The organism is Vibrio anguillarum (assembly GCF_001989995.2).
GTDB classification, from domain to species: domain Bacteria; phylum Pseudomonadota; class Gammaproteobacteria; order Enterobacterales; family Vibrionaceae; genus Vibrio; species Vibrio anguillarum.
Genome location: NZ_JAHGUP010000039.1, coordinates 1 through 57,671, shown reverse-complemented (window position 1 = coordinate 57,671; position 57,671 = coordinate 1). Strand labels below are relative to the sequence as shown.

General features: G+C 43.9%; 51 protein-coding genes, 1 riboswitch and 1 other annotated feature (2 of these 53 only partly in view). Of the genes, 23 read left to right on the top strand and 28 right to left on the bottom strand.

Annotation, left to right across the window (positions count from 1 at the left end; genetic code table 11):
- Positions 1–3 carry the beginning of a heme ABC transporter ATP-binding protein/permease CydC gene (cydC, locus tag PL85_RS10415; RefSeq protein WP_115339690.1) on the bottom strand. 1,719 nt of this gene lie to the left of the window's left edge, so the window shows 3 of its 1,722 coding nt (coding positions 1–3); it begins with the start codon at positions 1–3; the stop codon falls past the left edge of the window.
- A protein-coding gene (cydD, locus tag PL85_RS10410) for a heme ABC transporter permease/ATP-binding protein CydD (protein ID WP_088732223.1) crosses the window boundary here: on the bottom strand, positions 1–1,783 show its 5' portion. The gene continues 5 nt to the left of window position 1, outside the view; the window shows 1,783 of its 1,788 coding nt (coding positions 1–1,783); its start codon is at positions 1,781–1,783; its stop codon lies off the left edge, out of view. The genes cydC and cydD overlap by 8 nt, the downstream gene beginning before the upstream one ends.
- Before the next feature lie 137 nt (positions 1,784–1,920).
- A complete protein-coding gene (trxB, locus tag PL85_RS10405; RefSeq protein ID WP_115339691.1) occupies positions 1,921–2,880 on the bottom strand; it encodes a thioredoxin-disulfide reductase in 960 nt (319 codons plus the stop codon).
- A 133-nt stretch (positions 2,881–3,013) separates the two neighbouring features.
- Positions 3,014–5,044, bottom strand: a complete 2,031-nt coding sequence (locus PL85_RS10400) for a GGDEF domain-containing protein (protein ID WP_094164231.1) — start codon at positions 5,042–5,044, stop codon at positions 3,014–3,016.
- 520 nt (positions 5,045–5,564) lie between these two features.
- On the opposite strand from PL85_RS10400, the gene PL85_RS10395 reads away from it, so the two are divergent.
- Together PL85_RS10395 and PL85_RS10390 are read left to right on the top strand one after the other, a co-directional pair.
- A complete protein-coding gene (locus tag PL85_RS10395; protein ID WP_174223825.1) occupies positions 5,565–6,221 on the top strand; it encodes a 2OG-Fe dioxygenase family protein in 657 nt (218 codons plus the stop codon).
- Positions 6,196–7,434: a cysteine desulfurase-like protein gene (locus PL85_RS10390; protein WP_081265477.1), complete on the top strand. Its 1,239-nt coding sequence runs from the start codon at positions 6,196–6,198 to the stop codon at positions 7,432–7,434. Before PL85_RS10395 ends, PL85_RS10390 begins: the two co-directional genes overlap by 26 nt.
- A gap of 55 nt (positions 7,435–7,489) precedes the next feature.
- On the opposite strand, the gene PL85_RS10385 is transcribed toward PL85_RS10390, so the two are convergent.
- The 3 genes from PL85_RS10385 to PL85_RS10375 form a co-directional block, all read right to left on the bottom strand.
- Positions 7,490–8,239, bottom strand: coding sequence for a SanA/YdcF family protein (locus tag PL85_RS10385; RefSeq protein WP_174223849.1), 750 nt, complete (start codon positions 8,237–8,239; stop codon positions 7,490–7,492).
- Positions 8,212–8,535, bottom strand: coding sequence for a DUF3392 domain-containing protein (locus tag PL85_RS10380; RefSeq protein WP_013857125.1), 324 nt, complete (start codon positions 8,533–8,535; stop codon positions 8,212–8,214). Before PL85_RS10380 ends, PL85_RS10385 begins: the two co-directional genes overlap by 28 nt.
- Before the next feature lie 61 nt (positions 8,536–8,596).
- Positions 8,597–10,285 (bottom strand): NAD-dependent malic enzyme, encoded by a 1,689-nt coding sequence (locus tag PL85_RS10375; protein ID WP_017044631.1) that lies wholly within the window; start codon positions 10,283–10,285, stop codon positions 8,597–8,599.
- A gap of 438 nt (positions 10,286–10,723) precedes the next feature.
- On the opposite strand from PL85_RS10375, the gene PL85_RS10370 reads away from it, so the two are divergent.
- Positions 10,724–11,101, top strand: a complete 378-nt coding sequence (locus tag PL85_RS10370) for a transporter (protein ID WP_174223826.1) — start codon at positions 10,724–10,726, stop codon at positions 11,099–11,101.
- A 50-nt stretch (positions 11,102–11,151) separates the two neighbouring features.
- Here PL85_RS10370 and PL85_RS10365 read toward each other — a convergent pair whose 3' ends face one another.
- The 3 genes from PL85_RS10365 to PL85_RS10355 all read right to left on the bottom strand — a co-directional run bounded on the left by PL85_RS10365 (position 11,152) and on the right by PL85_RS10355 (position 14,689).
- Entirely contained in the window at positions 11,152–12,255 is a 1,104-nt protein-coding gene (locus tag PL85_RS10365) for a phosphoribosylaminoimidazolesuccinocarboxamide synthase (protein WP_115339694.1), read from the bottom strand.
- Positions 12,256–12,556: 301 nt separating this feature from the next.
- Positions 12,557–14,239, bottom strand: a complete 1,683-nt coding sequence (locus tag PL85_RS10360; protein ID WP_013857120.1) for an aspartate:alanine antiporter — start codon at positions 14,237–14,239, stop codon at positions 12,557–12,559.
- A gap of 183 nt (positions 14,240–14,422) precedes the next feature.
- Entirely contained in the window at positions 14,423–14,689 is a 267-nt protein-coding gene (locus PL85_RS10355) for a GrxA family glutaredoxin (protein WP_010320195.1), read from the bottom strand.
- Between the two features lie 294 nt (positions 14,690–14,983).
- Between PL85_RS10355 and PL85_RS10350 the strand changes: the two genes are divergently transcribed.
- On the top strand, positions 14,984–16,225 hold the full coding sequence (locus tag PL85_RS10350; RefSeq protein ID WP_115339695.1) for an iron-containing alcohol dehydrogenase: 1,242 nt from the start codon (positions 14,984–14,986) through the stop codon (positions 16,223–16,225).
- A gap of 56 nt (positions 16,226–16,281) precedes the next feature.
- On the opposite strand, the gene PL85_RS10345 is transcribed toward PL85_RS10350, so the two are convergent.
- From PL85_RS10345 to PL85_RS10325, 5 genes are all read right to left on the bottom strand, one after another.
- Complete coding sequence (locus PL85_RS10345; RefSeq protein WP_010320194.1) at positions 16,282–17,136, bottom strand: MurR/RpiR family transcriptional regulator; 855 nt, start codon at positions 17,134–17,136, stop codon at positions 16,282–16,284.
- A 311-nt stretch (positions 17,137–17,447) separates the two neighbouring features.
- The gene (gene panP / locus PL85_RS10340) at positions 17,448–19,091 is read right to left on the bottom strand and encodes a pyridoxal-dependent aspartate 1-decarboxylase PanP (protein ID WP_115339696.1); all 1,644 of its coding nucleotides are present in this window, start codon (positions 19,089–19,091) and stop codon (positions 17,448–17,450) included.
- A 99-nt stretch (positions 19,092–19,190) separates the two neighbouring features.
- Positions 19,191–19,703: a hypothetical protein gene (locus tag PL85_RS10335; RefSeq protein WP_064624990.1), complete on the bottom strand. Its 513-nt coding sequence runs from the start codon at positions 19,701–19,703 to the stop codon at positions 19,191–19,193.
- A gap of 86 nt (positions 19,704–19,789) precedes the next feature.
- On the bottom strand, positions 19,790–20,695 hold the full coding sequence (locus PL85_RS10330; protein WP_017047741.1) for a LysO family transporter: 906 nt from the start codon (positions 20,693–20,695) through the stop codon (positions 19,790–19,792).
- Positions 20,696–20,718: 23 nt separating this feature from the next.
- Positions 20,719–21,639, bottom strand: coding sequence for an HDOD domain-containing protein (locus PL85_RS10325; protein WP_026028826.1), 921 nt, complete (start codon positions 21,637–21,639; stop codon positions 20,719–20,721).
- Between the two features lie 370 nt (positions 21,640–22,009).
- On the opposite strand from PL85_RS10325, the gene PL85_RS10320 reads away from it, so the two are divergent.
- Positions 22,010–22,603: a TfoX/Sxy family DNA transformation protein gene (locus tag PL85_RS10320; protein ID WP_013857112.1), complete on the top strand. Its 594-nt coding sequence runs from the start codon at positions 22,010–22,012 to the stop codon at positions 22,601–22,603.
- 88 nt (positions 22,604–22,691) lie between these two features.
- Here the strand turns inward: PL85_RS10320 and PL85_RS10315 are convergent, their stop codons facing one another.
- The 3 genes from PL85_RS10315 to PL85_RS10305 form a co-directional block, all read right to left on the bottom strand.
- Positions 22,692–23,240: a hypothetical protein gene (locus tag PL85_RS10315; RefSeq protein ID WP_026028034.1), complete on the bottom strand. Its 549-nt coding sequence runs from the start codon at positions 23,238–23,240 to the stop codon at positions 22,692–22,694.
- 182 nt (positions 23,241–23,422) lie between these two features.
- Positions 23,423–23,920, bottom strand: coding sequence for a response regulator (locus tag PL85_RS10310; RefSeq protein WP_029189736.1), 498 nt, complete (start codon positions 23,918–23,920; stop codon positions 23,423–23,425).
- Between the two features lie 30 nt (positions 23,921–23,950).
- Positions 23,951–25,876 (bottom strand): ATP-binding protein, encoded by a 1,926-nt coding sequence (locus tag PL85_RS10305; RefSeq protein WP_174223827.1) that lies wholly within the window; start codon positions 25,874–25,876, stop codon positions 23,951–23,953.
- Between the two features lie 174 nt (positions 25,877–26,050).
- Between PL85_RS10305 and PL85_RS10300 the strand changes: the two genes are divergently transcribed.
- Together PL85_RS10300 and serC are read left to right on the top strand one after the other, a co-directional pair.
- Positions 26,051–27,310 (top strand): DUF945 family protein, encoded by a 1,260-nt coding sequence (locus PL85_RS10300; protein WP_115339697.1) that lies wholly within the window; start codon positions 26,051–26,053, stop codon positions 27,308–27,310.
- Positions 27,311–27,453: 143 nt separating this feature from the next.
- Positions 27,454–28,551 (top strand): 3-phosphoserine/phosphohydroxythreonine transaminase, encoded by a 1,098-nt coding sequence (serC, locus tag PL85_RS10295; RefSeq protein WP_174223828.1) that lies wholly within the window; start codon positions 27,454–27,456, stop codon positions 28,549–28,551.
- Positions 28,552–28,651: 100 nt separating this feature from the next.
- On the opposite strand, the gene purB is transcribed toward serC, so the two are convergent.
- From purB to mnmA, 3 genes are read right to left on the bottom strand one after another with little or no spacing between them, the layout of a single operon-like run.
- Positions 28,652–30,022 (bottom strand): adenylosuccinate lyase, encoded by a 1,371-nt coding sequence (purB, locus tag PL85_RS10290; RefSeq protein WP_013857106.1) that lies wholly within the window; start codon positions 30,020–30,022, stop codon positions 28,652–28,654.
- 54 nt (positions 30,023–30,076) lie between these two features.
- Complete coding sequence (gene hflD / locus PL85_RS10285) at positions 30,077–30,694, bottom strand: high frequency lysogenization protein HflD (protein ID WP_019281971.1); 618 nt, start codon at positions 30,692–30,694, stop codon at positions 30,077–30,079.
- Between the two features lie 20 nt (positions 30,695–30,714).
- On the bottom strand, positions 30,715–31,836 hold the full coding sequence (gene mnmA, locus PL85_RS10280) for a tRNA 2-thiouridine(34) synthase MnmA (RefSeq protein ID WP_013857104.1): 1,122 nt from the start codon (positions 31,834–31,836) through the stop codon (positions 30,715–30,717).
- Between the two features lie 199 nt (positions 31,837–32,035).
- Between mnmA and PL85_RS10275 the strand changes: the two genes are divergently transcribed.
- Positions 32,036–32,305: a hypothetical protein gene (locus PL85_RS10275; RefSeq protein ID WP_013857103.1), complete on the top strand. Its 270-nt coding sequence runs from the start codon at positions 32,036–32,038 to the stop codon at positions 32,303–32,305.
- A gap of 102 nt (positions 32,306–32,407) precedes the next feature.
- Complete coding sequence (locus PL85_RS10270; protein WP_088721150.1) at positions 32,408–33,712, top strand: inosine/guanosine kinase; 1,305 nt, start codon at positions 32,408–32,410, stop codon at positions 33,710–33,712.
- Between the two features lie 56 nt (positions 33,713–33,768).
- Here the strand turns inward: PL85_RS10270 and PL85_RS10265 are convergent, their stop codons facing one another.
- On the bottom strand, positions 33,769–34,182 hold the full coding sequence (locus PL85_RS10265; RefSeq protein ID WP_017043902.1) for an H-NS histone family protein: 414 nt from the start codon (positions 34,180–34,182) through the stop codon (positions 33,769–33,771).
- Positions 34,183–34,600: 418 nt separating this feature from the next.
- A riboswitch (Lysine riboswitch) is annotated at positions 34,601–34,784 on the top strand.
- Positions 34,785–34,900: 116 nt separating this feature from the next.
- Here PL85_RS10265 and PL85_RS10260 point away from each other — a divergent pair.
- The 9 genes from PL85_RS10260 to hisIE all read left to right on the top strand — a co-directional run bounded on the left by PL85_RS10260 (position 34,901) and on the right by hisIE (position 44,080).
- On the top strand, positions 34,901–36,502 hold the full coding sequence (locus PL85_RS10260) for a Na+/H+ antiporter NhaC family protein (protein ID WP_026028031.1): 1,602 nt from the start codon (positions 34,901–34,903) through the stop codon (positions 36,500–36,502).
- 193 nt (positions 36,503–36,695) lie between these two features.
- Positions 36,696–36,832: a sequence feature (His leader region), on the top strand.
- A gap of 53 nt (positions 36,833–36,885) precedes the next feature.
- Positions 36,886–37,782: an ATP phosphoribosyltransferase gene (gene hisG, locus PL85_RS10255; protein ID WP_026027608.1), complete on the top strand. Its 897-nt coding sequence runs from the start codon at positions 36,886–36,888 to the stop codon at positions 37,780–37,782.
- Positions 37,783–37,787: 5 nt separating this feature from the next.
- Entirely contained in the window at positions 37,788–39,086 is a 1,299-nt protein-coding gene (hisD, locus tag PL85_RS10250) for a histidinol dehydrogenase (protein WP_115339699.1), read from the top strand.
- Complete coding sequence (gene hisC / locus PL85_RS10245; RefSeq protein WP_115339700.1) at positions 39,086–40,126, top strand: histidinol-phosphate transaminase; 1,041 nt, start codon at positions 39,086–39,088, stop codon at positions 40,124–40,126. Before hisD ends, hisC begins: the two co-directional genes overlap by 1 nt.
- 80 nt (positions 40,127–40,206) lie before the next feature.
- Positions 40,207–41,280 (top strand): bifunctional histidinol-phosphatase/imidazoleglycerol-phosphate dehydratase HisB, encoded by a 1,074-nt coding sequence (gene hisB, locus PL85_RS10240; protein ID WP_115339701.1) that lies wholly within the window; start codon positions 40,207–40,209, stop codon positions 41,278–41,280.
- Complete coding sequence (gene hisH / locus PL85_RS10235) at positions 41,280–41,942, top strand: imidazole glycerol phosphate synthase subunit HisH (protein WP_017044648.1); 663 nt, start codon at positions 41,280–41,282, stop codon at positions 41,940–41,942. Before hisB ends, hisH begins: the two co-directional genes overlap by 1 nt.
- Before the next feature lie 13 nt (positions 41,943–41,955).
- Positions 41,956–42,693: a 1-(5-phosphoribosyl)-5-[(5-phosphoribosylamino)methylideneamino]imidazole-4-carboxamide isomerase gene (gene hisA / locus PL85_RS10230; RefSeq protein ID WP_013857092.1), complete on the top strand. Its 738-nt coding sequence runs from the start codon at positions 41,956–41,958 to the stop codon at positions 42,691–42,693.
- Positions 42,675–43,448, top strand: coding sequence for an imidazole glycerol phosphate synthase subunit HisF (gene hisF / locus PL85_RS10225; RefSeq protein WP_115339702.1), 774 nt, complete (start codon positions 42,675–42,677; stop codon positions 43,446–43,448). Before hisA ends, hisF begins: the two co-directional genes overlap by 19 nt.
- On the top strand, positions 43,445–44,080 hold the full coding sequence (gene hisIE / locus PL85_RS10220) for a bifunctional phosphoribosyl-AMP cyclohydrolase/phosphoribosyl-ATP diphosphatase HisIE (RefSeq protein WP_017043909.1): 636 nt from the start codon (positions 43,445–43,447) through the stop codon (positions 44,078–44,080). Before hisF ends, hisIE begins: the two co-directional genes overlap by 4 nt.
- 49 nt (positions 44,081–44,129) lie before the next feature.
- Here hisIE and PL85_RS10215 read toward each other — a convergent pair whose 3' ends face one another.
- Positions 44,130–44,813 (bottom strand): pseudouridine synthase, encoded by a 684-nt coding sequence (locus tag PL85_RS10215; RefSeq protein WP_214608574.1) that lies wholly within the window; start codon positions 44,811–44,813, stop codon positions 44,130–44,132.
- 361 nt (positions 44,814–45,174) lie between these two features.
- Here PL85_RS10215 and PL85_RS10210 point away from each other — a divergent pair, with 361 nt between their 5' ends.
- A complete protein-coding gene (locus PL85_RS10210; RefSeq protein ID WP_064625002.1) occupies positions 45,175–47,400 on the top strand; it encodes an NADP-dependent isocitrate dehydrogenase in 2,226 nt (741 codons plus the stop codon).
- A 79-nt stretch (positions 47,401–47,479) separates the two neighbouring features.
- On the opposite strand, the gene cspD is transcribed toward PL85_RS10210, so the two are convergent.
- Positions 47,480–47,701 (bottom strand): cold shock domain-containing protein CspD, encoded by a 222-nt coding sequence (gene cspD, locus PL85_RS10205; protein WP_013857087.1) that lies wholly within the window; start codon positions 47,699–47,701, stop codon positions 47,480–47,482.
- Positions 47,702–48,174: 473 nt separating this feature from the next.
- On the opposite strand from cspD, the gene clpS reads away from it, so the two are divergent.
- The gene (gene clpS / locus PL85_RS10200) at positions 48,175–48,495 is read left to right on the top strand and encodes an ATP-dependent Clp protease adapter ClpS (protein ID WP_010319243.1); all 321 of its coding nucleotides are present in this window, start codon (positions 48,175–48,177) and stop codon (positions 48,493–48,495) included.
- Positions 48,496–48,537: 42 nt separating this feature from the next.
- Positions 48,538–50,808 (top strand): ATP-dependent Clp protease ATP-binding subunit ClpA, encoded by a 2,271-nt coding sequence (clpA, locus tag PL85_RS10195; RefSeq protein ID WP_115339704.1) that lies wholly within the window; start codon positions 48,538–48,540, stop codon positions 50,806–50,808.
- Between the two features lie 142 nt (positions 50,809–50,950).
- On the opposite strand, the gene infA is transcribed toward clpA, so the two are convergent.
- The 3 genes from infA to aat form a co-directional block, all read right to left on the bottom strand.
- The gene (gene infA / locus PL85_RS10190) at positions 50,951–51,169 is read right to left on the bottom strand and encodes a translation initiation factor IF-1 (RefSeq protein WP_006075347.1); all 219 of its coding nucleotides are present in this window, start codon (positions 51,167–51,169) and stop codon (positions 50,951–50,953) included.
- A gap of 81 nt (positions 51,170–51,250) precedes the next feature.
- Positions 51,251–51,949: an arginyltransferase gene (locus PL85_RS10185; protein WP_013857085.1), complete on the bottom strand. Its 699-nt coding sequence runs from the start codon at positions 51,947–51,949 to the stop codon at positions 51,251–51,253.
- 2 nt (positions 51,950–51,951) lie between these two features.
- Positions 51,952–52,668, bottom strand: a complete 717-nt coding sequence (aat, locus tag PL85_RS10180) for a leucyl/phenylalanyl-tRNA--protein transferase (RefSeq protein ID WP_013857084.1) — start codon at positions 52,666–52,668, stop codon at positions 51,952–51,954.
- Positions 52,669–52,873: 205 nt separating this feature from the next.
- Here aat and aroA point away from each other — a divergent pair, with 205 nt between their 5' ends.
- Entirely contained in the window at positions 52,874–54,154 is a 1,281-nt protein-coding gene (gene aroA / locus PL85_RS10175) for a 3-phosphoshikimate 1-carboxyvinyltransferase (RefSeq protein WP_115339912.1), read from the top strand.
- A gap of 60 nt (positions 54,155–54,214) precedes the next feature.
- On the opposite strand, the gene PL85_RS10170 is transcribed toward aroA, so the two are convergent.
- Complete coding sequence (locus PL85_RS10170; RefSeq protein WP_115339705.1) at positions 54,215–54,466, bottom strand: YciN family protein; 252 nt, start codon at positions 54,464–54,466, stop codon at positions 54,215–54,217.
- 520 nt (positions 54,467–54,986) lie between these two features.
- Here PL85_RS10170 and topA point away from each other — a divergent pair.
- Positions 54,987–57,617 carry a type I DNA topoisomerase gene (topA, locus tag PL85_RS10165; protein WP_115339706.1) on the top strand — a complete coding sequence of 877 codons (2,631 nt, stop codon included), beginning with the start codon at positions 54,987–54,989 and terminating at the stop codon, positions 57,615–57,617.
- The last annotated feature ends 54 nt before the right edge of the window (positions 57,618–57,671 follow it).

Here is a 57,671-nt window from a genome sequence, read left to right as displayed (position 1 = left end):
CATCAAGGTTCCCCTTATTGGCTTCATCAAGCGCTTGATTAGCTTGTAACATATCTGAAAACAGACCCTTTTGCTGGCTGAGTGTGTTGTAATCGCCTGTTTGAACTATCGCCCCATTTTGCATCACCAAAATCTGTTGCACCGATTTTAATGGTGCTAATTGGTGCGTCACGATTAAAGCGGTGTGGTGTTGAATTTGGCGGTTCAAACCTTGCATCACTAACTGTTCGCTGCGGGCATCTAAGCTGGCGGTTGGTTCATCAAGTAGCCAAAAATTGCCGTTTTGTAGCAGCGCGCGAGCAAGTGCAATTCGCTGAGCTTGTCCGACAGATAATCCACCGGATCGATCGGTGATGGCGTAATCCAAACCATGTTTGTCGACAAATTCAGCCGCATAGGCATTGTCTAAAGCCGAATGAAGCGCTTCGTCACTCATGTCATGCTTGCCGAGGCTGATATTCTCAATGATGGTTCCGTGTACCAATAGTGGGTTTTGCCCAACCCAACTGATCTGCTTACGCCAGCTGGTATGCTCAAGATCGCTCAGTTCAATACCATTGATTTTCAAACTGCCTTGGTAAGGCATGAAGCCTAAAATGGCGTTTACTAAGCTGGTTTTACCTGCACCGCTTGGCCCGACAAGCGCAGTGGTTGAATGGTTATCTAACGTAAATGAAATTGGACCGACCAAGCGTTTTCCTTCTGGACTAAACACTTCGAGATCTTGCGCTACAATGCCAATCTGCTGTGCACCGTCGAGCGAGATAGATCCTGATTTCACCTTGCTGATGTCTGTTTCCAAAAACTCGACAATGCTTTCAGCCGCGCCGACAGCTTGTTGTTTGGCGTGATAAAAGGTGCCCAAATCACGTAATGGTTGATAAAACTCAGGCGCAAGGATCAAGATAAATAGGCCGGAAAATAGAGTTACGGCTGTACCGTAGTAGCCGAAATTCAACTCGCCAATAAAGCTAAAACCAAAGTAAACGGCGGTGATGGCGATCGATATCGAGGTGAAAAATTCTAACACTGCTGATGATAGAAAGGCGATTTTCAATACATCCATTGTGCGAGTGCGAAAGACTTCAGAAGCGCCTTTAAGCTGATCGGCTTCGGCTTGTGTGCGGTTGAATAGGCGTATTGTAGTCATCGACTGCAGGCGATCATAAAAGTGACCAGATAACCGCTGCAGAGCTTTGAAATTTTTACGATTAGCATCGGCTGCTTTCATACCGACTAAGGCCATAAACAGCGGCACTAAGGGTGCGGTGATTAAGAAAATCAAACCCGCCGCCCAGTTGACGGGAAAGACCACAATCAAAATCATAAACGGGATCAACACAGATAATGACATCTGCGGTAAATAGCGCGCAAAAAAGTCCTGCATGTTTTCGACTTGTTCAAGCAGTAATGTTGCCCATGCACCGGCAGGTTTACCTTTAATGTAAGCAGGGCCCAACTCGCGAACTTTATCCAGTATTAACTGACGGATATAAATGCGGATCTGCTCTCCGCAGCGAAAACCCGCAATTTCACGCCCCCATGCGCACGCGGCACGTGCGGCAATCGTCACCACCAAACCAAGAAAATAGGGAATGAGCTCTGCTTTATCAACTTGTTCAATAATCAGTTGATGCAGAATGGAGGCGAGGAGTGCGGCCTGAGCCAGCAAAAACACACTTGATAATACGCCAAGGCCAACAGCAATCATTAACCAGCGTTTTGCCAGTTTACTTTGCTGTTTGAGCCAATTATTCAAGCTACGTTGCTTTTTCTTATCCATTTCGAAGGCTTAATGAGAATTATTATGTAAACGGAAGGGCGGTAGTATACAAAATAAAGCCCGATGGATATACCACCGGGCTGTAGGGTTTTGTTATAAAACTGGAAAATAACCTTTTGCTTACTTGCCGTTCATGCCTACTTATCGTTCAAGCTATCTAGGTAACGTTCCGCATCTAAGGCGGCCATACAACCTGTTCCTGCCGAAGTGATCGCTTGGCGATAGTTGTGATCCATCACATCACCAGCAGCAAACACACCTTCAATACTAGTTTGAGTTGCATTACCATCAAGGCCAGATCTGACCACGATATAGCCTTCTTTCATCTCTAGCTTACCAGCAAACATGTCGGTATTCGGTTTGTGACCAATCGCGATAAAGACGCCCATCACGTCCAGATCTTCTGTCGCTTCTGATTGGGTGTGTTTCATACGAACACCCGTCACGCCAGTCTCATCACCTAAGACTTCCTCTAAGGTACGGTCAGTGTGTAGCACTATATTGCCGCTTGCGACTTTATCCATCAGACGGTTAATCAGTATTTTTTCTGCGCGGAACGAATCACGGCGGTGGATGAGGTGAACTTGTGCCGCAATATTAGATAGATAAAGCGCTTCTTCCACCGCGGTATTGCCGCCGCCCACTACTGCAACTTTTTGGTTACGATAGAAAAAACCATCGCAAGTAGCACAAGCGGAAACTCCTCGTCCTTTAAAGGCTTCTTCTGAACCTAAACCTAGGTAACGTGCGGATGCACCTGTTGAAATGATCAGAGCATCGCAACTATATTCTGCACTATCGCCTTTAAGGCGGAATGGTCGCTGTGAAAAATCAACTTCATTAATATGATCAAACACAATCTCGGTTTCGAAGCGCTCGGCATGCTCTTTCATTCGCTCCATTAAAGCAGGGCCCGTGAGGCCTTCGGCGTCTCCTGGCCAGTTTTCTACTTCTGTAGTGGTCGTTAACTGGCCACCTTGCTGCATACCGGTAACGAGAACTGGATTAAGGTTAGCGCGAGCTGCGTAAACGGCTGCCGTATAACCAGCCGGGCCTGAACCAAGAATAAGAAGTTTGCAATGTTTCACGTTGCTCATGGGGACTCCAGTATCGAAAATGCTCGAAAATTTAACACGATTGTAGGGAATATCTCGAGTCAATTAAAGCGATTACATGGGCTAGCTTAGAAATAATCGTTATATAGCCAAACTAAGCAATGATGGGACTTGGCTAATAAGTCAGCCAACGTGTTTTTAAGCAATTTCGGCCGCTGGCTTTAGCTGCATAAAGCAGTTGGTCGACTTCTTCACACAATGCTTGGAGGTCTAAATCCGTATTCGTTGCGGTCAACACGCCAAAACTCGAAGTGACGGATACCGATTCTCGTGATTCGGTTACAAAATCGTGGTCTTCAATTTTTCGGCGTAAGGTTTCGGCAATTTCGCTAGCGACGCTTAAGTCAGTGTCGGGTAGTAAGATGAGAAACTCTTCCCCACCGTAGCGAGCGACAACATCGGAAGAGCGTACCGATGACTTAAAGATAGCGGCAATTTCCACTAATACTTGATCGCCGAAGGCGTGACCATAAGTGTCATTAATGACTTTAAAATAATCAATATCGGTCAAAATAAGGCTAATCGGTTTTGCATCTTCATTATGTTGGATTTGTTCGTCTAATTGCGCTGAGTCGAATGGTTCGGCGTTTTTTTTAGGTGAAGATTGACCTTTGAACCAAGTCTGTTGCCACATCAAAATCCGTTGTGCGAGTTTAATAAGCGCTTCGCTACTATTTTGGTAAGATTTGGATTGATGTTTTGCAAATCGTTCTTCCATGTAGCGTCGATTATACAAGCCAGTCAAGGTGTCCGTTTTGGCAAGCATGCCCATTTTGATGCGAGAGCGGTTGGCCCAGATAAATATGACCAATAATCCGATTAATGCAAGAGCAAGGAAAAAGACGATTTCACCTAATAGATGAAACGTTTTCTGATGGTTTTCAATCTCTAGCTTTTGAAGTACGTTGTTCCAGTTTAGATCCTGATTTTCATATTGTAGACGCTCAAGATCAAACAACATTTGTTGTCTCTGTAAGTTCTCTATCTGTTCAACATTGCGAAGTGTGAGCGATCGTAAATGATAAAAATCATAAGTTTCATAGGCTTGTTTGTAGTTATTTTGCCCAGCATAAGCCTGTGCTGCCACTTTTAACAACTCTATCTGTTGAATAAGTAGATTTGATCTTTGTTTGATATGCGCAATGAGTGGTTCTACAAATTCAATCACTTCACCGTAGCGTTTTTGTTCCAATAGATCTTGTGTTTGTAATAGCTGAAAAGTGGCAAGGTAGCCTGGTTGGCTTTCTCGGTACTGCAGTTCCTCCGCTTTTTTCAAGAAAAAGCGCATTTGATCACGGTTGTTGGTATCTCGATAAAGCCGTGCAAGTTCAATGTTAATACGAAAGCGATGTCGCCCGTCACCCAGTATTTGTGCCAGCTTGAGTGCGGTTTTATAGGTTTCGATCGCCGCCGTGATTTGATTACGTGACTCTTGCAACTTAGAGATGTCGAGTAAGCTAACCAACTGGCTATAAGACATTTTACGCTGCTTGAAGTAACTGTAGGAATTTTCAAGTAACAGCTGTGAACGATCAAAATCTTGTAGCTGAACCAGTATTTGACCTAGACCGTGAGATATTCTCTCCATTAACTCTTTGTTATCTATTGATTTTGCTGTATCAATTGAGGTCATTATTGCGGCGTACGATTTTTTAAACTCGCCTTGCTCTTGGTAATAGAGGCTTTTAGCTAGTAATACTTCTGATTCGATTTGTGCATTGTGATCGTTTCCTGCTTCAACTAACAGTGCGTCAAGTTTCGGCAACACGTCGACTTTTTGGTGCCGTAAAGCTTGAATCTCTCTTAGTTTGAGAGTGAGCGTTTCAACGTTGGTGTGTTCTGTTCGCTTTAATCCTAATTGTGCCGCTTCTAAGCTCCTATCATATTCCTCTAGTAGCCCATATACAGTGGCTTTGGCCAAATAGTAACGTACAACGAGAGCGGAAGGCTGTGACAATATGATGTAGTCTTCTTCTAGTTCACTAATTTGTGCTTTTGCCTTGATCGGTAGTGAATAGGTGATCTGCTCAATGCCCTCCAATGCTTGGAGAAATTTATCTTTAGGATCCATAGCCGCATAGGCATTGATTACACTGAAACCTAATGCGATGAAAGTCCACAGTGTGACTTTAATACTAGAGTTCACGAGTTGAGGATCTCCTTATCAGCTGAGCGATGTTTCAACTAAGTCTTAATAGTCAAATATATCAATTAGTTTGATGATCTAGTATTAACTTTAGTCTAATTTTTGGCATGGCTTACTACTTAAATGGTGCTAATTTCGAGTTAATGAGATGCTATATGGCTCATGGATTAATACATGCTAAATTTAGTCGAATCGAGCTGATAAATTAGTTACTGATATTTCCTTTAAACCCGCCCATGGTCTACATACCATTCCTACATCATCCTAATGTTGGTAATTCATTGTTTTTAAAAGCTTATTAATCTTGAAGTAGTGAGCTTGTCTAAAAATCGCTATGTGTCATGCTCGCTATTGGATGTTAATTCTTATTTTTTTGATTATTTAAGTATTAAATTTTATATTGCTAGTCACATACAGATATAACATTCATTTTTACTTGAATGTGCAATATTAGTGCGTATCCTTAATGTAAATTAATTGTTAATTTAATGTATCCAATCATTTAATTAAGGAGCTGGTGATGTTAGCTGTACACGAAAACACTTTACAGATTACGCAATTAAGTCAAAAAGCGATTCAACAACTTGCTCCCTCCTTTGCGCAATTACCACATACGGAGCATGCTGATGGTCAGTATCGTTTACGGCGCTACTCTGTGGTTCAATTTAGCAAAGGGAAAGTCGAGGCGTTGGACAAGCATGACTTTATGCAAACCGATCAAATCAATCATTTTCAAGGCAACATTAAGCGTTATTTCGATCCTATTTTACCCTCTACGTTACAAAGTGAGGGGATGAGAGAAGTGTGCGAGGTGTTTGTGAGTACGAATGGTCTGCCTAATGGGCAAGAGATTGAAATCCATCAGATCCGAATTGCTGCTGTGTTTGATGAGACGCAAGTCGCGCCAGAAGGTGTCCATCAAGATGGTTTTGATCATATTGCGTTGGTGGGGGTGAATCGCCACAACATCGTCGGCGGTGAAATTATGCTTTATCAAGACTGCAATGAAGCCCCTTTCTTTCGGAAAGTGTTAGAAAATGGTGAGATTGCGATGCTCGCGGACAGTAAGTTATGGCATAACGCTTGTCCTATTCGCTCGATTGAGCATGGGCAAGAAGGTCATATGGATGTTTTTGTGTTAACCGCTAAGGATGGCCGAAATGATCTTCACTCCTGAAAAAGTGCGTACGCAGTTTAGTGCTTTGTCGCAAAAATATCATGGTAAGTCAGTGAGTTTCTTAGATGGTCCAGGTGGCTCGCAAGTACCTAAGTCGGTAATAGACAAAATGAGTGAATATCTGGGCCATTTTAACTCTAATTTGGGCGGACACTATTTTTCAAGCCAAATCACCACTGATTTAATGCAGCAGGCTCGTGAGTCGGTGCAAGCGCTTCTGAACGCTGAGTCATCAGGAAATATTGTATTTGGCGCGAATATGACCTCGTTGACTTTTCAGCTAAGTCGAGCTATTAGCCGAGATTGGCAAGCGGGCGATGAAGTGATTGTTACTGCGCTTGACCATTACTCCAATGTCTCCAGTTGGCAGCAAGCGGCGCAGGATAAGCACGTTACAGTGCACCAGGTAAAGGTGAACCAACAAGATTGTACTTTGGATATTGAGCACTTACTGTCATTGCTCAATCCTAAAACAAAGCTGGTAGCGGTCACTTATGCTTCGAATACCACAGGATCTATTGTCGATGTTAAACGCATTGTGGATACGGCGCATCAAGTCGGCGCGATGGTGTATGTGGATGCCGTTCACTATGCTCCGCACCATTTGATTGATGTACAAGAATTAGGCTGTGATTTTTTAACCTGTTCGGCATATAAGTTTTTTGGTCCACACGTTGGTATCGCTTATATCGCTTCGCAGTGGTTACATGCACTTAAACCCTACAAAGTTGAACCTGCAACCAATATTGGTCCGGGACGTTTTGAAACGGGTACGCAGAGTTTTGAAGGTTTGGCAGGCGTGATTGCTGCAGTGGAATATTTGGCGCAATGGGGAGACGTGAGTGGCTCGTTAAGAGAGCGTTTGATCGATAGTTTCATTCAATACAACCAGCATGAACGCCAATTAAGTGAGTATTTTCTGTATAAACTTAAAGGATTGAGTTCGGCTAAGCTCTATGGCCTGATCAAGGCTAACAGTGAGCTACGTACACCGACCTTTGCCATTCGCTTAGCTAATCACCACCCAGAATTTGTGGCCAAAACATTGGGCGAGCATAATATTTGTGTGTGGAATGGGCATTTCTATGCGCTTGGTTTAGTGCGTCAGTTAGATCTTGAAAACAGCGGTGGAGTTGTCCGTATCGGTTTTATGCACTACAACACGCGCAGTGAAATTGACGCTTTGTTTGATGTCTTATCCACATTAGCGTAACCAAAGTGGCCCGGAAATCTGTCGAAGGAAAGGTTTCTGGGGCGTAGTGCCTCTTTTAGCTTTCATCTTCGGTTGGCTCTAAGGGTAACTCTTCGATCACAATTGGCTCTTTGGGACCTAAAAATTTAGGTTGAGTATTCGTGATATAGAGATCTAAAAATGCTTTCGTACGAGCAAAGACCTCACGCAGCCTCACTTTAAAACCAGAACGAGTTGTTGGCCCTGCAACCGCTAAACACTGAGCATTAATGTTATGGTAGTTGGCAATAAAGAGTGCTCGCTCACAATGAAATTGTTGAGAAATGATCAAAAAATTGTCGGTTTCGAAGATACGTTTTGCGCGAACAATGGAGTCCAAAGTACGAAACCCTGCATAATCTAAGTAAATATGTTCACTCGGGATCCCTGCGCGCAGCAGATCGCGTTTCATCGTCCACGGTTCATTGTACGAACGGTGAGCATTATCACCACTGAGTAAAAATCCTTTTACCTTGCCTTGTTCATACAAAGCGATCGCGGCTTCAATTCGGTGGGTATAATAGTCATTGAGCGTCTTGCCCAAGTACTTACTGGTTCCAAGTACAACAGCGACTTGGAATTGACCGACTTGATTTTGCTCGGTGACGATTTGTTTTTCGGCCTGCCAACTGACCCAGCGATCAATGCCAAGCACAAAAAGGCTTGAAATGAACAACAGTATAGACACGTAGCGAAGCAGCGTGTGAACCCGCTTTTTCCAAACAGGGCGAGAGTGATTTGAAGATGAAAATTTTAACACTAAATTTGACGGTTCCTTTGTGCCCAGATCCCGATAGCTATAAAGCAGAGCATAATAATGCTAAACATCATGCCTGATTCTAACTGCGAAAGTGTCCGAGCAAGGTAAGGGCTCGCTTTGATGATCACCAAACCGTAGCCGAAAGCGTTAATCAATATAAACGTAAATGTGCGAACGACAAAGTGTTGGTTGCGCATTAGCTTGCGCATCGCGGCGTTAATCTCTCCACCGAGCATCACGAGCAAACAAGCGATCAATGCGGTTGATATCTCCGTTAAATACGGTGATAAGTAATGCCCTACGGGCGCTAAAAAGTTCATCATATTGACTCACAGAAAAAGCCCCTAAACATCAGCCGAAGCTTAGGGGCAGCAGAGTAGGAGCTTAGAAAGCAGTGCGTTTGTAGCGACGGTATACTGGCTGCCAAAAATGCTGCTCAATGGCGGTTTCTAACACATCATCTGGGATCTCCAGTGCAACGCCTTGCTCAATTGCTTTTTTCGCTACCGCAAACGCAATTTTCTTGGAAACGGAGTGAATGGCTTCCAGTGGTGGAAGTAACGCACCATGCCCATTAAGCGCCAGAGGCGAACAGTTGGCGAGTGCACGGCTTGATTCCATCAGCATCTCATCAGTAACTCGACGAGCATTGACCGCCAGTACGCCTAAGCCGATACCAGGGAAAATATAGCTATTGTTGCATTGCGCAATTGGGTAGGTTTTACCGTTATGCAACACGGGAGCAAACGGGCTGCCTGTGGCGACGAGTGCTTCACCGTTGGTCCAACGGATAATGTCATTGGGCGTCGCTTCAACACGGCTAGTTGGGTTCGATAGTGGGAAAATAATCGGGCGTGGGCAGTGTTTATGCATCTCTGTGATAATCTCTTCACTGAATAGTCCCGGAGCCCCAGAAACACCAACCAACACCGTTGGCTTGCCATTTTTCATTACTTCCAATAATGAGAAACCATTACCTTCTGTATTCCAATCATGCGTGTCTTTGTTTTTTTGCACGAGGCGCTGTTGGAAATCAAGTAGGTTAGGCATTCCTTCTTGCAGCAGACCCCAGCGGTCAACCATATAGACTTGAGAACGAGCTTGAGCATCTGAAATACCTTCTGATACCATTTGCGCGATGATTGCTTCGGCAATACCACAGCCTGCAGAGCCCGCACCAAGAAAAGCGATACGCTGCTCGGAGAGTTGACTGCCCGCGGCTTTGCATGCGGCCAATAGCGAACCTACAGTCACCGCCGCAGTGCCTTGAATGTCATCGTTAAAACAACAAATACGGTTTTTATAACGCTCTAATAGTGGCATTGCGTTCTTTTGTGCAAAATCTTCAAATTGGATCAATGCATCAGGCCAGCGACGTTGCACCGCTTGGATGAACTCTTCTACAAACGCATCATATTCGGCCCCGGTAATCCGAGGGTGACGCCAGCCCATGTACATCGGGTCAGCCAAGCGCTGTGGGTTATTGGTTCCGACATCGAGCACGACCGGTAAAGTATAAGCAGGGCTAATACCACCACATGCGGTATAAAGTGCCAGTTTGCCGATAGGAATACCCATACCGCCAATTCCTTGGTCACCCAAGCCGAGAATGCGTTCACCATCGGTCACTACGATAACTTTTACGTTATGGTTCGCTGCATTATTGAGTAAGTCATCGATGCGATCTCGATTTGGAAAGGAAATAAACAGACCGCGGCCGCGACGATAAATATTTGAAAAGTTTTCACACGCGGCACCCACCGTTGGTGTGTAGATGATGGGCATCATCTCAGTGATGTGGTTTTGTACTAAACGATAGAATAAGGTTTCGTTGGTATCTTGAATATTACGTAGATAGATATGCTTATCCATATCACTTTCAAAGCTGCAGTATTGTTGGTATGCGCGAACAACTTGTTCTTGTATCGTTTCCGTCGTTTCAGGAAGCAGGCCTTCTAAGTTGAAGGAACTGCGCTCTTCAGCACAAAATGCACTGCCTTTATTGAGCAAAGGCGTGCTGAGTAGAGCGGGGCCCGCATAGGGAATATAAAGAGGGCGTTTATCATTATTCATTGTCGGCCTATTTTAGGGTAGAAGGGAACTCAAAAATGATAACGGTTTACTCATGAGATTGTAAATAGACGAGCGGCGACACATGGCACAGAATACTGAAGAATGCCGATAAAAACGGTAGAATTCTCCGTGTTAATTGCTGAGGGTGCCAATGTACACATTTTTGTCTATTGGTCTCCCTAAGCAGAGATTTCAAAAGTAGTGTTGAGCGATGATCACTTTAAGTGATAAAGCGACTTTTTGTTCACGGTTTGAAATATTAATCAATCAGACACATATGTCAGTAAGTCTGTTTATGCCTTGTTACAAACCTGGTTTTGATATAGCCAATCCATTCGGTTTTAAGGCATAAAAGACTGTTTTTTTATATCCTATTGCTATATGAACAATCATGGATGATATTGAGTACAGTGTGCTGCCAATTTGTCGGGGGACAAAATGAATAAACAAGAAAGGAGACGGGTGGTGTTTGATTACACTACATTTCTTGGTGCGTCATGTAAGAAGAAATGGACATTCCTCGAAGCCATGACGTCATTTGCACCGATTTTTGGTACGGTATGGAAAGACAGCATTAAAGAATTATCAAGCCCAGAGGATCGCTTATGGGAAATGGCGTTGAAGTCGTTATCAACACGCCGTAGTGATGAAGCGAATTTAATTTCACTGGTGAGATTGGCGAAATTAGAGGGGATTGAAGAGCTAAAATTAGTAATGCCGTATGCGTTGGATTCTGAACAGATCCAATTGATTCAAAATAAAAGCCAATCTTTGATAAAAAATACAAAACCAGATGAATTTCTTATCACCCTGTAAGGGTATAAACAGATAACGGGGCATATTTAATGCCCCGTTATTGTTGAGTGCTAGTCAATCAAGCCATATTGAGAACGCAGGATCGTAATGATCTCTTGCTTTGGGTTTTGGCTTAATACGATCGGTTGGCCAACAATTTTCTCTGCAATCGCAAGATAGGTGTTGGAAATATCCATTAATGCAGCCAAAGGCAGCGCATTATCACGTGCAAGCGCTTCTCGCTCAACCATCCGTTCTTTGTTGAGTAAAATATCTGGGTCAGGGAAGTAGTTGAGCAAGAATTGACGAAAACCCTCTTTCGAATTTTCCACAATACGTCCTTGCTGATAGGCAGCGCTGTCCCAGATGCGAGAAGAGTCCGGCGTACCCACTTCATCCATATAAATGAGTTTCTCAACGCCGTTGGCATCGGTGACATAACCAAACTCAAACTTGGTATCGACGAAAATTTGCTCTACTTGGCAGAGTGCATGGCTAATGACGCCGAAGCCTTCTTTTAATAGCTTTTCGTACAAGGCAATATCTTCGACACGACTGAAGTTAAAAGCGGCAAAATTCTCTTCAATATTATGACGTGAGATATTGACATCATCGGCTTCTGGAACGCCGGGAATGCCTTTTAAGATGCCTTTGGTTGATGGTGTAATGAGCAGTTCGGGCAGTTTTTTATCTTTCTGCAAGCTTTCTGGTAATTGAATACCACAAAAATCTCGTTCACCTTTTTCGTAAGCACGCCACATTGAACCAGTAATATACTGGCGACAAATCGCTTCAATTTTGATTGGCTTGGCTTTTTGCACAATCCATACAAAAGGATGGGGAATATCTAAAATATGGCTATCGGCTAACCCGCTCTCTTGAAATAGCTTAAACCAGTGGTTTGAAATCGCGTTTAATGCCGCGCCCTTACCTGGTACACCTTTGATGCCACCTTCGGCATGCCAGATACAATCAAAAGCGGAAATACGGTCACTGATTACCATAATGGCTAAAGGTGCATCAGGAGCAATGTTGTAACCTTTTTCTTTGATCAAACGCTGGCTATCTTCTGGAGTTAGCCAATAAACAGAGCGAACTTTGCCGCTATGAACAGGTTGGTGGGTGCGAATTGGGAGGTCGTCATTGACGGCAAGGATTTGATCAGCAAGGCTCATTTAGACATTCCTATCTTTTTCAAACGTCATACAGAGAAGATATCGCTTAGCTCAACGCTAGTAAGGATATCGATAAACTGTGCGCATCATACCAGAACTATTTTCTGCTGCCAGATAAAAAGCAAACGATTGCCTTTTGTTTGAAAAATTAAGCAGTGGTGAGTTGAATTCAGGAGAAAAGATGCAGTTCTGAGTCGATAAAGCGGAAAACATTGAGATAAAAGCGAAGTAATTAGAGGGGCGATGGCTCGCCAAAAGCCACACATGTGACTTTGGCGAGTAGCACTGAGGATTATTAGGTTTAGCTGAGTAAAATTAAAATAGTTCCTGTCAGTGTCATCAGTATATTGGCGATAGCGTAGGTGCCAGCATAACCCAATGCGGGAATGGTCGATTTTGCGTAGTCGTTAACGATATCCATCGCTGGTGCGCAGGTTCGTGCACCGATAATCGCACCAAATAGAAGCGCGCGGTTCATTTTCAAAATGTACGCACCAACCAAATAGGCAAAGACGACTGGCACCACGCTGACTAAAAATGCAAGGCCGATCACTTGTACGCCCACCTCTGAGAGGTGCTGGAACATTTTTCCGCCAGCACTTAAGCCAATGCCTACCATAAAGAACATCAAACCTAGGTCTTTCACCATATTTAATGCCCCTTGCGGTACATAGCCGAAAGTGGGGTGGTTGGCTCGTAAAAAACCAAGCATAATGCCAGAAAGCAGTAGCCCAACCGCGTTGCCTAAACCGAAGGAGACTTGTCCAAAGGTCATGGTGATCAAACCAAACAAAATGCCGAGAATAAAGAAGCTACAAAAAGCGAGCAAATCGGCCATTTGGCTATGGATAGAGATGAAACCGATTTTATCGGCCAAGCCTTGAACACGGCTTTTTTCACCACTAACTTGCAGCACATCGCCTTTGGCAAGCACAATGTCTAAGTCCATCGGCATTTCAATTTGTGCGCGTATTACTCGGTTCAGAAAACAACCATATTCGGATAAATTGAGATCCGATAGGCGTTTACCGGCAATACTGTCACTTTTTACGACGATTTCCTCTTCAGAAATGCGTAAATCCAGTAGGTTGCGATCAAACACCTCTTTACCATTTCGAAAGCTAGGGTCTAGCCTTGCATGACTGTCAGGGAAGCCGACCAATGCAATTTCGTCCCCTTCTTGCAAGATGGCATCACCGTCAGGATGGGCAAGAATACCATTACGTCGGATACGCTCAATATAGCAACCAGTCTGGCGATAAATACCAAGCTCACGTAAATTACGTCCATCAATCCAGTTGATCAGCTCTTGGCCGACCCGATAGGCACGGATGATAGGTAAATAGACTTTGCGCTGACCACTCCCCCCAAGCCCACGTTCTTGAGCAATCTGCTGAGCAGAATCTGAGAGGTTTTGTTTTTGCAACTTAGGCAGCAATTTAGCAAACATGATCATGCTGATAAGACCAATTAAATAAGCCATCGCATAACCGACCGAAACGTTATCCAAAATAAGGGATAAATCCATATTTCTTGGAATGGTGGCTAGCCCGGAGTTTAACGCATCTTGTGCGCCTACTAATACGGGGGTGGAGGTTAATGCGCCTGCCATCATACCAGCAGCTAAGCCAAAATCGAGGCCTAGATAATAACTGCCAAAATAGGTAATCCAAGTGGCGGTAATAAGCACCACTAAACTTAAGATGAGATAGTGTTTTCCATCACGGAAAAATATGCCAAAAAAGTTAGGGCCAGCTTCAATGCCGACACAATAGATGAACAGCATGAAACCTATGGTTAAGGCTTCAGCATTGAAGGAAAAACCAAGGTGCCCCATGATGAGTGATGTAATTAACACCCCAATAGAGTTGCCCAGTTGTAAGCTACCAAAACGAATTTTGCCAAAACCAAGGCCAATCGCTAAGACAACAAAAATAAGAAGAATAGGGTTCTGATCAAGCAAAAGTACGACGTCGATATTCACGGCTCAACTCGTTATGTGTGCCAAGTGGGGTAGGTAAAGTGTGGGAATTGTATCTTAATATTGCAAAAAGATAAGTGAAATTTGTGACAATTGACATTTCACTGACTTAATTTGAGAAAGGACTATCTAACTGTACAGGGCAAAAACCCGCTGATTATTAGCGGGTTTTTATATTTCTTGGCATTATTCGTCGAATAAGCCTAAATGCTCTTTCGCATAAGCTTCAAAATCAGTGCAGCCACCGATGTGCTCTTGATCGATAAAGATTTGTGGAACAGTCTCAACTGGTTTACCCACGGTCTTTTCTAGATCAGCTTTGCTGATACCTTCAGCGTGAATATCAACATAACGGTAGTTAAAATCATCGCGTTTTAATTTCAATGTTTCAGCGTGTTCTTTTGCGCGAACACAGTAAGGGCAACCCGGGCGGCCAAAAATAACAACGAACATAACTTTCTCCTTAATTCTTGTTGCGTGCAACTATGCCCGATTCAAGGTCGGAAATAAAGTGGCAATCACCAGTTGCTTCAATAGGTAAAAGCTATTGTTTATTTCATAATCAAAGCAAGCTTACCTCTCGATGGTGTTGGGAATAGTTCAACAATGGCTTGGCTGTGACATGCCGCATAAACTTGTGTTTTTTATGTGGTTATTTGCTCCACATTGCACTGCATCAAAAAATTTTTTTAACGATAGGTGCACTCTAAACAGAGCTAATCTAGATGAGAGAAAAGGGAGTTATTCATGTTCCAATTTATGACGGCGACGCGGATCATTTTTGGAGAAGGAGCGTTATTGAATTCACTTTCTGTTCTTAACCAATATGGTTATAGCGTACTGCTGGTTTCGGGAAAAGAACAACAACGAGCTTCCCCTATTGTTCAATACCTGAAAATGCAGAATATGCGCTATCAGCATGTAGCTATTGTTGGTGAACCTAATATTACCATGGTGGAGGAAACGGCCATTTTAGGCCGACGTTTTCAACCGGACATGGTCGTTGCTATTGGTGGCGGTAGTGTGATTGATATGGGCAAGGCACTCGCGGCAATCATTCCTAACCAAGGTAACGTTTATGATTATGTGGAAGTGGTTGGCCGAAATGTGCCGTTAAAGACAAAACCGCTGCCATTTATTGCTATTCCAACCACCGCCAGTACGGGATCCGAAGTCACGCGTAATGCCGTCTTGAAATCGGGACAAGACAAAGTAAAAGTAAGCTTGCGCAGCCCAGATATGCTGGCAGATGTTGCGATTGTTGACCCCACGTTGACCTATGGTACCGACAGTTACACATCTGGCAGAGGCGCAATGGATGCTTTTACGCATTTAATGGAAGCCTATGTGTGTGGTGAACCCAATCCACTCACCGATATGGTGTGTGAAGAGGGGCTGCGCAAACTCAGTCGTTCTATATTGCCAGCGTGCCGAAAAGATGATCATAAAGCGCGAGCGGATCTCTCTTTTGCAGCAATGCTTGGAGGAATGGCGATTACCAATGCAAAACTTGGCGCGGCACATGGCTTGGCATCGGCATTGGGAGGGAAACTTGATGCTCCACACAGCGTGATCACGGCGCGTTTGGCCCCTCATGTTATGCGAGAAAACATTCGAGCAGCGCAAAAAGCAGGGCGAAATGATGTACTTATACGTTATAAAAAAATCGCTCAAATCGTGACTGGCAGAACAAATGTTCACGTTGAAGATGGCGTGCTGTGGGTGAAAATGATGTTAGATAAGTTGCAACTGCCTAAACTCAACCAGTTTGGTGTGTGCAATACGTCGTTTGAGCGCGTGGCGTTAGATGCTTTAAAGTCGGTCGCGATTAAAGGTAACCCTTTGCCTTTAACACAAGAAAGGTTAATCCATATATTAAATCAAGTTTGCGAGTGCCAAGGTGAGTGTGAGGAGTGGCAACCGAATTCATCCAATCAGGTAGAAGTTAGGCATGATCCCGTCGCGCCTGAAAGTAGTAAGCAAAGTTGATAAAAAACGGAGCAATTGAGCTCCGTTCTAACGATTATTTTAGGATCGCGATTATCTTAGAACTGTGACAGCTTATCGTAGCGCGAGTCTTTTAGTACATCCTTGACGCGTTTAAGATTTTCACGAAAACCAGAGCCACGGCGCAGGGTGAACCCAGTAGCCAGTACATCAATTACCGTCATTTGCACCACACGGCTTGCCATGGGCATATAGACGTCAGTATCTTCAGGTACGTCAAGAGAGATCGACAAAGAGCTTGCTTTGTCCAGCGGTGAATCTTTTGCCGTAATCGCAATGACAGTCGCACCATTTTCGCGCGCAAGATTGGCGATTTCCACTTGGCTTTTAGTACGACCTGTATGCGAAATCAAAACAATTACGTCATTATCGGTACAGTTGATACAACTCATGCGTTGCATCACGATATCTTCAAAACAAGTGATCGGAATGTTAAAGCGAATAAATTTGTTTTGGGCATCTTTTGCTACAGCAGAAGAGGCTCCTAAGCCGAAGAAAGAGATCCGTTTTGCTTGTGTGAGTAAGTCAACTGCACGGTTAATTTGCATTGGATCCAAGCTGTTTTTAGCCACATCCAAACACGCCATAGTCGATTCGAAAATCTTATGGGTGTAGGCGTCTGGGCCATCATCTTCTTCAACATTTCGGTTTACATACGGAGTTCCGTTAGCAAGGCTTTGCGCTAAATGAAGCTTAAAGTCGGGAAAGCCTTTGGTGTCGAGTCGTCGACAAAAGCGGTTTACCGTTGGTTCACTGACATCGGCCATTTTGGCGAGCGTCGCAATACTTGAGTGAATCGCGGTTTGGGGCGAAGCCATAATTACTTCGGCGACTTTACGTTCCGACTTGCTAAAGTTTTCCAGATTTTTTTGAATTTTTTCTAATGTATTCATAGTGTTCACGCGGGCGAAGAGAACAACTCGTTGGTTTTACCCGGTCGCCCTTTGGGGGGATTGGAAATAACACATTTCCAAAAAGGTAAGTTAAACCAACGCCATGCAATGAGTATAAACCTAGGATGTAGATTTCCGTAACAATTCAAGTTAACAATTGATGAGAACATGACAAGCCTCAAACAAAATTTCATGAAAACTACAGAATTTAGATTTAAATCGATGATTAATGGAAATTTCTAGCTCATTAATGATGTATTAGTTACAGCAAAAAGAAATAAATTTTCAATTCGCTGTAACTTATAGGGATTCTAGTTGATGATTTTTTGAGCAAGCCGCTCAATTTTGGCCATCAAATTAGGGGCTAGCGTGGCAATATGTCGTTGCTCATCTAATATCGAATGCAAGATAGCATGTGTCGTTAGCGGGTTGGCTAGTACCACGCGGAATACGATGGTATCAAGCTTGTCCCAGCGTTCTGGGTTTAAACGGGTTCGAGAGACAAATGAACGCCCCGTTTCCCTTTGTTTTTTCTGCACAAACTGGGTGATTTCATTCAGCAACTCGTTCAGTTCTGCTTTTTGATTGGGCAAGGCTTGTTGCAGTGCTTGGCGAACAAAAGCAGGAATATAACGATAGGTTAAAAGACACAGTTCGGGTTCAGAAATCAGCTCAAAATCGTCTTGTTCTTTAATTAGATCGGCGAAATAGCGAGCTTTAGCTAGGCTTTGGTCAATCAATAATTCGTAGCCAGGGCGACTAATTATGTGCATGCTAGCGTACACCAACATGGCCATACCTGAACGAGAACCTTCTAACGTATGGCTGCCTAGATCTTTTGAACCTTTCCGCAAAATATACTGCGCATGGTGCTCAATTGAATGCATAGCATCAGGCTTTTTGAATAGTACCATGCCTGCACCCATAGGGATGTAGAGCTGTTTATGTGCATCAATCGTGACGGAGTCAGCCAACTCAATACCATTGAGTAAGTGTCGGTGATTATTCGACATTAATGTTGCACCGCCCCAAGCGGCGTCTACGTGAAAATGACAACCTTCTTGCTGGCAAATATTGGCGATATCTCTTAAGGGATCAATGTTGCCCGTTTCTGTCGTTCCGGCGACGCCAACAACCGCAAAAGGTTTAATTTTCTGGCTTTTTAGGTGTGCCATTTTGGCTTTCAAATCTTGTGGGCATAAGCGGTTGTTATTGTCGGTTTTTACACAAACCAAGCCTTCTTGGCCGATACCCAATACGTCAGCGGCTTTCTTTAAAGAGTAATGGCCACGATCAGACACTAAAATGGCTAACCCGTGGTAACCATAATGACGCATGGCTTTAAACAGCCCTTCTTTTTCGACGCCTTGGAAATCACCATCGGCTTTCAAAGCATTATTACGAGCCACCCACAATGCCGTGATATTGGCAATCGTTCCGCCAGAGCAAAATGCACCGAGCGAATGATTAGCGCTATGCATCCATTGGCTGTAAAAAGCGTCGTTTTTTTGATAGATCAAACGATGCAACATACCCAAAACCTGCCGTTCTAGCGGTGTAAACGCTTTTGACGTTTCAATTTTGACTAAGTTTTGATTCAGCGCAATCATGATCTTTGATAACGGCATCAAGAAATATGGCAGTGCAGATGTCATATGACCAATAAAGCTAGGAGCCGAGGTATGCACTGAATGAGCGACTAAATTATCCAACAAATGCTGAGTATGTTCTGAAACGAACTCCGGTGACTCTGGAATTTGCGGATTAGAGAAATCTTTTTCGATCTCTTTGAGTGGTTTTTCTTCAGCGACAATATGTTCACGCAAGAAGAGGTTCAAATTGCGCGATAGCTCTTGGTCTATTTTTGTCAGTGTTGAATCGGGGCCTTCGGGCACAGTGAAGATCCGTAACAAGCTCTCGAAACTCACATTTGCAGTTTTTTGTTCTGATACCATACAGCTTCGTTATTTTGATTTTATGGAATGCGAGCGGCACAATCTAAACGAAAACGGGACAGTTGTCCCGTCTTAATTCGGCTAGAGTAGAGGCGGCGACTAGTTACAGACTTTCTTTTCGATCAAGGCGATGGCATCGTTATATTTATTCAACGCAGCTTCGATCTGCTTCGGATGACTGAGCAATTCGGCTAAAGCTGAACGTAATTCATAGTTTTTTTCGTTAGGCTTTGCTTGGCGATCTTCATAGGTGATTTTAGCAATGTGGCCGAGATCATCACTGCGTGAGGCCAATACTTTAATGTCGTGCTGTTCTAGTTTTAACCAAGCTTCTACAGGTTGCGAGGTGGCAACTTTAGAAGGATCGTTGCTTAGGTAATAGTGGACTGCCGCACGGCTTAATTCAAAGTGATGCTGGCGTCCTTGCAGAAACCATTGGCTGACTTCAGTAAGTTCAGGATATTGCGCGGTCGTTAAGTCTGCGAGATCACTATACCAATTGAGAGACGCGTCGACATAAGCGTCATATTTTTCGGATAAGCATTGGTTATCAGCAGCGAGAGCAACATTCGCTGAAGTTGAGAGCAGTAGGGCAATGAGGACACGTTTCATAAATCTTCCTTTGGGCTTTGTTATTGTATGGGAGTTTTCTACTCCCTATTGTTAGTTTAAATGAAGGCTAAAGTGATTCCTGAGATCTAGCCTGCAAGTGATACAAAGAACAGCATAAGAATAGGCACCAGTAGGCTGAGAATAAACCCACTGACAATTGCGATCGGTACGCAACGAACCCCGCCAGTTGTCTGGATCACGGGCAAGGTGAAATCCATCGCGGTTGCCCCAGCATAGCCGATGGCAGAGCAAGGTTTGGTTCGGATTAGCATGGGGATCATCACTAAAGCAACCAGTTCTCTAAGTAGCTCTATCATGAAAGAGGCACCACCATAGACTGGGCCGAAAGCATCACCCATTAAAATCCCGGCAAGTGAATACCATCCAAAACCGGAAGCCATGGCTAGTCCTCGATAAATTGGGATATCAAGAATCATGGCCGCAATGATCCCCCCAATCCAAGAGGTCAATATAATGACTAATGCGATGACCATTCCGTATTTATTGAGCAAAATTTGTCGTAGAGTTAAACCACTATTTCTCAACTGAATACCAATAAAGAAAAGTAATACGAACAGGATCCATTCACTGGCGGTGCTCACCCAACTTAAATCGAATCCTAATACAACCCCAAGCGCCAATCCTCCACCGACAACCACAATCAGCTTTACGGATTCTAACGCCATGCTAGATAGTGGCAGTTTTGAATGGTTCGCATCGGTTTTTATGGGTAGAAATTTGTCAATAAAAGGCAAGACCAACAAGTTGCAAGCACCGATCATCAAGAAAAATACGGTGGTAAATTTAAGTATCAACTGTAGGTTACTGCCCAAGTTATCGAGGGCTGCCAAGCTTAAACCCATCAGAAACAGAATGACGTAAACTAACCAAGACGTGGCTTTATTTAATGCTGCTAGCCACTGTTGATTGGCAATAGAAAATAGATACCCCACTATTAGTGGGGCAAAAATAAATAACATCCCTGAGAACATCTCATCCTCTGATTATTTTGGGTTTAGAAGCCGCTTGCGTTGATCACATCATTGAGTTTTGATTTGAATTCAAGCTCACTAAGGTTACTTAAGTTGTATAGCACCTCAGCTCCGGTCGCATTAATTTCGACGTCATGCTCTTCAATCTCTTCATCTTGACGACGAAACAGTAAAAGATGGTGAGCAATACGTGCCACATCAAGGTAACTGACTTCGTGAGAAGATGCGACTAAAGATTGATTTCCTGCTACTTCAAGGAAATCTGAGTCGAACCCCCAACTTCTTAACACAAGCTGACTGGTTTTTGAACATCGCGACTGAAAAATCTGTAGGGCGATGTCTTGATCGAGATAGTTGCCTTTCTCAAGATATAAATGATATTCGTGTACCAGACAAAACAAGCCAATATCCGCAAGTAGACCGACAAGTAAGGCTTTTTCCTGCTCTAAATGTTGATATCGGCTTGGTTCAAGTTGTTTAAATGCGTGAGTTACCATCACCATGGTTGCGCCAAGCTCTCGCGATATGGCGGCGCTATTAACCAATATTTTATTGCATTCTTTGCTTAAGTTTACAGAGTGCTTTAACTGCTCAATCGCTTGGGCTGTTACAATGTCGCGTACTCGTAGTATGCCTAAGCGTGATACAGCCGTGACTAAATCCGTACAGGTAATATTTCGACGATTAAAGACAACAGAGTTTGCTACGCGTACTACAATTGCAGTCAGTCCGGGATCTTCAAGTAGACAATCGGCGACATCTGAAATTTCAGTAGATTCTAATGTGCATAAGCGCTGTATTTTTAGAACAACATCCGGAATAGGAGGAAGTGAAATTTTTCCTGTGCTGAGTGAGTGTTCAACCAATTGAGAAAATTCACTTTCTAACCCTTGGATGAGCATTTGATGATGATCTGGAAGCCAGTAAAAAGATAGATGATTCATAAATTTGTGCTCAATCTGTACTGAAGGCATTTTACCGTCTGCTAACCCAAATAAGCAATCAATTCACCATCAATCGCATTAATTTGTTTTCTTGATGCATTAATCTTAATACGTTAATGGAAAGCGTATGTGTCAAAAAAATTTATTCATAAACACAATGATGTGATTTCTATCTCATAACTCTGCTGAGATATGTCTATTGATGTGATGTATGCCCAGACTTATTTTGTATCGTTAACTATGATAGTACCCATATTAAGCAAGCTAATACTAAACTACTACAAGCTTGTTACTAACTTACTCTTTTTATTCGCAAAAATACGCTGCTATCTGGTGATCACTATTAATCGGGGAACTTGATTAAGGATCAATGGATATGATTGAGCATGCATTTTTCAATTACGTTATTAAATTTGGCGCATTTCAAAAGCGTTCAATGTTTGGCGGTGTTGGGCTTTTCCAAAAAGAAGCGATGTATTCACTGATTAGTGAAGAGTCTGTTTTTATTCGTGGAGGTGAAGAGCTCGATGATGCACTCACAAAATTAGGCTGCGAAAAATACAAACACGTTAAAAAGCAGACTACAGCAACCGTTAATTATTATGATATTACTGAGCTTTTTGTGAGCAATCATGAGAGCCTAGATACGATTATTGAACGTTCCATCCGCTATTCTGTTGAGCAACGTAGTTTTCAAAAATCCTCTGCAAGCCGTCGACTACGTGATTTACCAAACATGCAGTTAACGTTAGAGCGTATGGTTAAAAAAGCGGGCATCAATGATGTGGAAACGTTCATGCGCTTAGGTGCTCCTACGATATTTTCTAAAGTGAGAAAAACGTACGGTAGTGACGTCGATGTAAAACTACTGTGGAAGTTTGCTGGTGCGATCGAAGGTATTCATTGGAAATTGCTGCAAGAGCCTCGCAAGCGTCAATTATTAGAAAGCTGCTCATTACGCTGACAGTTTTGTAGCACAGTTATCAAATAAATAGTTATCAAATAAAAAGCCGAGTCTTACGTCTCGGCTTTTTATTGTATTTAGCTTACACCTAGAACTTAAAACGAGTCGTAAACATCAGTTGATCGCCGTAAGCATCATTGATGCGAGCCTCGGCACCGAGAGAGAAAAGTTCTGTAGAATGAAAACGGGCATAAACAGACGCAATCCAGTCATCATTGTCATCGATAGAAACAAAGCCACCTTTGCCACCAACTTCTAACTGTGGTCCAAGCCATTGACGTACGCCAAGGTTTAATTCCATTCCGGTATCGGTGCTTTTATTATCGCGGGTATCTACGACGCGTAATAGCATTTCACCCGTGAAGTCAGCCCAGTTGTTAATAGGAGCATGAAAGCCAAAACCTGCGGCTGCGTCAAAATCACCTTCAAACTCAGAGTCTATACGACCAATAACATGTGCATTTGGGTGAATTGATTTGCTCATCGCAGCACCAAAGGTGACTGGACTTGCTCCAATACGAGCTTCGATATAGTCGTAACTAAAATTGCTCATGACGGATGGGCTATTTCGGTCTATTTCTGCCAGTGTTTGGCCTGAGGCTAGCAGCAAAGCGGCTGCAATGATTGTTTTACGCATAGTCACTATAAACCTATATTTTTAGTTTATTTCCATGGTCAGTCGCGGAATACCCGCGGTGACATTAAAGAATTTAGACATCATAGTGCATAGATTGACATTGTCGCCATTAAAAAGTGTCATTCTTTTGTTGTCTTCGCAAAAAATAAGCAAAGAGAGTGCCATTTCTTCGTTAGGATATTTTATTCACCAAAACTGATGCGGTTTTGTGCGATCGCATTGAAGATTTTCTCGGCATCCAAGACTCTGGCCCAAGGCATTAAATCTGATTCGTTTTCAATCATATATTGTGTTAATTGATCTTTGATAACATCGCGAAGTTTGTTCCCATCCCAAGGTTTGGCTACATAAAAATGTAGGCTGGCATTATTCACCGCTTCTACGGTGTCTTCTAGCCCTGCTTGGCCTGTTAGTAGTACTTTGCGTGTATGTTGCGTCTCTTCATTGTGGCTTAATTCAATTAAGAAACTAATGCCTGTTTGTTCGGGCATAATGTGATCGCACAAAATTAAAGCCAGCTTGATATTTTGAGCTTGGTGATCGGCAATCACTTCTTTTGCCTCTGCAACAGATTCTGCGGCTTCTAAGATAAAAAACTCTTCAAATTCGTCGAGGTCTTGTATGACGCTGTCCAATACTTCACGTTCATCGTCCACGCATAAGATCAAAAATTTGTTCATGATATTCTCCTTAATCATCAGCACGACAAGTTATCGACTAACTGGCAGCCATACCGTCATTGTCGTGTATTTATCCTGTTCAGATTGAACATCGATCCAACCTTGATGCTGGTGGACTATTTGTTGGCAGACAGAAAGCCCAATACCGAGCCCAAAGTTACCTTCTTTTTTCGTCGTGTAATTTAATGTGAAGATACGCTCTTTCTGCTCGTACGGGATCCCACAACCATTATCCGTGAAACTGATGGTCACAAAAGATTGATTACCCTGTTTTGCTAATGTGGTTGCAATGTGCAGTACGCCATTGGCTGGGAAGGCATCAATAGCGTTGGAAATGAGGTTTGTCCATACTTGTTGTAATGCAATCGGCTGACAGGTAATCAAAGGTAAGTCGGCATACTCTTTCTCAACTTTGTGGCGCTTAAGACGATTTTCGAAAATAACCAGAGTGTCTTCAATACCTTCATGAATATTGACCTTGTGCAGCGCTTCATCATCAGGGCGAGCATACCCTTTAAGGCTTCGTACCATATCGGCGATGCGTTGTGCACAAACATTGATAGAACGAAGTGTACTACCTGTTAGGAAATAGTTTTCTAATTGTTCCAGTGTTTCTAACGTTTTCTCAGGATCGTGCTTAGCCGATTGTCGGAGCGCAAGATCATCATCTAGATTGAGTTTGACCAATTTTTTCGCGATCAAACGATGATGAATTTCATTTTCTATGGCTTTAGCGCGTGCCCGCTCTTCTGATGTAGAAGTAGGTTTGGCTGAAAGTGCATTCCTTAATAGTTGGCTGCCTTTATGTTGCAGATTTTTATGTTCAGTCTCTTGGACTAAGTGCTCAATCTTGTCTGACAATGTTTCGGTTCCACGTAAAATTGCGGCGACAGGATTGTTTAGTTCATGAGCGACGCCTGCAACAAGCTGACCGAGCATGGCCATTTTTTCCCGCTCGATTAATTGCTGATGAGCTGACTCAAGTGATTCGAGCGTTTTTTGTAGTTGCAATTTAGTGTTAATACTGCGTTGTAAGCGGCGGTTAAAATGGCGGAGCAGCAAGTTAGTAAATAGGGGCAATAGCCGAGTATCCGAATGCATGACTTTTGCAAACACATCTCGGTCTAGTTTAATCACATCGGTTTTAGTCAGGGTGACGGCAGTAGAAAAAGATTTCTCACCAGTCACAAAAGACATACCACCGACAATGTTGCCTTTTTTGTGGCGAACCACTTCTCTTTGTTGCCCTAAATCATCTTTTTTATACAGGGCCACTTCACCTTCAGTGATGAACCAAAGAAAGCGGTTCTCTTCTCCCTCTTTGGTAAGAAAGTGATTAGTGGAGTAGGTTCGGCAGGCGCGAGTTTCATCTTCATTTTCAAAAAATTGGTGTAAAGCACCAATTACTTGTTCAGCCAGTTCTGTATCAGAAAGCTTGTGGTAATCGGAGATAAAACCATCTCGATAACTGCGCATTTTATTATCGATGTGCGCGCGTAAGATGCGCTGTTGATCAAGTATTGTGCTGTAGTTGAGAATGTTGTCTTTATCGTGATCTAAGATGTAGGTCGTGAGCTCTTTTTGGACGGTTTTATAGAGCACGTTATTTTGTAGTGGTTTAGTGAGACAGTGATCTAATCGCCCCTCATTGACGGCGGTGAGAATGGCTTGAATATCTTGTCCGCAGCTTATCAGCACTTTCCGCGCTGAACGCGTGTGGGTTGATTTATCGAGTTGAGTCAAAAAATCCGCACCATCAAACTGCTCATGGTGACTGGCAATGACCAATGCAATCGTTTGTTGCTGTTCGTGCAAATATTCTAGGGCTTGCTCAGCTTCATCTATGGTGTCCGCTGTATGAAGATCAAATTTAGTGGCGAACGGAGCTAACTCAGCTCGCAACTGTTCTGTGCTGATTGGGTTATTGTCTAAACAAAGTAGTGCGTAATGGTTCACACAAGCCTCTACTGTCATCGCTGTTTTGACTACTGTAGCAAGTATTACGCAGTGGGTTTGAGAGCTAGGTTTTAGAATTTCTCATCACATCTTAGCAATACTCTGACCTAACTCCATGTTTTGGTTTTCAATTGTTTACGGTAGACTGGGTAAAATCTTCAGGAATGGAACACTATGAAACAGTTAAAAATCATTGGTGCGGTTGGTGGTGCTATCGTCTTAGCAGCATGTTGGCCGTTGGCTGTCGGGCAAATCGGTGAAAAGGTGATCACTAACGGTATTGCAAATATCTCTTCAGGTTCAATCGAGGCTGACATTGTCAGTTATAAGCGCGGTTACCTTTCATCAACCGTGCAAACCCGCTATCAGATTGCAGATAAAACGCTCAAACAACAGTTTATTGCCGATGGTTTACCGACCCAAGTTTTAGTCAATAGCGAGGTTAAGCATGGCCTGTTGAGTTTAACAGCAACATCCGTTATTGCTGATCAAGAAAATCTACCATTGACGATGACCAGTATCACGCAGTTGAATGGCAATACTCAATACACTGTGGCGCTAAACAGTTGGCACTACCAAAGTGAAGGTGGCGAGATGACGTTCTCGACAACGCCCGCCACATTGAAAGGTGATATTTCGGTGCTAGGTGAAATCACTTATCAACTGAATGTTCCTTCTGTTGAGTTGGATTTTACCAGTGGTGAAAAAATGATGCTTTCACAGCTAACTGGTCAAGGTATAGGTAAACAAGATAAAGGCTTCTGGCTAGGACAACAGTCATTGGCGTTAGCAAAAATTAATCTTGTCGATGGCCTAGGTGAAAATACGCTGAGTATGGACAACATGCGTTATTCCTTTGATTCGGTATTAAAAGGAGAGCCTTCTCGTTTTGATAGTAATCACTTGATTGAGATGGATAAATTAACTTATAGCGAAGGCGAGGTGAAGGACCTCAATCTTGATTTTACTTTGGGTGATTTAGATGGTGACGCTTTTGAGAAGCTTTCAACGCTTTACCAAAACAGCCCAGAACTTTCTGATGAGGACATTCAGCAAGCACTACCTTATGTGCAATCATTATTCGAGAAAGGTTTTTATCTATCGATGAATAAAATGGCGCTAAAAGTTGGCCAAGGTGAGTTTGAATCAAACTGGAAGATAGCGGTTCCTGAAGGGACAAATAATGTGGTGCAAGATCCGAGTACCATTTTACCAGCCTTAACTGGCCACATTGATACCTTCATTTCTAACCAGCTGGTTGAAGATTTTCCTTTTATCCAGCAAGGTATTGATGAGCTTGTTGTGATGGAAATTATGCAGCAAACCGATCAAGGATATCGACTCCAAGCTGAACTGAAAGAGGGCAACTTGGAATTTGAAAATGGCAACCAAATGCCGCTATTGACACTATTACTTCCGGCATTGATGCGATAGCGAACGGCGCTCAAGCAAACGATTTCGCGAGTTTTAGCAATCAGTAAGAGAAAAGAGCCGATAGAAGCTCTTTTCTCGCTTTTTATCCACATCAAAAAGTGGTATTAATCACATTAATTGTCGATAGCAGGAGCAAGGAACTCATGGAATCAAATCAAGCGGGCCCAGTCTATAATTTCAGCGCAGGCCCAGCAGCCTTACCTAAAGCCGTGATGGAAAAAGCGCAAGCCGAGTTTATTAACTGGAACGAGCTTGGCACGTCCGTTATGGAAATTAGTCATCGCAGTAAACCTTTTATTCATGTTGCTCAAGAAGCGGAGCAAGATCTGCGAGATTTGCTTAATATCCCGAGTAATTACAAAGTATTATTTTGTCAGGGTGGAGCGCGCGCTCAGTTTGCGGCGGTGCCTTTAAACTTATTAGGCGATGCGACTAAAGCGACTTATATTGATGCGGGTTACTGGGCTGAAAGTGCGGTCAAAGAAGCGAAGAAATATTGTGAAATCGATGTTTTCAACGCCAAAGTGACCAAAGAGGGCAAAACAGCGGTATTACCAGCCAGCGAATGGAAAATCGATCCTAAGTCGGCTTACGTGCATTTTTGTCCGAATGAAACGATAGATGGTATTGAGATTAATGATTTACCAGATACAGACAAACCGATTGTAGCTGATATGTCATCTACGATTTTGTCGCGCCAAATAGACGTCTCAAAGTACGGAGTCATTTATGCGGGAGCGCAGAAAAACATTGGGCCAGCGGGGATCTGTATTGCGATTGTTCGTGATGATTTGCTTGATTTAGCCAGTGATGTGCTACCGACTATATTGAATTATAAAGTGCAAGCTGAACAAGATTCTATGTTCAACACGCCGCCTACATTTGCGTGGTATTTGTCGGGTCTCGTGTTCAAGTGGCTAAAAGGGCAGGGTGGTGTCGCTGCGATTGAGAAAATCAACCGCGAGAAAGCAGCGCTGCTTTATAACGCAATTGATGAGTCACCTTTCTATCGCAATACCATTCACCCAGACAACCGTTCACTGATGAATGTGCCTTTCCAATTAGTGAAACCAGAGTTGGATAGTACGTTTTTAGAGTTGGCTGAAGCGCGTGGTTTAGTCTCGCTGCAAGGTCACCGAGTCGCGGGTGGTATGCGTGCCTCGATTTACAATGCGATGACACTGGAAGGCGTTCAAGCCTTAGTTGATTTTATGCAAGAGTTTGAACAGCAGTACGCCTAACGTTTTTTATGGTATCAAAAACGATATAACATAAAATACGACCTTAAAAAACAAAGCCCACTAAGTGGGCTTTGTCATTAATCGGCTAGATTGAAGAGCATTACAATTTGTCGGTTAACTCAATTGCTTGGCCAATGTAGTTGGCTGGTGTCATCTCTTTCAAGCGTGCTTTTTCCGCTTCAGGTAGCGCAAGGCCATCAATAAAGTGGCGCATCGCTTCACCATCGACTCGCTTACCGCGCGTGAGTTCTTTCAATTTTTCGTACGGTTTTTCGATGCCGTAGCGGCGCATAACCGTCTGCACTGGTTCAGCAAGGACTTCCCAGTTTTTATCGAGCTCAGCAAGCAGCGCATCACGGTTCACTTCCAGTTTACTGATCCCTTTTAGCGTCGAAGTGTAGGCGATGATCGCATAACCAACACCCACACCAAGGTTACGCAGCACGGTTGAATCTGTTAAGTCACGTTGCCAGCGAGAGATAGGCAGCTTTTGTGCTAGGTGATTGAACACGGCATTAGCAAGGCCTAGGTTGCCTTCTGAGTTTTCAAAATCGATCGGGTTGACTTTATGTGGCATTGTCGATGAACCAATTTCACCCGCAATGGTTCTTTGTCTGAAGTGGCCCAAAGCGATATAGCCCCAAATGTCACGATCGAAGTCGATCAGAATAGTATTGAAGCGGGCAACGGCATCAAATAGCTCTGCGATGTAATCATGTGGCTCAATTTGTGTGGTATAAGGGTTCCACGCCACACCTAGCGATTCAGTGATAAACTCTTCACTAAAGGTATGCCAGTCGAGTTCTGGATAGGCTGAAAGGTGAGCGTTGTAGTTACCTACTGCGCCGTTTACTTTTGCGAGAATCTCGATATTGGCAATCTGCTTATATTGGCGTTCCATACGGTACGCTACGTTAGCCATCTCTTTACCCATAGTACTTGGTGATGCTGGCTGTCCGTGGGTACGAGACAATAACGGAATATCGCGATACTCTTCTGCTAAGTGACGAATCGCATCAATAATGTTGCGCATTTCAGGAAGAAGCACGGTATCGCGCGCTTCTTTGAGCATTAGCGCGTGAGATGTGTTGTTGATATCTTCTGAAGTACAAGCAAAGTGAATGAATTCATTAACGGCGTGCAGCTCAGGAACACCCGCTACTTTTTCTTTTAAGAAATACTCTACAGCCTTAACATCATGGTTCGTTGTGCGTTCAATTTCTTTAATACGAGCGGCATCTTCTTCGCTAAAATTGTCTGCTATCGCATTAAGAAATTGATTGGCTTCATCACTGAATGCTGGAACTTCGGCAATTCCAGCAGTGGCTGAAAGCTTCTGTAACCAACGAATTTCAACAATGGTCCGATACTTGAGGAGACCAAACTCACTAAAGATACTGCGTAACGCAATCGTTTTACTTCCGTAGCGGCCGTCTACCGGTGAAACAGCAGTCAAGGCTGACAGTTCCATGTTTTTCTCCTGAATTTTGAGGTTAAGTGTGAGAGTGAATTCTTTGCGTCAATATTAGACTCGAGCTAATAAAATCTGAGCTTGTTCGATCATTTTCTTACGACCGAAGATCAGATGGCGACGCTTTCCTCCAACCTGACGCCACAAGACAGCGCAACGAATTCCTGAAAGGAGTAAGGCGCGCACTTTGTGCTGGGTTGAAGTTTGTTGAAGTATGGTAGGGGTTCCAGTGACTTGGATTCTTGGGCCAATAGGGCTGATAACATCCAAGTAGATACTGGCAAGGTTGCTGATCATCTGATCATCAAGCAAGTCAAAGTGGTTGACTTGACGTTCAATCGTTTGAATACGATCGCCCAGCTGTGACATCGCATCACGACGAGCGCTTAATTTACGCTCTAATGCCATCAGGCTAATGATATAGCGAGTGATTTCACTCCCTGATGGCGTGCTATCAATACCTTTCACCAAACATTCGAGGCCAATTTTTAAGTTGGCCTCAGAGCCGAAGACATCAAGTGTATTGCTTGGATTAGTACTTAAGATAGCCGTTAGAGAAGTTTCAAACGCGTCTGAATCACAGTGACCATTTTTTGCTACGTGTTGCACTAAAGCGACAGCTTGGCAGATACCCGCAAAAGCGATGGTACGGTCATAAAGGGTGTTAGCCACGTTTATTACTCCTAAGTTGTTTAAATTCGCTGCTCAATAATTCCACCGCCAAGACACACATCGCCTTGATAGAAAACCGCGGATTGACCAGGCGTGACGGCCACTTGTGGCTCATCAAAAATGACTTTAATGTTTTCATCATCAATAGGGATGATGGTACACGCTATATCCGTTTGACGGTAACGTGTTTTTACCGTGCAGCTTAGCGTTGCTTGGATTGGTGTACGATCAACCCAGTGTAATTGGGAAGCGATCAAGCCATGAGATTTCAATAATGGGTGATCAGCGCCTTGGACTGCAATCAAAACGTTACGTTTAAGATCTTTATCAGCGACATACCATGGGTCTTCGTTACCGCCACCGCCTTTTTGGCCACCAATGTGTAACCCTTTGCGTTGACCTAAAGTGTGGTACATCAGGCCTTGATGTTCACCAATAACGAGACCTTCTGGTGTTTCAATTTTACCCGGTTGTGCTGGTAAATAGCGAGACAAGAAGTCGGTAAATTTGCGCTCGCCGATGAAACAGATACCAGTTGAATCTTTTTTCTTCGCCGTCACCAAACCTTGTTCTTCCGCAATGCGTCGAACTTCGGGTTTTTCTAAATCACCCACAGGAAATAAGCTACGGGCCACTTGTTCATGGCTTAATGTATAGAGGAAGTAGCTTTGGTCTTTGTTGTTGTCCAAGCCGCGCAGCATTTGTGGTTTGTCATTACCTTCAGGGAAGGTGCGTCGAACATAGTGGCCCATGGCGATATAATCGGCATCTAGCACTTCATCTGCAAACTCTAAAAAGGCTTTAAACTTGATTTCTTTGTTACAAAGAATGTCTGGGTTGGGAGTTCGCCCGGCTTTATATTCCTCAAGGAAATATTCAAATACGTTGTCCCAATATTCGGCGGCAAAATTAATGGTATGAAGAGGGATGTCTAACTTATCGCACACGGCTTGTGCATCGGCTAAATCTTCCGCCGCTGTACAATATTCCTCGTTATCATCTTCTTCCCAGTTCTTCATGAACAGGCCTTCGACTTGATAACCTTGCTCTTTGAGAAGATACGCCGAAACGGAGGAGTCAACACCACCGGACATGCCGACGATGACTTTCTTTTGGCTGTTTGCGCTGCGGTTGTCTGACATTACTTAATACCACTCAATTGACTTGGTCGCAGATTCTAGCAGAAAGATTTTCGTCGCGACAGATCCGAGACAGCAATCACACTTCTATCTGGTTTAATTGGCGTCGTATCTGTCAATGTCAGCAGAAATTAGTTTTAGAATTCTACAATGGCTTATGGCATAGTGCGTGCCATTTTAAAGCGTAATAAAAGGCCACAAAATGCAAGATGACAATCAGATTATGGATGACGCATTTCTCATCGAAACAGTAGAGAATCAACTCGCGGACGGAAATCCGTTAAAGGTCAAAGAAACCTTGATGCGCTTGATGATGACAGGTCACTCAAGGGAGGATGCCGTTGCCTCTATTGCTTGTGCGCTTGCAATTGAGATTTTTGATGTGATGAAAAACGAAGGGCAATTTGACCTAAAACGCTATTCAGAGCATTTAGATAGGTTACCTGATCTCAGCTTTATGGAAGGTGAATAAAAATAATCAAGAGCAAACGTTTGCTATAATTGCCTTAGTTGCCGCGCTAATGGGTGCGCGGTAGAATCGCGCATCTTTTTCTCCTCTACTCAGACTGACGTTATGAAATTTCCTGGCCAACGCAAATCAAAGCATTACTTTCCTGTTCATGCACGTGACCCACTTGTTATCCAAGCACAAGAAAATAAAAAAATGTCACGTACACATATTATTGGTATCGACCAGACCTTGGTGGATATAGAAGCGAAAGTAAATACTGACCTCATCGAAAAATATGAGCTTAGTAAAGGCCATTCGTTAGTGATTGACGATCAGAAGGCCGAAGCTTTGTACACTGAGCTCAAACAAAATGGTCTGATTACTAACGAATATGCTGGGGGAACGATTGGCAACACATTACACAATTATTCGGTGCTGGCAGATGATCGCTCAACGTTGTTAGGTGTGATGAGCCAAGATATAAAAATTGGTAGCTACGGTTATCGTTATTTATGTAATACATCAAGTCGGATGGATCTGAATTATTTACAAGCGGTCGATGGAGCGATTGGGCGCTGCTTTGCCTTGATCACAGAGGATGGAGAAAGAACCTTTGCTATTAGTGAAGGGCAAATGAACCAACTTCGCGCAGAAAGTGTTCCAGAAAAAATATTTAAAAGTGCTTCAGCCTTAGTACTGACTGCTTATTTAATTCGCTGCAAAACTGGTGATCCAATGCCAGAGGCAACAATGAGAGCGATTGAATATGCTAAGAAATATGATGTACCTGTTGTTTTAACCTTAGGTACTAAATTTGTTATTCAAGATGACCCTCAATTTTGGCAAAATTTTTTGCGTGATCATGTCACTGTTGTTGCCATGAATGAAGATGAAGCCGAAGCATTAACCGGGGAAAGTGATCCCCTTGCAGCGTCAAATAAAGCCTTAAATTGGGTTGATCTTGTATTATGCACCGCAGGCCCAGTCGGTTTATTTATGGCAGGATATACTGAAGATGCGGCGAAACGTGAAACATCGTTGCCACTATTACCTGGTTCTATTGCTGAATTCAATCGTTATGAATTTAGTCGCCCAGCATCAAAAATAAGTTGTGAAAATCCGATACGTGTTTATTCTCATATTTCACCGTATATGGGTGGACCTGAGAAAATTAAAAATACTAATGGTGCGGGAGATGCGGCGTTATCGGCATTGCTGCATGATATGGCAGCCAATAAATATCATAAAGAGAACGTCCCTAATTCGAGCAAGCATCAGAATAACTTTTTAACCTATTCATCCTTCTCGCAAGTTTGCAAATATTCCAACCGTGCCAGTTATGAGGTGCTAGCCCAGCATTCACCTCGTCTGTCACGTGGTTTACCTGAACGTGAAGACAGCTTAGAAGAAGCGTATTGGGAAAGATAAAAGATTAAAATAATAAAAAGGCTCCGTTAGGAGCCTTTTTATTTGCTAAAGAGTTATTAAATCTCGAATTCTTCTAGAGATTTACCTGCATCAAGTTGCTCTTGAATTGCAGAAGGTGTGCGACCTTGACCTGTCCATGTTTTTTCTTGGCCATTGGCATCAAGATATTTGTATTTTGCTGGACGAGGTGCGCGTTTGCCTTGAACTTTAACTTTGTTCTTAGTTTCACCAGAAAGTGCAGAAATTAATGCGCTTACATCAATACCGTCTTTGGCAATCTGTTCTGCAATCGCAGCCAGCTTCGCTTCTTGTTCTGCGCGAGCAGAGCGTTCTTCTTCTTCCGCTTCTCTGCGTTCTTGAACAACGATCGTTAATTTATCTAGTGCTTCTTCAAGCTGCTCTAGAGTGAGTTCACGAGAAAAAGCGCGTAGGCTACGAATATTAAGTAGAGTTTTTGTTAATTCAGACATGACTATTCCTATTTGATTTAATTTAGTCGACACAGCAATAATAAACTGCTGAATTGGTACTTACAATATTAGATTCAAATATTAATGAAAATTTTATAGATAAATAAAAATCAAAAAAATATGAACTTGTTAGTGATGAGCTAATTTCATACATAAGTAGTAGTATCAAGAAGATCATCAATGATTTTTAGATAGACTTATAATTAATGTTTTTTATTATAATCTTCGTGATATTCATTGCACCACATTATGAAAGAAGTCTCAATGTTTCTTAATGAATGTGACCAATAATTGATGCACTTTGATGACATGATCGGTTGCAATGCATTCGTTGTTAAGTACAATGTCATTTACCTAAAGCGAAGTAAGACATTTATCATTGTTAAAATGACTTAATAACGGTGATTTATTGTACTTTCTTTGACGTAGAGGTGCGGTAAAAAATAGTAACTTCTGTTGGGGTAATGCCAATGAACAAAAGTGAAAGGTTTTATCGCCGAAGTAAGTATGCACATTAAAGCAGCTTGCTGGGGTTGTATTCGAATAGGAACAACACTGCCATAGTCTATTCTTTTTTTAAACTATGGAGCGCTACTGTAGGGTTGGGTGAAGTGTTCGCTTCCCTTTCGCTTAGTTCAACATGAATTACATGGTTACCTTAGCCTGTAATTTGTCTGCAGTAGATCTCTAACCATTTACTTACTGGTTTTTGAAGATCATGAATTTAATCGATTTTGCATCATCTCCTCTGTCGCTGTTACCGCCTCTGGTAGCATTAAGTTTGGCTGTTCTTACACGCAGAGTGCTTGTTTCATTAGGTGTCGGTATTGTATTAGGCGCGGTATTACTCGCGGATTATTCTTTTGGTAGTGCATTCAGTTATGTTGCTACTAAGGTATCAAGCGTCTTTGTTGCTGATGGCGGCATTAACACTTGGAATATGAGTATCGTCGGGTTTTTGCTTTTATTAGGTATGATGACCGCGCTATTAACTTTGTCTGGCGGTACTCGTGCTTTTGCCGAATGGGCACAAGTCCGCGTAAAAAGTAAACGTGGCTCAAAACTGCTGGCGGCATTTTTGGGTGTGTTTATTTTCGTTGATGATTATTTTAACAGTTTAGCCGTAGGTTCTATTTCTCGCCCTGTGACTGACCGCTTTTATGTATCTCGCGCTAAACTTGCCTATATCCTTGATTCAACTGCAGCACCAATGTGCGTTGTGATGCCAGCTTCTAGCTGGGGCGCGTACATTATGACGATTATTGGCGGTATTCTCGTTTCTCACGGGATTACCGAATATTCGGCATTGGGCGCGTACATGCGTTTAGTACCAATGAATTTTTATGCCATTTTTGCATTACTGATGGTGTTTGCGGTGGTGTGGTTCCAATTAGATATTGGTCAAATGCGCCAGCATGAAATTAATGCCTCCCAAGGCCGTGGATTTGACGACGCAAATGAAAACGATAGCCAAGACGCACATGAGTTAAATGAAGAGCTTGATATCAAAGAGAGCGAACATGGCAAAGTGTTGGATCTGGTTCTGCCTATCGTATTACTCATCATTGCAACGGTTTCAGCCATGTTATTTACGGGTGGTCAATCTTTAGCCGCAGACGGTAAAGCATTTGATCTACTGGGTGCGTTTGAAAACACCAATGTCGGCGCTTCATTGATTTACGGCGGGCTAGTTGGCTTGGCGATGGCTCTGTTTACCGTGTTTAAGCAAAAGCTGCCAATGAATGACATCAGTAATACATTGTGGATCGGTGCTAAATCGATGTTTGGTGCGATTTTGATCCTGATTTTTGCCTGGACAATTGGCTCTGTTATTGGGGACATGAAAACCGGTGCGTATATGTCATCTTTGGTTCAAGGTAATATTGATCCGCATTGGCTACCAGTCATCTTATTCTTACTATCGGGTGTGATGGCATTTTCAACAGGCACTTCTTGGGGAACGTTTGGCATCATGTTGCCCATTGCTGGAGATATGGCTGCGGCGACCGATATCGCTCTAATACTCCCGATGCTGAGCGCGGTGCTCGCCGGTTCCGTTTTTGGTGACCACTGTTCTCCTATTTCTGACACCACCATTTTATCGTCGACAGGCGCGCGTTGTAACCATATCGATCACGTTGCGACACAATTGCCGTATGCACTGGCTACGGCCTTGGTTTCGAGTGTCGGTTTTGTTGTTTTAGGAATGACAGCGTCAGTGCTGATCTCGTTGGCTTGTGCTTCTGTTGCATTTATCATTGTGTGCATGATTATGGCCGCTATGGCGAAATCAAAAATGACACATTGCGAGACGTTGTAGCCGTATTTTGGTTAAATGGAGTTGATAAAAGGGAAACGAAAGTTTCCCTTTTTTATTACTGGTGCACGACGGCGAAAAAAGATTTTAAAAAAGCAAAATTTTTAGTTGAAAAAGAACATCAGCTTGGTTAGTGTGGAGTCAAGACAGCAAACCAATAAGAGCTGATAAGTATGCGTAATTTTGTAATGAACATTCATCATCACCATCACCCTAAATAATCTTTCGGGGAGATGTACGCATACCCGGGAGGCAGGAAACTCCCGGTGGTTAAGTCAAAGCATTTAGATTAAAACCCTCGGGAGAACGCAAATCTCCCGAGGGTTTTTTCATTTTGCTTTAACTCAATTCCAAATACATTCAATACATTGCACAGGGAAATTGTCATGCAAACACAACGCCTAAGAATTGCCATCCAGAAGAAAGGCCGCTTGAGCTCAGAGTGCCAAGACCTACTTAAAAAATGCGGCGTGAAATTCAATATCATGGGTGAGCGTCTTGTCGTTCACTCTCTCAATATGCCGATCGACCTACTGCTAGTGCGTGATGACGACATACCCGGGCTGGTGATGGACGGTGTGGTTGATCTCGGTTTCATTGGTGAGAATGAACTGGAAGAGGTGCGTTTAGAACGCTTGTCGCAAAATAAGAAAAGTGAGTTTGTTTCACTGCGCCGTCTTGATTTTGGCGGCTGCCGCTTATCCATCGCGATCAATAAAGATCAGCAATACAACGGTCCTCAAGATTTGGCGGGTAAACGCATCGCCACAACTTATCCGCAGCTACTCAAAGCGTACATGGATGAAAAGGGCATTGATTTTAGCACTTGTGTGCTCACAGGCTCTGTTGAGGTTGCGCCACGAGCTGGCTTAGCTGATGCGATTGCTGACCTTGTTTCTACCGGCGCAACATTAGAAGCGAATGGTCTCAAAGAGGCTGAAGTTATCTTCCAATCCAAAGCAACACTCATTCAGCGTCAAGGTGAATTCAGTGAAGATAAGCAAGCATTGATTGCTCGTTTATTGACGCGTATGCAAGGCGTGATTCAAGCCAAAGAGTCCAAATACATCATGCTGCATGCCCCGGTTGATCAATTAGAAGCGATTAAAGACTTACTTCCGGGAGCGGAAGACCCAACAGTGCTGCCTTTATCGGCGGAGAAAAATCGCGTTGCAGTACATGTGGTCAGTACCGAGAACCTATTTTGGGAAACCATGGAGCGCCTAAAAGCATTAGGGGCGAGTTCTATTTTGGTTTTACCTATCGATAAAATGATGGAGTAACGGCGATGAGAACTGTCGTTTGGCAATCGTTGAGTGAAACTCAGCAAGATTCAATTTTAGAACGCCCGGCCATTACTGAAGGAGCCAATGTCACTGCTGCCGTGAGCGCCGTGATTGCGCAGGTAAAAGCGCAAGGTGACCAAGCTTTAATTGAGTTAACTGAAAAATTTGACCGCGTGAAACCGGATTCAATTCGCGTCTCAAGTGGTGAGATTGATGCGGCGTGTGAGCGTCTTTCTGACAAGATGAAACGAGCGCTTCAACAAGCTTATGAGAACATTACTAAGTTCCATAAAGCACAAAAGCTGCAACCGATCAAAGTGGAAACGCAGCCGGGAGTAGTGTGTGAACAAGTCACGCGTCCAATTAATACGGTGGGCTTGTACATTCCCGGAGGCAGTGCGCCTTTACCTTCTACCGTATTAATGTTGGGTGTTCCTGCACAAATTGTAGGGTGTCGTAAAGTGGTGCTCTGCTCACCGCCACCGATTGCGGACGAAATCCTCTACGTGGCCAAGCTGTGTAACATTGATGAGGTGTACAACATTGGTGGTGGTCAAGCGATTGCAGCAATGGCTTATGGGACTAAATCCGTTGCTAAAGTAGACAAAATCTTCGGCCCCGGTAATGCCTACGTGACAGAAGCAAAACGTCAAGTGAGCAATGATTTTCGCGGTGCAGCGATTGATATGCCAGCGGGTCCTTCGGAAGTGTTGGTGATTGCTGATGATACGGCTGATGCCGATTTCATCGCGGCTGATCTGCTTAGCCAAGCTGAGCACGGACCTGATTCACAAGTTGTGTTAGTGACCCCTTCAGCGGTGATTGCCGATCAAGTAACAGATGCAGTGCAAAAGCAGCTAAAAAGCTTATCTCGCGCCGCCATTGCAGAAAAGGCCTTGGCTTCTAGTTTGATCATTATCGCTGAGTCTTTGACCCAAGCAGTTTCTATCTCGAACTACTACGGCCCTGAGCACTTAATTGTGCAAACGCGGAACCCTCGTGAGCTGTTGCCGTTACTTGATAACGCTGGCTCAATTTTCTTAGGTGAGTGGTCACCAGAATCAGCCGGTGACTACGCTTCGGGTACCAACCACGTTTTGCCAACATACGGCTACACGCGTACTTATTCTAGCCTTGGTTTAGCTGATTTTAGTAAGCGCATGACGGTGCAAGAACTCAGCGCAGAGGGCTTACAAGGGTTAGCGCCAACTGTGGTCACAATGGCAGAAGCTGAAGGATTGGATGCACACAAACGTGCGGTCACCATTCGAGTCGAAAAATTGCAAAAGGCGAAAAAATAATGGAAAAACTGGCTCGTAAGCAAATTCAAGCACTAAAACCTTACTTATCGGCTCGCCGTATTGGCGGCAGTGGTGATGTGTGGCTCAATGCCAACGAATCGCCATTCAATAATGAGTACAAAACCGATTTTGTACGTTTGAACCGTTACAGTGATTGCCAACCTAAAGCTATGATCGATGCGTATGCGGCTTATGCCAAGGTACAACCAGAGCAGGTGTTGACCTCACGTGGTGCCGATGAAGGGATTGAACTTTTGATCCGCGCATTTTGTGAGCCCAATCAAGACGCTATTTTATACTGTCCGCCGACTTATGGTATGTACGCGATTAGCGCTGAAACGTTCGGTGTCGAGCGTAAAGTTGTGCCATTAACAGCGGATTGGCAGCTCGACCTGTCAGCCATTCGTGCCAATTTGGACCGCGTGAAGTTGATCTTCGTTTGTAGTCCTAATAATCCAACCGGCAATTTGGTTAAGCGCCAAGATATTATTGCTTTGCTGGAAATGACTAAAGACCGCGCTATTGTCGTGATGGATGAAGCCTACATTGATTTTTGTCCAGAAGCCTCAACCGTTGATTTATTAGCGCAATACCCGAATTTGGCGATTTTACGCACCTTATCTAAAGCGTTTGCGCTTGCAGGTTTGCGCTGCGGTTTTACCTTGGCCAATAAAGAGCTGATTGATGTGCTGCAGAAGGTAATTGCACCTTATCCCGTGCCAATTCCGGTAGCAGACATTGCCGTGAAAGCGTTATCGGAAGCTGGGCTGGCTCGTACCAAATTCCAAGTGTTGGATCTCAATGCAAACCGTGCTTACTTACAAGCAGGGTTGTATATGGTGTCCAATTTAACTGTGTTTGAAGGGTGGGGAAACTACCTATTAGTGAAATTTCCCGATGGTGATTCATTGTTTAAAGCCGCTTGGGATCACGGCATTATTTTACGCAATTCTCCGATTGAAAATTGCGTGAGGATCAGCATCGGTAATCGTGAAGAGTGTGAAAAAACACTCGCTTTTATTCACAATTATTATCAGTAATCGAGCACCATAAATAGCCCAAAATGAATAAGAGCCAGTCGTTTAAGTGACGTTACTGGCCAATAGAAAAGGATATTCCAGTGAGCAAACAGCAAAAAATTCTCTTTATTGATCGTGACGGAACCTTAATTGTTGAGCCTCCGGTCGATTTCCAAGTTGATCGTTTAGACAAACTGAAACTAGAGCCGTATGTGATCCCAAGCCTACTGGCTTTGCAGGCTGCGGGTTATCGGCTGGTGATGGTCACCAACCAAGATGGACTGGGGACGGATAGCTATCCTCAAGCGGATTTCGATGCCCCTCATACGATGATGATGGACATTTTTCAGTCCCAAGGAGTGATCTTTGATGATGTGCTGATTTGCCCGCACTTTGAAAAAGATAATTGCTCTTGCCGCAAACCCAAACTGGGGATGGTTAAAGAGTATCTGCAAGGAGGCAAAGTCGATTTTCAGCAATCAGTGGTGATTGGCGACCGAATAACCGACCTGCAACTGGCTGAAAATATGGCGATCCGTGGTATTCAATATCATCCGAAAAGTATGGGATGGCGTGAAATAGTTAAAGACTTAACCGTGAAAGCGCGCAGCGCCGAAGTGGTAAGAACAACTAAAGAGACAGACATTAAAGTTGCGGTCAATTTGGATGAAACGGGTGGTAATCAAATTACAACGGGGTTAGGTTTTTTTGACCACATGCTTGACCAAATCGCAACCCATGGTGGTTTTCAATTGAAGTTGAGCGTCAATGGTGATCTGCACATTGATGATCACCACACCATTGAAGATACCGCATTAGCACTCGGGCAAGCCTTAAAAGAGGCATTAGGCGATAAGCGTGGCATTGGTCGTTTTGGTTTTTCGTTGCCGATGGATGAGTGTTTAGCACAATGCGCGCTCGATCTATCGGGTCGCCCTTATCTGAAATTTGAGGCCACCTTTACACGTGAGCAAGTGGGCGATCTCTCCACTGAAATGGTATATCACTTCTTCCGTTCATTAACCGACACTTTGGCCTGTACGCTACATCTCTCATCCAGTGGCGAGAATGATCACCATATTATTGAAAGTTTGTTTAAGGCTTTTGGCCGCACATTGCGCCAAGCCATTAAAGTGGAAGGCAATGAACTACCTAGCAGCAAAGGAGTACTGTAATGTCGTCAGTCCGCGAAGCGATGAGTGATCACAGCAGCCAGCCGCAAAAGGTCGTCATCATTGATACAGGCTGCGCTAATGTGTCTTCCGTGAAATTTGCCATCGAACGCTTGGGTTACCCAGTCACTATTTCAAAAGATCCTGATGTGGTGTTGACGGCAGATAAGCTGTTTTTACCCGGTGTCGGTACGGCAAGTGAGGCGATGAAAAATCTGCAACAGCGCGATTTAATCACCTTGGTGAAACAGGTTGAAAAGCCACTGCTCGGCATCTGCTTAGGCATGCAACTGTTAGGTCAGCTGTCAGAAGAAAAAGGACAGCAAGCTAACGATCAAGCTAATGACATTGTTGAATGCTTGGGGTTATGTGACGGCGAGGTTCGCCTGATGGATACAGGCGATTTACCACTGCCACATATGGGTTGGAATACGGTCAATGCCGAAAGAGGCCATCCTCTGTTTAAAGGCATTGAGCAAGGCGAATATTTCTATTTTGTCCATAGCTACGCCATGCCCGTCGGTGAATACACGATTGCCGAATGTGAATACGGTAAGCCTTTCACCGCGGCGCTGCAAAGCGGTAATTACTATGGTGTCCAATTTCACCCAGAGCGCTCATCCAAAGCTGGCTCAGCACTGATCAAGAACTTCTTGGAATTATAAAAGGGAATTAGCAATGATTATTCCAGCATTAGATTTAATTGATGGCCAAGTGGTTCGCTTATTTCAAGGCGATTATGGTCAAGTTACCGAATACAAAGTGGATCCTGCAGAGCAGTTTCGCCTCTATCATCAGGCTGGAGCTAACTGGTTGCACCTTGTCGATTTAACGGGTGCAAAAGATACCTCAGCCCGACAGCTTGATCTGATTGCCAAACTGCTTGCCAGTACCCCTGCCAATATTCAAATTGGTGGCGGTGTGCGTAGTGAGCAAGATGTGGTGGATTTATTAAATGCGGGTGCGCAGCGCGTGGTTGTCGGTTCTACGGCCGTAAAACAGCCTGAATTAGTCAAAGGATGGATGGAAAAGTATGGCGCAGAAAAAATTGTGCTAGCGCTCGACATCAACATTGATCAAGACGGCACACGTAAAGTGGCCATTTCAGGTTGGCAAGAAGATTCAGGTGTAACGATAGAAGCCTTGATTGATGATTACCTAACGGTCGGTTTGACACACGTATTGTGCACTGATATTTCCCGCGATGGCACACTAGCCGGTTCTAACGTTGAGTTGTATATCGATTTATGCAAACAGTACCCACAAGTACAGTTTCAATCCTCAGGTGGTATCGGTAGCTTAGCGGACATCAAAGCCTTAACAGGCAGTGGCGTCGCAGGCGTGATTGTCGGTCGTGCCTTATTAGATGGTAAGTTCACCGCTCAGGAGGCATTCGAATGTTGGCAAAACGCATAATTCCTTGTTTGGATGTCCGCGATGGACAAGTCGTGAAAGGGGTGCAGTTTCGCAACCACGAAATCATTGGTGATATCGTACCGCTTGCAAAACGCTACGCCGAAGAGGGTGCGGATGAGTTGGTGTTTTACGACATTACCGCGTCGAGTGATGGCCGAGTGGTGGATAAAAGTTGGGTTGCGCGTGTCGCGGCAGTGGTTGATATTCCATTTTGCGTCGCGGGCGGTATTAAATCTGCCGAAGATGCTGCGCGAATTTTAGAATTTGGTGCAGATAAAGTCTCCATTAACTCTCCAGCACTCGCTAACCCACAGTTGATTACTGACTTGGCGGATAAATTTGGCGTGCAATGTATTGTGGTCGGCATTGACTCTTACTTCGATCAAGAAACGGGTCAGTATCAGGTCTATCAATTTACTGGCGATGAGACGCGCACCAAAGCAACACAGTGGCAAACTTGCGATTGGGTACAAGAGGTACAAAAACGTGGTGCGGGTGAAATCGTATTGAATATGATGAACCAAGACGGCGTGCGTAATGGTTATGATCTACAGCAACTCCAGAAGGTACGTGCTGTGTGTCGCGTGCCACTTATCGCTTCTGGCGGGGCGGGAACGATGGAGCACTTTGCGCAAGCTTACCAACAAGCTCATGTCGATGGCGCGTTGGCGGCATCGGTTTTTCACAAGCAGATCATCAATATCGGCGAATTAAAACAATATTTACAAGCAGAAGGTGTAGAGGTAAGACGATGAGTTTTCAAGTATCGAGTGCGGTTGCACTTTCTGAGCGTATTGATTGGAACAAAGTTGATGGCCTTGTTCCGGCGATAGTGCAAGATTTTCAATCAAGTCAAGTGCTTATGATGGGTTACATGAACCAAGATGCGTTGCAAAAAACCGCGCAAACAGGCCAAGTGACGTTCTTTTCTCGCAGCAAACAGCGCCTTTGGACCAAAGGAGAGACCTCTGGTCATGTGTTACAGTTGAAAAACATGGCGCTCGATTGTGATAATGACACTTTATTGGTCAAAGTGAATCCCATTGGGCCAACGTGCCATACTGGAACCACAACCTGTTGGGATAACGATGCACAAGAAGAGTCTCAAATGGTGTGGCTTCATCAGCTTGAGCAGCTATTGGCTGCCCGCAAGAGTGCCGACCCTGATTCCTCTTACACCGCTAGCCTTTATGCCCGTGGAACAAAGCGTATTTCGCAGAAAGTGGGCGAAGAGGGCGTTGAAGTTGCGCTTGCGGCGACGTCGGGCGATAAGGCGGAGTTAGTGTGTGAGTCTGCTGATTTGATTTATCACTTATTGGTGCTATTGCAAGACCAAGGATTAGCGTTGAGTGATGTGATTGATAAGCTTAAAGAACGCCATAAATAAACACAGTGAAGCCTCTTAAATAAAGAGGCTTCCGTTTTTGAGAGCGGTGTTAGAGGGTAATTTCTTTCCACTCACCGGGTTGTAGATCGCCTAAAACAATGTCGCCCATCGCGTAGCGCACTAAGCGCAGTGTTGGAAAGCCAATATGCGCTGTCATACGTCGTACTTGCCGGTTTTTACCTTCAGTAATGGTAATCGCAAGCCATGTGGTTGGGATTTGTGCGCGAAAACGAACCGGTGGATTACGTTCCCACAAGGTAGGCGGTTGCAAAATCTCAACCTTGGCAGGCAGCGTCATGCCATCTTTTAGCTCTACACCTTGGCGCAATTTATCTAAATCGTTTTGAGCGGGTTCTCCTTCTACTTGAACCCAATACGTTTTTGGTAATTTTGACGGCGGCTGCGTTAGTCTCGCTTGCAAGATGCCGTCATTGGTGAGCACCATCAAGCCTTCGCTGTCTCTGTCCAAACGACCTGCGGCATACACCTCTTTTACGGGAATAAAATCAGCGAGAGTTTTGCGCCCATCACCATCGGTAAACTGGCTTAGCGTATCAAAAGGTTTATTAAAGATAATGACTTTTCGATCAGCAAGTGATACTCGTTTTTTTACCTCTTCTGCAGATGAAGAGGAGCGGGCGGTTGAACGCTGATGTGGATCGCGCCGTTTAAAATGAGAAGAGCCAGAGGGTTTTGATACTGATGAAGAATCACGACGCAAGCGGGATGACATGTTAACTACCTTGCAAAAATGTAAATGAAGTGTGTTTGAAAGTTTTCTGAACTTTGGATTTAAGCTATGATTTGCGCGCCCAGAAACAGGATTGACGCACAAGATAATAGACTATTATCCTAGTTTTGTTTAATTATACTCAACCCATGCTATTTGGATTCAGTATCAATAAAGGGTTTGGGTGTATACGTATTTTCACTCAATGACTAAAATCGGATAACGCTCAACGACATTCGATTCAGTTTTTGAAAGAGTGACGCTATCGTGTTCAAGTCGCGAGGATGCTAACCCACTTGACACGGACAATCACACAGCGCTGTTTCATCCAATGGTGCTGCTAGAACAAATAGGGAAATTTTTCATGCCTACAGAAAAACCTACAATTATTTATACCATCACAGACGAAGCACCAGCACTGGCCACTTATTCTTTATTGCCGATTATCCAATCCTTTACCGCCTCGTCAGGCATTAGCGTTGAAACCCGCGATATTTCACTGGCTGCGCGTATCCTTGCCAGCTTCCCAGAACATTTAAAAGAAAATCAACGTGTAAGTGATGCGCTTGCCGAATTAGGTGAACTGGCGACCAAACCAGAAGCGAATATTATTAAACTGCCTAACGTTTCTGCATCGGTCCCACAATTGAAAGCCGCGATTAAAGAGTTGCAGGAAAAAGGTTACGACCTACCAAATTATCCTGAAGAACCAAGTACCTACGAAGAAGAAGCGATTAAAGCGACTTACGATAAAATCAAAGGCAGTGCGGTTAACCCAGTGTTACGTGAAGGAAACTCCGATCGCCGCGCACCATTATCAGTCAAGAATTATGCGAAGAAAAACCCACATTCAATGGGCGCATGGTCACCGCAATCCCGTTCACATGTTGCCAGCATGCAAGACAAAGATTTCTATGGAACAGAAAAGTCAGTCACCATTGAAGGTGACACTAAGGTCAAAATTGAGTTTGTCGGCCATGATGGCTCGACTAAAGTCTTAAAGAAAGAGTTTGCGCTGCTTGATAAAGAAATTATCGATGCTTCAGTTCTAAGCAAAAAAGCGTTAGTTGAGTTTTTCGAGCAACAAATCGCAGCAGCGAAACAGCAAGATGTGCTGCTTTCCTTGCACATGAAAGCAACCATGATGAAAGTGTCTGACCCAGTCATTTTCGGCCATGCCGTTAAAGTGTACTACAAAGACGTATTTGCGAAGTATGGCGCGTTGTTTGACTCATTAGGTGTTGATGTCAACAATGGCCTAGGCGATGTTTACGCGAAAATACAAGCATTGCCACAAGCACAGAAAGAAGAAATTGAAGCCGCGATTCAAGCGGTTTATAACACGCAGCCACCGCTTGCTATGGTCGATTCTGACCGAGGTATTACTAACCTACATGTCCCAAGCGATATCATTGTTGATGCGTCAATGCCAGCAATGCTGCGCGCTTCTGGTCAAATGTGGGGGCCAGATGGCAAGCAACAAGACACCAAAGCACTGATCCCAGATCGCTGCTACGCTGGCGTTTATCAAGCGGTGATTGATTTTTGTAAAAAGCACGGCGCATTTGATCCCACCACGATGGGCAGTGTGCCAAACGTGGGCCTTATGGCGCAAAAAGCTGAAGAATATGGATCGCACGATAAAACCTTTATCCTCGATGCAGCGGGTTCGGTACGTGTTGTGGATACCTCCGGCAAAGTATTGCTAGAGCAAGCTGTTGAAGCTGGTGATATTTTCCGCATGTGCCAAGTGAAAGATGCACCGATCCAAGATTGGGTGAAACTGGCCGTGACTCGTGCCAGAGCTACTGGTGTTCCTGCGATTTTCTGGTTAGACGATCAGCGTGCGCATGACCGTGAATTGATCAAAAAAGTCAACGTCTACCTTGCTGATCATGATACGGCTGGCTTAGATATTCAGATCCTATCACCCGTTGAAGCGACTCAGTTCACACTTGAGCGTCTCAAAGCGGGTAAAGATACCATCTCAGTTACGGGTAACGTACTGCGTGATTACCTCACAGATCTATTCCCCATTCTCGAGCTTGGTACCTCGGCTAAAATGTTGTCGATTGTTCCCTTAATGAATGGCGGTGGCTTGTTTGAAACAGGTGCTGGTGGCTCTGCGCCAAAACACGTTCAGCAGGTTGAGAAAGAAAACCACTTGCGTTGGGATTCGTTAGGCGAATTTTTGGCGCTGGCGGCGTCTTTGGAACATTTGAGTGTTGTCACTGGAAATGCGAAAGCGAAAGTACTAGCCGATGCGCTTGATAAAGCCACAGGTAAGTTCCTTGATCTCAATAAATCACCATCGCGCAGAGTTGGTGAGCTTGATAACCGTGGCAGTCACTACTATCTTGCAACCTATTGGGCTGAGGCCTTAGCAGAGCAGACGGCGGATGCTGATTTAGCGGCGGAATTCGCACCGATTGCGAAGCAGCTACAAGAAAATGAACAGGTTATCGTCTCTGAGCTGAATCAGGCACAAGGTACTCCGGGTGATTTGGGTGGTTACTATGCGCCAGTGTTTGAAAAAGCATCAGCACTAATGCGTCCAAGCCAAACCTTGAACGCGATCATTGGCGCTTAACCTTCAGTTATTCACCTCTAAGCAATAAAAAAACCCGCCAGTTCGGCGGGTTTTTCATCAAATACATGTTTGGCAGCGATTATTTTGCAAGTTGACCTTCGATTGGAACAACAGCGCTAGCGTGATAACCTTTCGGCCCCTGTTCAATCTCGTAGGAAACTTGTTGGCCCGCTTTGAGTGTGCGGTAGCCTTCCATTTGAATGGTTGAATAGTGAGCAAAAATATCGGTATCCTCACCTTCTGGACAAATAAACCCAAATCCTTTGGCGTTGTTAAACCATTTTACTGTACCTGTAGCCATGCTTTACATCCCTCATTGCATTTTAGTTACTGATGTTGTTATCGAGAAACTTATCCTAAAAACGTTACCCGAATGTGAATATCAATTCAGCCGCTGCCAAATTTTTAGTCACTAATTGACCAATGTAGTCAATGATTCGGCGCAGTCAATAGGCAAAAGGTATGATACTCGACATATTTGCAAATAAATCACTTTTCAGGTTTACATTGTTGTAACGATTAAATAGGGCGTTAAGAATGAAATAGTTAAAGAAAGCAGTTGCTTTTGTTTTCTTTTTAATCAACTACGCCGTTGATAGTTCGGAATAGCAATGTTTTATTTGCAGCGATACAATTGCTGCATTAGTCTCTAAGTAAGGGTTGTTTTTCAACTGTGTCGGTAGCACTAATAACATTAATAGATTCCAACGACACAATGGTTACTGAGAGGCACACGGTTCCACTAGGTAGAGAAGCACTCTAAATACGGTCATCATGAGTAAACATTTTGAATGGGTGACTCCAGACTCAGATCTTCTGGAGAAAGAGAAGACAGCAATTAAACCACCAGCGATGTACAACGTAGTTCTTAATAACGATGACTACACGCCGATGGAGTTTGTGATTGAAATCCTTGAGCGATTTTTCTCGATGGATATCGACAAAGCAACACAGATAATGCTCAAGGTGCATTATGAAGGGAAAGCAATTTGTGGCACGTTCAGTGCTGAGATTGCAGAGACCAAAGTAGCTCAAGTTACTTTGTACTCAAGGGAAAATGAGCATCCACTGCTTTGTACTATGGAGCAAGCGTAGTCGCTTGCTGGAGCAACAAAGTGGTTCCTTAAGGAGGTACTTATGCTTAATAAAGAACTAGAGTCGAGTCTAAACGGCGCGTTCGCTCGAGCGCGAGACAAAAGACATGAATTCATGACCGTCGAGCACCTCCTACTTGCGTTATTAGAAAATGATGCAGCCAGAGAGGCCTTATTAGCCTGCCAAGCGGATTTGGATGCCTTACGCCAAGAGCTTGATGTTTTTATTGATCAAACCACACCTCTTATTCCTGAAAGTGACGAAACACGTGAAACGCAACCTACATTGAGTTTTCAACGTGTGCTGCAACGTGCTGTATTTCATGTGCAATCCTCTGGCCGCAATGAAGTCACAGGAGCGAATGTACTGGTTGCAATCTTTAGTGAGCAGGAGTCACATGCGGCTTACCTACTGAAAAAAAATGACATCAGTCGCTTAGATATCGTCAACTACATTTCGCACGGCATCACTAAAGCTTCCAGCGCAAGTGATAATTCAGCCTCTTCCGACTCTTTTAGCAGCGAATCAGCTGATGAAGTCAGTTCTGATGAACGTTTGGAAAGCTTTGCCAGCAACCTCAACCAATTGGCAAAGCAAGGGTTGATTGACCCGCTAATTGGGCGTGATAAAGAGCTAGAACGAACCATTCAAGTGTTGTGTCGTCGCCGTAAAAATAATCCGCTGTTAGTGGGAGAAGCGGGAGTCGGTAAAACGGCGATTGCGGAAGGGCTGGCGTGGCGTATTGTGGAAGGCCAAGTGCCTGAAATCATTCAAAATAGCGTTATTTATTCACTGGATATTGGCTCATTACTCGCTGGAACTAAGTATCGTGGCGATTTTGAAAAGCGTTTTAAAACCATTTTGAAACAGCTTGAAAAAGAGCAGGACGCGATTCTATTTATTGATGAAATTCATACCATCATCGGTGCGGGTGCCGCTTCTGGTGGTCAGGTGGATGCGGCTAACTTAATCAAACCTCTGCTTAGCAGCGGTAAATTGCGCTGCATTGGCTCAACGACTTATCAAGAGTACAACAACATCTTTGAAAAAGAGCGCGCGCTGGCTCGCCGTTTTCAAAAAATCGATGTGGTCGAGCCATCGTTGGATGACACCACTAAAATACTTATGGGCCTGAAAACAAAATACGAGGCGCACCATGATGTACGTTACACCAATAAAGCGTTACGTGCGGCCGTAGAGCTTTCTGCAAAATACATCAATGAACGTCATTTGCCTGATAAAGCGATTGATGTGATTGATGAAGCGGGAGCACGTTCAAGGTTGGCACCTGCAAGTCGCCGCAAGAAAATCGTTGGAGTGGCCGATATTGAAGCGATGGTTGCTAAAATGGCGCGTATTCCAGAAAAATCGGTCTCTTCTTCCGATAAAGACATTTTGCAGCACCTTGATAGAAAAATGAAAATGTTGGTATTTGGACAAGATGACGCTATCGATGTATTGAGTGAGGCGATCAAACTCTCACGCGCTGGCTTAGGTGCCGACAATAAACCGGTGGGCTCATTCTTGTTTGCAGGGCCAACAGGCGTGGGTAAAACAGAAGTGACAGTGCAGTTATCGAAGCTACTTGGCATTGAGCTGCTGCGTTTTGATATGTCTGAGTATGGTGAACGTCACTCGGTGAGTCGTTTAATTGGTGCTCCTCCTGGTTATGTTGGGTATGACCAAGGTGGCTTGCTAACTGATGCTGTGATTAAACATCCACATTCAGTGGTGCTACTTGATGAGATTGAGAAAGCGCACCCTGATATTTTTAACTTGTTACTTCAAGTCATGGATAACGGCACTTTAACCGATAACAATGGACGAAAAGCGGATTTCCGTAACATCATTTTGGTGATGACAACCAACGCAGGTGTTGCAGAGACAGTGAAAAAATCGATTGGTCTTATCCAACAAGACAATAGTTTTGATGCGATGTCAGAGATTAAGAAAGTATTCACACCCGAATTTCGTAACCGTTTAGATAACATCATCTGGTTTAATCGTTTGGATGAGCGTGTAATCCATCAAGTGGTTGATAAGTTTATTGTTGAACTACAAGCTCAACTCGATGCGAGAGGTGTATCGTTAGAGGTTTCTGAGGATGCTCGTCATTGGCTTGCTGTGAAAGGCTACGATATTGAGATGGGCGCTCGTCCGATGGGCCGTGTGATTCAGGATAAGCTGAAAAAGCCATTAGCGAATGAGTTGTTGTTTGGCTCGTTGGTCGATGGTGGCACAGTGAAAGTGGATTTAGATGGCGAAGAGCTTAAGTTTAAGTACATTGGTTCTCGTGAAGAAGCGGTTCACTAATCGGTAATCCCGATGCTTATCACCTAATAACAAAAGCACGCTGAGGCGTGCTTTCTTCTATGCATTGCATTTAATCCAGTTCTATAAGTAACAAAAAACGGAGCATTTAGCTCCGTTTTTTGTTGCGTTCGAAAATCAGAGATTAACGAGCACGGAAGACGATGCGGCCTTTAGTTAGGTCGTATGGAGTCATCTCTACAGTTACTTTGTCACCAGTAAGAATACGAATGTAGTTCTTACGCATTTTACCAGAGATGTGAGCTGTTACTACGTGGCCGTTTTCTAGCTCAACACGGAACATTGTGTTTGGAAGAGTATCAAGGACAGTGCCTTGCATCTCAATTACGTCTTCTTTAGCCATTTAATCCTCTTTAGAAACTTGGCGATTTTTAACGGACGCATTCTGCCGCTAAAAGATAAATATGTAAAGTTGGGGCGTATTCTACCCTTGCCAACGTTGATTTACTAGCTTTTGATGGCGCTCAAAGCGTACTTTGTAGTTCATTGCTGGGCATTCATCAATTTGATAACCCAAATATAACCATTGTTTCTGTGTGGCTTGGCAATATTGCAGTTGAAATAAAACGCCAAGTGTTCCGAGTGACAGATCTGACTCTGGATCATAAAAGGTATAAAAGGCGCTGGCACTGTTTTGTAAAATATCCGTCACCGCAATCGCGACCAGTTGTCCATTTTGATAAATATGCAGGTATTGAGTATCTAGCCAACGACAAGCGGAAAAGGTTTCAAACTCCTGCTCGTTGGGAGGGTACATGCTGCCCTCTTTATGTCGCGCTTCAATATAGCGGGCATAGAGTGCAAACCAACCCGAATCCATGGTCGGTTTCAACTGCCACTGAAAAGCGTGTGCCTTTTTGAGTAACCGCTTTTGGCTGGTTGATAGCTTGACTTGGTCAACAAAAACACGCAATGCTTGGCAGGAGTTGCAATTGTCACAGTGAGGTTTGTAAATGGTATCCCCACTGCGTCGAAAACCATTTGCGAGTAGAATTTCATAATTCTCAGGCGATTGCATGGCGGAGTCTAAAGTCACAGCGACACGTTCTTGCCTATCTTTTAAATAGCTACAAGGGTGGTTATTGGTTAAACCGATGCGTATTTGCTGTAAATCTGAGCTCATGGTTATCCTTCATTAGGCAAGGTGATCCACTGGGGTGTAAAGCAGCGCTCATCGACAGAGCTATCTCTAAAAGATAGCAAGGATTTGAGAAAATCGTCGCGCTCTAATTCGAAAGCTCCCAATGATGCCAGATGCGGATTCATCACCTGACAATCAATCAACTGTCCACCGTGTGATTGAAAATGCTGGCAAAAATACCAAAGCGCAATTTTTGATGCATTGGCTTTGATACTAAACATCGACTCACCGCAAAACATTTGGCCCATTTGTATGCCATAGAGCCCGCCGATCAATTTATCTTCCTGCCACACCTCAACCGAATGACAACGGCCAGAAGCCGCAAGGGCGAGGTAGGCGCTGCGCATCTCTTCATTTAGCCAAGTTTGATCTGCGGGTCTTACGTTGGCGCAACTTGTAATTACCTCTTTAGTTGCATGGTTAAGGCTTATTTTATATTGATGTTTTCGCTGGAATTTTTTAACGCTTTTAGCTGGAGAAAAAGTTTGTGGGTTAAACACAGCTCGTGGAGCGGGGCTCCACCAAAGAATAGGCTCTTGTGGGCCATACCAAGGAAAAATTCCGTGTCGATAAGCATTATAAATACGTTCTGGTTGTAAATCTCCACCAAACGCGAGCAGTCCATTTGGCTCTTCTAGCGCCTCATCAGCGGAAGGAAAAGAGAAATCATCAAGCGCAAGTTGAGGAAGGTAAATAGTCATGTTCGATCCGATCTGGGTTAACCATCAAGATAAGGCCACGGAATGAGGATAGTAGGGATTTTTCAATAGTTTGCCAATGATTACTATCAGGCCATATTTGTACTGGAGTTCGCTTTTATTTTTAGATAGGCTGCAAGTACGAAGAATTTTCATTTTCCCAGAGCAAACAGGAGCTCTTTGGAAGATGCAAGGAAACACAACTCAAATGGAAAGCCTCACGTTACAACCAATAAAAAAAATTAATGGGCAAGTCAATTTACCCGGTTCCAAAAGTGTCTCAAACCGAGCGCTACTGCTTGCCGCTCTGGCAAGTGGTACGACTAAGCTAACGAACTTGTTAGACAGTGACGACATTCGCCACATGCTCAACGCACTAGAAAAACTTGGTGTGGAGTATCGTTTGTCAGACGACAAAACGGTGTGTGAGATAAAAGGTTTGGGTCTGCCTTTTAGCATCGAGCAATCCGTTGAGCTGTTTTTAGGTAATGCAGGGACGGCAATGCGCCCACTTGCGGCAGCATTAGTTCTTGGACAGGGTGAATTCATTTTGACTGGTGAGCCGAGGATGAAAGAGCGTCCAATCGGTCATCTCGTTACGGCGTTACGTGAAGCGGGCGCTGATATTGAGTACCTTGAAAACGAAGACTTCCCGCCGTTAAAAATTACGGCAACCGGCCTTAAAGCTGGAATCGTGGCGATTGACGGTTCAATCTCGAGTCAATTTTTGACCGCCTTTTTAATGGCTGCGCCACTGTCTGATGGTGAAATGACGATCAACATCGTCGGTGACTTGGTCTCAAAGCCCTACATTGATATCACGTTACACATCATGGCGCAGTTTGGTGTAAAAGTGATCAACCATAACTACACTCAATTTGTGATCCCAGCTGGGCAATCGTATGTTTCTCCTGGGCAGTTTTTGGTGGAAGGGGATGCATCCTCTGCTTCTTACTTCCTCGCGGCGGCGGCTATCAAAGGTGGCGAAGTAAAAGTTACTGGTATTGGTAAAAACAGTATCCAAGGGGATATTCAATTTGCCGATGCGCTAGAAAAAATGGGCGCAGTCATCGAATGGGGGAATGATTATGTCATCGCTCGTCGTGGAGAGCTTAATGCGGTTGATCTCGATTTTAATCACATTCCTGATGCGGCTATGACCATTGCGATGACCGCATTATTTGCCAAAGGCACCACAGCCATTCGCAACGTATATAATTGGCGTGTTAAAGAAACTGATCGTTTAGCCGCAATGGCGACGGAGCTGCGTAAAGTGGGTGCAGAGGTTGAGGAAGGGGATGATTACATTATCATCACACCACCAACGTCATTACAGCATGCGGCAATCGACACTTATGACGATCATCGAATGGCGATGTGTTTTTCCCTGGTTGCACTGAGCGATACCGCAGTGACGATTAATGATCCTAAATGTACTTCGAAAACGTTTCCTGATTATTTTGAACAGCTTGCGCAACTAAGCCACTAGGCATTGAGCGTTTAAACCCAATAATGAAAAGCCTCGAATGAGGCTTTTTTTCATCAAGAATTACGATTGAACGAGAGTAAATTGCTTTGATAAATGCAAGGCAAGGTACTTGAACATGTTAAATACCGCAGTGGTATTAGGTGTTGGCAGCCCCTTGTCGTCTAAAAAGTAGTTGCCTTTAAAAACTAATACATCCTCTTTTTCTTCAACGCTATCGGCGCGCATGCCAACGATATAAGCGTCATGTTCTTGAATGATTTGGTTTGCAATAAGTAACAAATCAAATTCAGTAATAGATTGTTTTTTGCTCATCTTTTACGGTCCTATGAGTAGATGTGCGAGGATAGTGCCGTAAAAGGGTAGGTAATTTCAATGATTTCAAATAGAATTCGGCGCAAAATTCGATGGAGTGGATTCTCAAGCTTTGACCAAAGAGAGAAGTCACGTCTAAGCTTAATCAAGAAAGCCGATTTTTTATGCAATGAGAATGTGTGACTTACGGCATATTTCATTGGATTTATTTCGCGAACTGATAATACTCACTTTAGTATGAGCGCCAAAGCACGTTTAGTAGAGTGCTGCAGCAATGAAAGTCAAGCTCACAAGTACCACAGGATTCGATTTTAAACTTCTCAATTTAGGTTGGAAGGCTGGCGGAGAATAGACCACTGAGCTCTGGTTGCATTTTGACCAATTATTGAGTGGTTGAATTTTATTTTTAAAAAACATGTTGATCTTCTTGTTAACTGGCTCGATAGTAAAAAAAGAAGCAATAATTTAGAACGTCATGCGATTTACTTTCGCGTAATGATTAAGGGCATTTGAGTCAATTATGGGTAAATCACTCGTTATAGTGGAATCGCCAGCCAAGGCTAAAACGATCAATAAATATCTTGGTAAAGATTTTATTGTTAAGTCGAGCGTAGGGCATGTTCGTGATCTTCCAACCGCAGGTCAAAGTACCGCTAAAAAAGCAACGCCTAGTTCTTCTTCAAAGAACCTTAGCGCTGAAGAGAAAGCACGCTTGAAAAGCGAGAAAGACCGCAGTTCGTTAATTAAGAAGATGGGCATCGACCCTTATCACGGCTGGGAAGCGAATTACCAAATTTTGCCGGGTAAAGAAAAAGTAGTGGCGGAATTGCAAAAGCTTGCCAAAGATGCCGACTGCATTTATCTCGCAACCGATTTGGACCGCGAAGGAGAGGCCATCGCTTGGCACCTTCGTGAGATCATCGGTGGCGATGAACAGCGATACAAACGAGTTGTATTTAACGAAATTACAAAAAATGCAATCCAACAAGCCTTCCAAACACCGGGTGAATTGAATATCGACGGTGTAAACGCCCAACAAGCACGTCGTTTCATGGACCGTGTGGTGGGTTTTATGGTCTCTCCATTACTTTGGAAAAAAGTGGCGCGTGGCTTGTCTGCGGGTCGCGTCCAATCGGTGGCGGTGAAATTACTTGTTGAGCGTGAGCGTGAAATTAACGCGTTTGTCCCTGAAGAGTTCTGGGATATCCATGCTGATACGAAAACGCAAGATAAAACGGATTTCCGTCTGTTGGTCGCGCAAAAAAATGATGTAGCGTTTAAGCCTGTCAACGAAGCGGAAGCTAAATCAGCGGTTTCGATTTTAGAAAAAGCTTCTTACGAAGTGTGTAAACGTGAAGATCGTCCAACCAGCAGTAAACCTTCCGCTCCTTTTATCACCTCGACGTTACAGCAAGCAGCCAGTACTCGCTTGGGTTACGGAGTGAAGAAAACGATGATGCTAGCTCAGCGCTTGTATGAGGCGGGTTACATCACTTATATGCGTACCGATTCAACCAACTTAAGTGCTGAAGCGGTCGAAGTGGTTCGCAGCTATATTGGGAGTGAGTTTGGACAAGCCTACTTACCTGAGAATCCGTTAGTTTATGGAAGTAAGCAGGGCGCTCAAGAAGCGCACGAAGCGATTCGTCCATCCAGTGTGGATGTTAAAGCCGATGATTTACAAGGTATGGAAGCGGATGCTCATAAGCTATACGCGCTAATCTGGAATCAGTTTGTTGCTTGCCAAATGACGCCAGCTCAATACGATTCGACCACTGTGAGCGTGAAAGCGGCAGAATTTACCCTTAAGGCGAAAGGTCGCATCCTTAAATTTGATGGTTGGACACGAGTTCAACGTCCAATGGGTAAGAATGAAGACCAAATTTTACCACCAGTGAAAGTGGGCGAAACGTTGTTATTGCAAACGTTAGATCCAAAACAACATTTCACTAAGCCACCGGCACGTTATACGGAAGCTGCGCTGGTAAAAGAGCTTGAAAAGCGTGGTATAGGCCGACCATCGACGTATGCTTCTATCATCTCTACCATTCAAGATCGCGGCTATGTGAAAGTGGATCAGCGACGTTTTTATGCTGAGAAAATGGGTGAAATCGTCACCGATCGTCTGGATGACAGTTTCAATGACTTGATGAACTATGACTTCACCGCGCGAATGGAAGAAAAGCTGGACCAAATTGCAGCAGGATCTGCAAATTGGAAAGGAGTCTTGGACGATTTCTTTAAAGATTTCACTGCAGATTTAGAAACGGCTGAACTGGATGAAGAACAAGGTGGTATGAAACCCAACCACATCGTGATGACCGACATTCAATGTCCGACATGTTCACGTCCAATGGGAATTCGTACAGCCTCTACAGGGGTGTTCCTCGGTTGTTCTGGTTATGCACTGCCGCCTAAAGAGCGTTGTAAAACCACCATTAACCTAGGTGACGAAGAAGGCGTCATCAATGTCTTGGAAGAAGATGTTGAAACAGCTGCACTGCGCGCTAAAAAACGTTGTCCTATCTGTGAAACGGCGATGGATGCGTACCTAATCGATGACACACGTAAAATGCATGTGTGCGGGAACAATCCGAACTGCGAAGGTTACGTTGTAGAATTCGGTGAGTTTAAAGTTAAAGGCTATGATGGTCCAGTTGTCGAGTGTGACAAGTGTGGGTCAAACATGGTGCTGAAAAATGGCCGTTTTGGTAAGTACATGGATTGCACCAGCGATGACTGTAAAAATACGCGTAAGATCTTAAGAAGCGGCGAAGTTGCTCCACCAAAAGAAGATCCTATCCATTTCCCAGAATTGCCTTGTGAAAACTCGGATGCGTATTTTGTACTGCGTGATGGCGCTTCAGGTCTGTTTCTTGCGGCGAGCAATTTCCCGAAATCTCGTGAGACACGTGCGCCATTGGTTGAAGAATTGGCTCGTTTCAAAGAGCGCCTAGCACCAAAGTATCAATACTTAGCTGATGCGCCTGCACATGATCCTGATGGTGTGGCGGCGGTTGTACGCTTTAGTCGTAAGTCAAAAGAACACTATGTACGCACTGAGATAGATGGTAAACCCTCAGGTTGGACGGCGTTGTACGATAATGGGCGGTGGGAAATTACCGATAAGCGTAAAAACGCTAAAAAATAGCCTTTAATGTGATCAATGCGAAAAGGTAGCCTTCGGGCCTGTCTCTTATACACA

What these genes read in the sequence shown, in the direction of transcription:
- trxB (WP_115339691.1), bottom strand. Translation starts at nt 2,880, where the DNA reads ATGAGCAACGTGAAACATTGCAAACTTCTTATTCTTGGTTCAGGCCCG.
- PL85_RS10395 (WP_174223825.1), top strand. Translation starts at nt 5,565, where the DNA reads ATGTTAGCTGTACACGAAAACACTTTACAGATTACGCAATTAAGTCAA.
- PL85_RS10390 (WP_081265477.1), top strand. Translation starts at nt 6,196, where the DNA reads ATGGCCGAAATGATCTTCACTCCTGAAAAAGTGCGTACGCAGTTTAGT.
- PL85_RS10380 (WP_013857125.1), bottom strand. Translation starts at nt 8,535, where the DNA reads ATGATGAACTTTTTAGCGCCCGTAGGGCATTACTTATCACCGTATTTA.
- PL85_RS10375 (WP_017044631.1), bottom strand. Translation starts at nt 10,285, where the DNA reads ATGAATAATGATAAACGCCCTCTTTATATTCCCTATGCGGGCCCCGCT.
- PL85_RS10370 (WP_174223826.1), top strand. Translation starts at nt 10,724, where the DNA reads ATGAATAAACAAGAAAGGAGACGGGTGGTGTTTGATTACACTACATTT.
- PL85_RS10365 (WP_115339694.1), bottom strand. Translation starts at nt 12,255, where the DNA reads ATGAGCCTTGCTGATCAAATCCTTGCCGTCAATGACGACCTCCCAATT.
- PL85_RS10355 (WP_010320195.1), bottom strand. Translation starts at nt 14,689, where the DNA reads ATGTTCGTTGTTATTTTTGGCCGCCCGGGTTGCCCTTACTGTGTTCGC.
- PL85_RS10350 (WP_115339695.1), top strand. Translation starts at nt 14,984, where the DNA reads ATGTTCCAATTTATGACGGCGACGCGGATCATTTTTGGAGAAGGAGCG.
- PL85_RS10345 (WP_010320194.1), bottom strand. Translation starts at nt 17,136, where the DNA reads ATGAATACATTAGAAAAAATTCAAAAAAATCTGGAAAACTTTAGCAAG.
- panP (WP_115339696.1), bottom strand. Translation starts at nt 19,091, where the DNA reads ATGGTATCAGAACAAAAAACTGCAAATGTGAGTTTCGAGAGCTTGTTA.
- PL85_RS10335 (WP_064624990.1), bottom strand. Translation starts at nt 19,703, where the DNA reads ATGAAACGTGTCCTCATTGCCCTACTGCTCTCAACTTCAGCGAATGTT.
- PL85_RS10330 (WP_017047741.1), bottom strand. Translation starts at nt 20,695, where the DNA reads ATGTTCTCAGGGATGTTATTTATTTTTGCCCCACTAATAGTGGGGTAT.
- PL85_RS10325 (WP_026028826.1), bottom strand. Translation starts at nt 21,639, where the DNA reads ATGAATCATCTATCTTTTTACTGGCTTCCAGATCATCATCAAATGCTC.
- PL85_RS10320 (WP_013857112.1), top strand. Translation starts at nt 22,010, where the DNA reads ATGGATATGATTGAGCATGCATTTTTCAATTACGTTATTAAATTTGGC.
- PL85_RS10315 (WP_026028034.1), bottom strand. Translation starts at nt 23,240, where the DNA reads ATGCGTAAAACAATCATTGCAGCCGCTTTGCTGCTAGCCTCAGGCCAA.
- PL85_RS10310 (WP_029189736.1), bottom strand. Translation starts at nt 23,920, where the DNA reads ATGAACAAATTTTTGATCTTATGCGTGGACGATGAACGTGAAGTATTG.
- PL85_RS10300 (WP_115339697.1), top strand. Translation starts at nt 26,051, where the DNA reads ATGAAACAGTTAAAAATCATTGGTGCGGTTGGTGGTGCTATCGTCTTA.
- serC (WP_174223828.1), top strand. Translation starts at nt 27,454, where the DNA reads ATGGAATCAAATCAAGCGGGCCCAGTCTATAATTTCAGCGCAGGCCCA.
- purB (WP_013857106.1), bottom strand. Translation starts at nt 30,022, where the DNA reads ATGGAACTGTCAGCCTTGACTGCTGTTTCACCGGTAGACGGCCGCTAC.
- mnmA (WP_013857104.1), bottom strand. Translation starts at nt 31,836, where the DNA reads ATGTCAGACAACCGCAGCGCAAACAGCCAAAAGAAAGTCATCGTCGGC.
- PL85_RS10275 (WP_013857103.1), top strand. Translation starts at nt 32,036, where the DNA reads ATGCAAGATGACAATCAGATTATGGATGACGCATTTCTCATCGAAACA.
- PL85_RS10270 (WP_088721150.1), top strand. Translation starts at nt 32,408, where the DNA reads ATGAAATTTCCTGGCCAACGCAAATCAAAGCATTACTTTCCTGTTCAT.
- PL85_RS10265 (WP_017043902.1), bottom strand. Translation starts at nt 34,182, where the DNA reads ATGTCTGAATTAACAAAAACTCTACTTAATATTCGTAGCCTACGCGCT.
- PL85_RS10260 (WP_026028031.1), top strand. Translation starts at nt 34,901, where the DNA reads ATGAATTTAATCGATTTTGCATCATCTCCTCTGTCGCTGTTACCGCCT.
- hisG (WP_026027608.1), top strand. Translation starts at nt 36,886, where the DNA reads ATGCAAACACAACGCCTAAGAATTGCCATCCAGAAGAAAGGCCGCTTG.
- hisD (WP_115339699.1), top strand. Translation starts at nt 37,788, where the DNA reads ATGAGAACTGTCGTTTGGCAATCGTTGAGTGAAACTCAGCAAGATTCA.
- hisC (WP_115339700.1), top strand. Translation starts at nt 39,086, where the DNA reads ATGGAAAAACTGGCTCGTAAGCAAATTCAAGCACTAAAACCTTACTTA.
- hisH (WP_017044648.1), top strand. Translation starts at nt 41,280, where the DNA reads ATGTCGTCAGTCCGCGAAGCGATGAGTGATCACAGCAGCCAGCCGCAA.
- hisA (WP_013857092.1), top strand. Translation starts at nt 41,956, where the DNA reads ATGATTATTCCAGCATTAGATTTAATTGATGGCCAAGTGGTTCGCTTA.
- hisF (WP_115339702.1), top strand. Translation starts at nt 42,675, where the DNA reads ATGTTGGCAAAACGCATAATTCCTTGTTTGGATGTCCGCGATGGACAA.
- hisIE (WP_017043909.1), top strand. Translation starts at nt 43,445, where the DNA reads ATGAGTTTTCAAGTATCGAGTGCGGTTGCACTTTCTGAGCGTATTGAT.
- PL85_RS10215 (WP_214608574.1), bottom strand. Translation starts at nt 44,813, where the DNA reads ATGTCATCCCGCTTGCGTCGTGATTCTTCATCAGTATCAAAACCCTCT.
- PL85_RS10210 (WP_064625002.1), top strand. Translation starts at nt 45,175, where the DNA reads ATGCCTACAGAAAAACCTACAATTATTTATACCATCACAGACGAAGCA.
- cspD (WP_013857087.1), bottom strand. Translation starts at nt 47,701, where the DNA reads ATGGCTACAGGTACAGTAAAATGGTTTAACAACGCCAAAGGATTTGGG.
- clpS (WP_010319243.1), top strand. Translation starts at nt 48,175, where the DNA reads ATGAGTAAACATTTTGAATGGGTGACTCCAGACTCAGATCTTCTGGAG.
- clpA (WP_115339704.1), top strand. Translation starts at nt 48,538, where the DNA reads ATGCTTAATAAAGAACTAGAGTCGAGTCTAAACGGCGCGTTCGCTCGA.
- infA (WP_006075347.1), bottom strand. Translation starts at nt 51,169, where the DNA reads ATGGCTAAAGAAGACGTAATTGAGATGCAAGGCACTGTCCTTGATACT.
- PL85_RS10185 (WP_013857085.1), bottom strand. Translation starts at nt 51,949, where the DNA reads ATGAGCTCAGATTTACAGCAAATACGCATCGGTTTAACCAATAACCAC.
- aat (WP_013857084.1), bottom strand. Translation starts at nt 52,668, where the DNA reads ATGACTATTTACCTTCCTCAACTTGCGCTTGATGATTTCTCTTTTCCT.
- aroA (WP_115339912.1), top strand. Translation starts at nt 52,874, where the DNA reads ATGGAAAGCCTCACGTTACAACCAATAAAAAAAATTAATGGGCAAGTC.
- PL85_RS10170 (WP_115339705.1), bottom strand. Translation starts at nt 54,466, where the DNA reads ATGAGCAAAAAACAATCTATTACTGAATTTGATTTGTTACTTATTGCA.
- topA (WP_115339706.1), top strand. Translation starts at nt 54,987, where the DNA reads ATGGGTAAATCACTCGTTATAGTGGAATCGCCAGCCAAGGCTAAAACG.